Origin of the sequence: Paenibacillus agilis (assembly GCF_007786455.1) — a bacterium.
GTDB classification, from domain to species: Bacteria; Bacillota; Bacilli; order Paenibacillales; family Paenibacillaceae; genus Paenibacillus_B; species Paenibacillus_B agilis.
The window spans coordinates 2,930,015-2,987,685 of the sequence record NZ_VNJK01000001.1 but is presented as its reverse complement, the minus strand read 5'-3'; the positions used below and the strand labels follow the sequence as shown (position 1 = coordinate 2,987,685).

56 protein-coding genes, 1 pseudogene and 2 riboswitches (2 of these 59 running past the window's edge) are annotated in these 57,671 nt (G+C 43.3%); of the genes and pseudogenes, 38 read left to right on the top strand and 19 right to left on the bottom strand.

Going from position 1 to position 57,671, the window contains the following annotated elements:
- The 11 genes from FPZ44_RS13110 to FPZ44_RS13060 all read left to right on the top strand — a co-directional run.
- Positions 1–256: the 3' end of a dipeptidase gene (locus FPZ44_RS13110; protein ID WP_144990856.1), read on the top strand. It extends 701 nt beyond the left edge of the window; only the last 256 of its 957 coding nucleotides appear in the window; its start codon lies beyond the left edge, outside the window; its stop codon occupies positions 254–256.
- Between the two features lie 221 nt (positions 257–477).
- Complete coding sequence (locus tag FPZ44_RS13105; RefSeq protein WP_144990854.1) at positions 478–2,211, top strand: 2-oxoacid:acceptor oxidoreductase subunit alpha; 1,734 nt, start codon at positions 478–480, stop codon at positions 2,209–2,211.
- Position 2,212: 1 nt separating this feature from the next.
- A complete protein-coding gene (locus FPZ44_RS13100) occupies positions 2,213–3,079 on the top strand; it encodes a 2-oxoacid:ferredoxin oxidoreductase subunit beta (RefSeq protein WP_144990852.1) in 867 nt (288 codons plus the stop codon).
- A gap of 122 nt (positions 3,080–3,201) precedes the next feature.
- A complete protein-coding gene (locus tag FPZ44_RS13095; protein ID WP_144990850.1) occupies positions 3,202–3,771 on the top strand; it encodes a phosphate propanoyltransferase in 570 nt (189 codons plus the stop codon).
- Positions 3,772–3,949: 178 nt separating this feature from the next.
- Entirely contained in the window at positions 3,950–5,500 is a 1,551-nt protein-coding gene (gene miaB, locus FPZ44_RS13090; protein ID WP_144990848.1) for a tRNA (N6-isopentenyl adenosine(37)-C2)-methylthiotransferase MiaB, read from the top strand.
- Positions 5,501–5,564: 64 nt separating this feature from the next.
- Positions 5,565–6,038 (top strand): YlbF/YmcA family competence regulator, encoded by a 474-nt coding sequence (locus tag FPZ44_RS13085; protein WP_261378314.1) that lies wholly within the window; start codon positions 5,565–5,567, stop codon positions 6,036–6,038.
- 333 nt (positions 6,039–6,371) lie between these two features.
- Entirely contained in the window at positions 6,372–8,084 is a 1,713-nt protein-coding gene (locus tag FPZ44_RS13080; protein WP_144990845.1) for an AMP-binding protein, read from the top strand.
- A 265-nt stretch (positions 8,085–8,349) separates the two neighbouring features.
- Positions 8,350–8,835: a PaaI family thioesterase gene (locus tag FPZ44_RS13075; RefSeq protein WP_261378313.1), complete on the top strand. Its 486-nt coding sequence runs from the start codon at positions 8,350–8,352 to the stop codon at positions 8,833–8,835.
- 68 nt (positions 8,836–8,903) lie between these two features.
- Positions 8,904–9,443, top strand: a complete 540-nt coding sequence (locus tag FPZ44_RS13070; protein ID WP_144990843.1) for a cysteine hydrolase family protein — start codon at positions 8,904–8,906, stop codon at positions 9,441–9,443.
- Between the two features lie 41 nt (positions 9,444–9,484).
- On the top strand, positions 9,485–10,960 hold the full coding sequence (locus tag FPZ44_RS13065; protein ID WP_144990841.1) for a nicotinate phosphoribosyltransferase: 1,476 nt from the start codon (positions 9,485–9,487) through the stop codon (positions 10,958–10,960).
- Between the two features lie 25 nt (positions 10,961–10,985).
- Positions 10,986–11,843, top strand: coding sequence for an SMP-30/gluconolactonase/LRE family protein (locus tag FPZ44_RS13060; protein WP_144990839.1), 858 nt, complete (start codon positions 10,986–10,988; stop codon positions 11,841–11,843).
- 206 nt (positions 11,844–12,049) lie between these two features.
- Here the strand turns inward: FPZ44_RS13060 and FPZ44_RS13055 are convergent, their stop codons facing one another.
- Positions 12,050–13,003 carry an L-lactate dehydrogenase gene (locus tag FPZ44_RS13055; RefSeq protein ID WP_144990837.1) on the bottom strand — a complete coding sequence of 318 codons (954 nt, stop codon included), beginning with the start codon at positions 13,001–13,003 and terminating at the stop codon, positions 12,050–12,052.
- A 184-nt stretch (positions 13,004–13,187) separates the two neighbouring features.
- Here FPZ44_RS13055 and FPZ44_RS13050 point away from each other — a divergent pair, with 184 nt between their 5' ends.
- From FPZ44_RS13050 to glsA, 6 genes are all read left to right on the top strand, one after another.
- The gene (locus FPZ44_RS13050) at positions 13,188–13,556 is read left to right on the top strand and encodes a metal-sensitive transcriptional regulator (RefSeq protein ID WP_144990835.1); all 369 of its coding nucleotides are present in this window, start codon (positions 13,188–13,190) and stop codon (positions 13,554–13,556) included.
- Between the two features lie 32 nt (positions 13,557–13,588).
- The gene (locus FPZ44_RS13045; RefSeq protein ID WP_144990833.1) at positions 13,589–13,789 is read left to right on the top strand and encodes a cation transporter; all 201 of its coding nucleotides are present in this window, start codon (positions 13,589–13,591) and stop codon (positions 13,787–13,789) included.
- Positions 13,790–13,836: 47 nt separating this feature from the next.
- A complete protein-coding gene (locus FPZ44_RS13040; RefSeq protein WP_144990831.1) occupies positions 13,837–14,067 on the top strand; it encodes a hypothetical protein in 231 nt (76 codons plus the stop codon).
- A gap of 130 nt (positions 14,068–14,197) precedes the next feature.
- A riboswitch (cobalamin riboswitch) is annotated at positions 14,198–14,390 on the top strand.
- A gap of 282 nt (positions 14,391–14,672) precedes the next feature.
- Positions 14,673–17,072, top strand: coding sequence for a 5-methyltetrahydropteroyltriglutamate--homocysteine S-methyltransferase (metE, locus tag FPZ44_RS13035; protein ID WP_144990829.1), 2,400 nt, complete (start codon positions 14,673–14,675; stop codon positions 17,070–17,072).
- Positions 17,073–17,427: 355 nt separating this feature from the next.
- Complete coding sequence (locus tag FPZ44_RS13030; protein WP_144990827.1) at positions 17,428–18,498, top strand: FUSC family protein; 1,071 nt, start codon at positions 17,428–17,430, stop codon at positions 18,496–18,498.
- 208 nt (positions 18,499–18,706) lie between these two features.
- Positions 18,707–19,642, top strand: a complete 936-nt coding sequence (gene glsA / locus FPZ44_RS13025; RefSeq protein ID WP_144990825.1) for a glutaminase A — start codon at positions 18,707–18,709, stop codon at positions 19,640–19,642.
- A gap of 96 nt (positions 19,643–19,738) precedes the next feature.
- Here the strand turns inward: glsA and FPZ44_RS13020 are convergent, their stop codons facing one another.
- Positions 19,739–20,119, bottom strand: coding sequence for a c-type cytochrome (locus FPZ44_RS13020; RefSeq protein ID WP_144990823.1), 381 nt, complete (start codon positions 20,117–20,119; stop codon positions 19,739–19,741).
- 486 nt (positions 20,120–20,605) lie between these two features.
- Here FPZ44_RS13020 and FPZ44_RS13015 point away from each other — a divergent pair, with 486 nt between their 5' ends.
- A complete protein-coding gene (locus FPZ44_RS13015; RefSeq protein ID WP_144990821.1) occupies positions 20,606–21,457 on the top strand; it encodes a DUF72 domain-containing protein in 852 nt (283 codons plus the stop codon).
- A 72-nt stretch (positions 21,458–21,529) separates the two neighbouring features.
- Here FPZ44_RS13015 and FPZ44_RS13010 read toward each other — a convergent pair whose 3' ends face one another.
- The 3 genes from FPZ44_RS13010 to FPZ44_RS13000 form a co-directional block, all read right to left on the bottom strand.
- Positions 21,530–22,543: an ABC transporter substrate-binding protein gene (locus FPZ44_RS13010; protein WP_144990819.1), complete on the bottom strand. Its 1,014-nt coding sequence runs from the start codon at positions 22,541–22,543 to the stop codon at positions 21,530–21,532.
- Between the two features lie 118 nt (positions 22,544–22,661).
- Positions 22,662–23,705 (bottom strand): FecCD family ABC transporter permease, encoded by a 1,044-nt coding sequence (locus FPZ44_RS13005; protein WP_144990817.1) that lies wholly within the window; start codon positions 23,703–23,705, stop codon positions 22,662–22,664.
- Positions 23,702–24,709 (bottom strand): FecCD family ABC transporter permease, encoded by a 1,008-nt coding sequence (locus tag FPZ44_RS13000; RefSeq protein WP_144990815.1) that lies wholly within the window; start codon positions 24,707–24,709, stop codon positions 23,702–23,704. The genes FPZ44_RS13005 and FPZ44_RS13000 overlap by 4 nt, the downstream gene beginning before the upstream one ends.
- Before the next feature lie 121 nt (positions 24,710–24,830).
- On the opposite strand from FPZ44_RS13000, the pseudogene FPZ44_RS12995 reads away from it, so the two are divergent.
- From FPZ44_RS12995 to FPZ44_RS12985, 3 genes and pseudogenes are all read left to right on the top strand, one after another.
- Positions 24,831–25,156, top strand: a pseudogene (locus FPZ44_RS12995) (histidine phosphatase family protein).
- A 37-nt stretch (positions 25,157–25,193) separates the two neighbouring features.
- Positions 25,194–25,295: riboswitch (purine riboswitch) on the top strand.
- 198 nt (positions 25,296–25,493) lie between these two features.
- Positions 25,494–26,789 (top strand): NCS2 family permease, encoded by a 1,296-nt coding sequence (locus tag FPZ44_RS12990; RefSeq protein WP_144990813.1) that lies wholly within the window; start codon positions 25,494–25,496, stop codon positions 26,787–26,789.
- 236 nt (positions 26,790–27,025) lie between these two features.
- The gene (locus tag FPZ44_RS12985) at positions 27,026–29,026 is read left to right on the top strand and encodes a peptidoglycan D,D-transpeptidase FtsI family protein (protein WP_144990811.1); all 2,001 of its coding nucleotides are present in this window, start codon (positions 27,026–27,028) and stop codon (positions 29,024–29,026) included.
- Positions 29,027–29,140: 114 nt separating this feature from the next.
- Here FPZ44_RS12985 and FPZ44_RS12980 read toward each other — a convergent pair whose 3' ends face one another.
- Complete coding sequence (locus FPZ44_RS12980; protein WP_144990809.1) at positions 29,141–29,455, bottom strand: hypothetical protein; 315 nt, start codon at positions 29,453–29,455, stop codon at positions 29,141–29,143.
- Positions 29,456–29,656: 201 nt separating this feature from the next.
- On the opposite strand from FPZ44_RS12980, the gene FPZ44_RS12975 reads away from it, so the two are divergent.
- The 6 genes from FPZ44_RS12975 (at position 29,657) to FPZ44_RS12950 (ending at position 34,473) form a co-directional block, all read left to right on the top strand.
- Entirely contained in the window at positions 29,657–30,259 is a 603-nt protein-coding gene (locus FPZ44_RS12975; protein ID WP_186786042.1) for a dienelactone hydrolase family protein, read from the top strand.
- Positions 30,260–30,353: 94 nt separating this feature from the next.
- Positions 30,354–31,112: a class I SAM-dependent methyltransferase gene (locus FPZ44_RS12970; RefSeq protein ID WP_144990805.1), complete on the top strand. Its 759-nt coding sequence runs from the start codon at positions 30,354–30,356 to the stop codon at positions 31,110–31,112.
- A 153-nt stretch (positions 31,113–31,265) separates the two neighbouring features.
- The gene (locus FPZ44_RS27135; protein WP_186786041.1) at positions 31,266–31,415 is read left to right on the top strand and encodes a TetR family transcriptional regulator; all 150 of its coding nucleotides are present in this window, start codon (positions 31,266–31,268) and stop codon (positions 31,413–31,415) included.
- 82 nt (positions 31,416–31,497) lie between these two features.
- Positions 31,498–31,938, top strand: coding sequence for a hypothetical protein (locus tag FPZ44_RS12960; protein ID WP_144990801.1), 441 nt, complete (start codon positions 31,498–31,500; stop codon positions 31,936–31,938).
- Between the two features lie 282 nt (positions 31,939–32,220).
- Positions 32,221–33,906, top strand: coding sequence for a PASTA domain-containing protein (locus FPZ44_RS12955; protein WP_144990799.1), 1,686 nt, complete (start codon positions 32,221–32,223; stop codon positions 33,904–33,906).
- 6 nt (positions 33,907–33,912) lie between these two features.
- A complete protein-coding gene (locus tag FPZ44_RS12950; RefSeq protein ID WP_144990797.1) occupies positions 33,913–34,473 on the top strand; it encodes a TVP38/TMEM64 family protein in 561 nt (186 codons plus the stop codon).
- A gap of 54 nt (positions 34,474–34,527) precedes the next feature.
- Here the strand turns inward: FPZ44_RS12950 and FPZ44_RS12945 are convergent, their stop codons facing one another.
- From FPZ44_RS12945 to FPZ44_RS12935, 3 genes are all read right to left on the bottom strand, one after another.
- Positions 34,528–34,908, bottom strand: coding sequence for a hypothetical protein (locus FPZ44_RS12945; RefSeq protein WP_261378312.1), 381 nt, complete (start codon positions 34,906–34,908; stop codon positions 34,528–34,530).
- Positions 34,909–34,974: 66 nt separating this feature from the next.
- Entirely contained in the window at positions 34,975–36,378 is a 1,404-nt protein-coding gene (locus tag FPZ44_RS12940) for a sensor histidine kinase (protein WP_144990795.1), read from the bottom strand.
- Positions 36,350–37,078 carry a response regulator transcription factor gene (locus FPZ44_RS12935; RefSeq protein WP_144990793.1) on the bottom strand — a complete coding sequence of 243 codons (729 nt, stop codon included), beginning with the start codon at positions 37,076–37,078 and terminating at the stop codon, positions 36,350–36,352. Before FPZ44_RS12935 ends, FPZ44_RS12940 begins: the two co-directional genes overlap by 29 nt.
- 156 nt (positions 37,079–37,234) lie before the next feature.
- Here FPZ44_RS12935 and FPZ44_RS12930 point away from each other — a divergent pair, with 156 nt between their 5' ends.
- On the top strand, positions 37,235–37,573 hold the full coding sequence (locus tag FPZ44_RS12930; protein ID WP_144990791.1) for a hypothetical protein: 339 nt from the start codon (positions 37,235–37,237) through the stop codon (positions 37,571–37,573).
- 184 nt (positions 37,574–37,757) lie between these two features.
- Here FPZ44_RS12930 and qoxD read toward each other — a convergent pair whose 3' ends face one another.
- From qoxD to qoxA, 4 genes are read right to left on the bottom strand one after another with little or no spacing between them, the layout of a single operon-like run.
- Positions 37,758–38,042: a cytochrome aa3 quinol oxidase subunit IV gene (gene qoxD / locus FPZ44_RS12925; protein WP_144991829.1), complete on the bottom strand. Its 285-nt coding sequence runs from the start codon at positions 38,040–38,042 to the stop codon at positions 37,758–37,760.
- Between the two features lie 5 nt (positions 38,043–38,047).
- The gene (gene qoxC / locus FPZ44_RS12920; RefSeq protein ID WP_144990789.1) at positions 38,048–38,644 is read right to left on the bottom strand and encodes a cytochrome aa3 quinol oxidase subunit III; all 597 of its coding nucleotides are present in this window, start codon (positions 38,642–38,644) and stop codon (positions 38,048–38,050) included.
- Positions 38,641–40,602: a cytochrome aa3 quinol oxidase subunit I gene (gene qoxB / locus FPZ44_RS12915; RefSeq protein WP_144990787.1), complete on the bottom strand. Its 1,962-nt coding sequence runs from the start codon at positions 40,600–40,602 to the stop codon at positions 38,641–38,643. Before qoxB ends, qoxC begins: the two co-directional genes overlap by 4 nt.
- Before the next feature lie 32 nt (positions 40,603–40,634).
- On the bottom strand, positions 40,635–41,585 hold the full coding sequence (gene qoxA / locus FPZ44_RS12910) for a cytochrome aa3 quinol oxidase subunit II (RefSeq protein WP_144990785.1): 951 nt from the start codon (positions 41,583–41,585) through the stop codon (positions 40,635–40,637).
- A gap of 475 nt (positions 41,586–42,060) precedes the next feature.
- On the opposite strand from qoxA, the gene FPZ44_RS12905 reads away from it, so the two are divergent.
- From FPZ44_RS12905 to FPZ44_RS12880, 6 genes are all read left to right on the top strand, one after another.
- The gene (locus FPZ44_RS12905; protein ID WP_144990783.1) at positions 42,061–43,335 is read left to right on the top strand and encodes a cell wall-binding repeat-containing protein; all 1,275 of its coding nucleotides are present in this window, start codon (positions 42,061–42,063) and stop codon (positions 43,333–43,335) included.
- Positions 43,336–43,550: 215 nt separating this feature from the next.
- A complete protein-coding gene (locus FPZ44_RS12900) occupies positions 43,551–44,861 on the top strand; it encodes an ArnT family glycosyltransferase (RefSeq protein WP_144990781.1) in 1,311 nt (436 codons plus the stop codon).
- A gap of 2 nt (positions 44,862–44,863) precedes the next feature.
- On the top strand, positions 44,864–45,553 hold the full coding sequence (locus FPZ44_RS12895) for a glycosyltransferase family 2 protein (protein WP_144990779.1): 690 nt from the start codon (positions 44,864–44,866) through the stop codon (positions 45,551–45,553).
- Positions 45,554–45,560: 7 nt separating this feature from the next.
- Positions 45,561–45,908 (top strand): DUF2304 domain-containing protein, encoded by a 348-nt coding sequence (locus tag FPZ44_RS12890; RefSeq protein WP_144990777.1) that lies wholly within the window; start codon positions 45,561–45,563, stop codon positions 45,906–45,908.
- Complete coding sequence (locus FPZ44_RS12885; protein WP_144990775.1) at positions 45,901–46,236, top strand: EamA family transporter; 336 nt, start codon at positions 45,901–45,903, stop codon at positions 46,234–46,236. Before FPZ44_RS12890 ends, FPZ44_RS12885 begins: the two co-directional genes overlap by 8 nt.
- Positions 46,237–46,330: 94 nt before the next feature.
- Positions 46,331–47,584 carry an ArnT family glycosyltransferase gene (locus FPZ44_RS12880; RefSeq protein ID WP_144990773.1) on the top strand — a complete coding sequence of 418 codons (1,254 nt, stop codon included), beginning with the start codon at positions 46,331–46,333 and terminating at the stop codon, positions 47,582–47,584.
- A gap of 180 nt (positions 47,585–47,764) precedes the next feature.
- Here the strand turns inward: FPZ44_RS12880 and FPZ44_RS12875 are convergent, their stop codons facing one another.
- The 6 genes from FPZ44_RS12875 to FPZ44_RS12850 form a co-directional block, all read right to left on the bottom strand.
- Positions 47,765–48,742, bottom strand: a complete 978-nt coding sequence (locus FPZ44_RS12875) for an ABC transporter ATP-binding protein (RefSeq protein ID WP_144990771.1) — start codon at positions 48,740–48,742, stop codon at positions 47,765–47,767.
- On the bottom strand, positions 48,705–49,751 hold the full coding sequence (locus tag FPZ44_RS12870) for an ABC transporter ATP-binding protein (RefSeq protein WP_144990769.1): 1,047 nt from the start codon (positions 49,749–49,751) through the stop codon (positions 48,705–48,707). Before FPZ44_RS12870 ends, FPZ44_RS12875 begins: the two co-directional genes overlap by 38 nt.
- Before the next feature lie 5 nt (positions 49,752–49,756).
- Entirely contained in the window at positions 49,757–50,701 is a 945-nt protein-coding gene (gene opp4C / locus FPZ44_RS12865; RefSeq protein ID WP_144990767.1) for an oligopeptide ABC transporter permease, read from the bottom strand.
- Positions 50,702–50,716: 15 nt separating this feature from the next.
- Positions 50,717–51,670 carry an ABC transporter permease gene (locus FPZ44_RS12860; protein WP_144990765.1) on the bottom strand — a complete coding sequence of 318 codons (954 nt, stop codon included), beginning with the start codon at positions 51,668–51,670 and terminating at the stop codon, positions 50,717–50,719.
- A 61-nt stretch (positions 51,671–51,731) separates the two neighbouring features.
- Complete coding sequence (locus tag FPZ44_RS12855; protein ID WP_144990763.1) at positions 51,732–53,498, bottom strand: ABC transporter substrate-binding protein; 1,767 nt, start codon at positions 53,496–53,498, stop codon at positions 51,732–51,734.
- Positions 53,499–53,854: 356 nt separating this feature from the next.
- Positions 53,855–54,676: an undecaprenyl-diphosphate phosphatase gene (locus FPZ44_RS12850; protein ID WP_144991828.1), complete on the bottom strand. Its 822-nt coding sequence runs from the start codon at positions 54,674–54,676 to the stop codon at positions 53,855–53,857.
- Positions 54,677–54,936: 260 nt separating this feature from the next.
- On the opposite strand from FPZ44_RS12850, the gene FPZ44_RS12845 reads away from it, so the two are divergent.
- The 4 genes in view from FPZ44_RS12845 to FPZ44_RS12830 are tightly spaced (at most 60 nt apart) and all read left to right on the top strand, a layout consistent with a single transcriptional unit that may run on beyond the window.
- Positions 54,937–55,917: an ABC transporter ATP-binding protein gene (locus FPZ44_RS12845; protein WP_144990761.1), complete on the top strand. Its 981-nt coding sequence runs from the start codon at positions 54,937–54,939 to the stop codon at positions 55,915–55,917.
- Positions 55,914–56,723, top strand: coding sequence for an ABC transporter permease (locus FPZ44_RS12840; protein ID WP_144990759.1), 810 nt, complete (start codon positions 55,914–55,916; stop codon positions 56,721–56,723). Before FPZ44_RS12845 ends, FPZ44_RS12840 begins: the two co-directional genes overlap by 4 nt.
- 3 nt (positions 56,724–56,726) lie before the next feature.
- Positions 56,727–57,536, top strand: a complete 810-nt coding sequence (locus FPZ44_RS12835; RefSeq protein WP_144990757.1) for an ABC transporter permease — start codon at positions 56,727–56,729, stop codon at positions 57,534–57,536.
- Between the two features lie 60 nt (positions 57,537–57,596).
- On the top strand, positions 57,597–57,671 hold the 5' portion of the coding sequence (locus FPZ44_RS12830) for an ATP-grasp domain-containing protein (protein ID WP_186786040.1). The gene runs 1,224 nt beyond the window's last position; 75 of the gene's 1,299 nt are visible here — the first part of the coding sequence; it begins with the start codon at positions 57,597–57,599; its stop codon lies beyond the right edge, outside the window.

Below are 57,671 nucleotides of genomic sequence, written 5' to 3'. Positions count from 1 at the left end.
AGAAAAAGAACTTGTCACGATAGAGGACTTGCTGGGGCATATCGATCATATTATTCAATTAGGTGGAGAGAATCATCTGATGCTTGGCTCAGATTTTGACGGCATTGATGACAAAATTCAAAACTTAGAGCATGCTGGGCATCATCCAAACTTACTTGCGATGATTGAGCAGCGCTATGGAAATGCAATAATGAACAAAATTGCATATGAGAACGCAAATAGGTTCCTAAAGACGTATTTACCACAGCGGGCATAGCAAAATAATATTTATTACCTATCACATCTTTGCATCGTATTTATCTCAAGGTGCTATGAGCGAAGATGGGAAAACGCTTGCCTTTTACTAAGACTGGACATAGAATGATTATGACTCAGGCCAATAAGCCATTGCCAACTATTTAATAGTTACAAGATGCGTAAATGATGTGTAACATGGATAGGCAGTATTTTCGAGTCACCTTAAAGGAGTGGGCGAGCTTGATTAGTCAATTGTCATGGAAAATCGGGGGGCAGCAAGGGGAAGGCGTGGAAAGTACAGACCGTATCTTCTCTACTGCGTTGAATCGTCTAGGTTATTACTTATACGGTTACCGACACTTTTCATCACGTATTAAAGGCGGACATACAAACAATAAGATTCGTATTAGCACGAAGCCAATTCGTGCCATTTCAGATGATTTAGATATTCTCGTTGCATTTGACCAAGAATCGATTGATTTAAATGCACATGAGCTGCACACTAACGGAGTTATCGTAGCGGATGCAAAGTTTAATCCAGTCGTTCCTGAAGGAGCAACTGCACGATTGTTTGCCGTACCTATTACAGCGATAGCTGAGGAACTCGGAACATCACTAATGAAGAACATGGTGGCGTCTGGCGCTTCATGGGCTCTATTAGGTCTGCCTTTAGAAGTATTCAATAAGGCAGTTGAAGAAGAGTTCGGCCGTAAAGGCGCAGCAGTCGTAGAGAAAAATATTGAAGCAGTACGCCGTGGCGCTGAATTCGTACTTGAGCAGGCAGGCGGACCGTTGGAACAATTCCGATTGGAGCCTGCTGATGGCAAGCAGAAGCTATTTATGATTGGTAACGATGCGATGGCACTTGGATCATTGGCAGCGGGATGCAGAATTATGTCTGCCTATCCAATAACGCCAGCTTCTGAAATTATGGAATATTTAATTAAAAAATTGCCGAAATTCGGTGGAACAGTTGTTCAAACAGAGGACGAAATTGCAGCAGCAACGATGGCTATCGGAGCTAACTATGCGGGTGTTCGTACGATGACAGCTTCCGCTGGACCAGGTCTTTCTCTTATGATGGAGGCTATCGGTCTAGCAGGGATGACAGAGACACCGCTCGTTATTGTTGATACACAGCGTGGAGGTCCAAGTACGGGATTGCCGACGAAGCAAGAACAAAGTGACGTAAACGCTATGATCTATGGAACACATGGGGAGATTCCAAAAATCATTATTTCTCCAAGTTCTATTGAAGAGTGTTTCTATGACATGATCGAGGCATTCAATTTATCGGAGCAGTATCAATGTCCGGTTATTGTGTTAACTGACTTGCAGCTTTCCCTAGGCAAGCAATCTTGTGAAATGCTTGACTACAATCGCATTGTCATCGATCGTGGCAAGCTTGCATCAGATGTGCCACCGTTGGAGACGCATGCGCAATTCAAACGTTACGAGCTCACGGAAGATGGCGTTTCACCTCGTGTTATTCCAGGTGAAAAAGGCGGCCTTCATCATGTGACAGGTGTAGAGCATGATGAAATTGGACGCCCATCTGAGAGTTCCATTAACCGTAAGAAGATGATGGATAAACGTCTTTCAAAATTGAACAGCCTGAGCATTACGAATGCCATCCATGTAGATGCACCTCATGAAGAGCCAGAGCTGCTTATCGTAGGAATGGGGTCTACGGGTGGTACGATCGATGAGGCTCGTGTAAGACTTGAGGAAGCGGGCATTAAAACGAACCATATTACGGTTCGTCAAATCTATCCGTTCCCAACAGAGCTGTTCGAGCCGTATGCGGATCGTGCAAGCCAGATTGTCGTTGTGGAAAATAACGCAACGGGTCAATTGGCGGATCAAATTAAGCTTAACGTAGGATGTGCAGCTAAAGTTCGTAATATGCTCAAATACGATGGAACGCCATTCCTACCAAGCGAAATCTATTCCCGAAGCAAGGAGTTGGTGTAAGATGGCAACGTTCAAAGAGTTTCGCAACAATGTGAAGCCGAACTGGTGCCCAGGCTGCGGTGACTTCTCGATTCAAGCAGCGATTCAACGCGCAGCGGCCAACGTAGGCTTGGAGCCTGAACAACTAGCCGTAATTTCAGGTATCGGTTGTTCCGGTCGTATTTCAGGGTATGTGAATGCATATGGCTTCCATGGTATTCACGGACGCGCATTGCCAATTGCACAAGGGGTAAAGCTTGCGAATCGTGATTTGACGGTTATTGCCTCTGGCGGTGACGGTGATGGATTTGCAATCGGTATGGGACATACCGTGCATGCGATTCGTCGTAATGTGAATATGACCTACATCGTTATGGATAATCAGATTTACGGACTGACAAAGGGTCAAACTTCCCCGCGTAGTGCTGTTGGTTTTAAGACGAAGAGTACGCCGGAAGGTTCGGTAGAGACAACGTTAGCTCCGTTGGAGATCGCACTAGCTGCTGGAGCGACTTTCGTAGCTCAATCGTTCTCTAGCGACTTGAAGCAGTTGACATCCTTGATCGAGCAGGGCATCAATCATGAAGGATTCTCTTTAATTAACGTATTCAGTCCTTGTGTCACATTTAACAAAATTAACACGTATGACTGGTTTAAAGAGAATATCGTTAACTTGGCAACAGTGGAGGGCTACGATCCGACGAACCGCGTGATGGCCATGACGAAGCTAATGGAGACGAACGGAATGATTACAGGACTTATTTATCAAGATACTTCCCGTCGTTCTTATGAGAATTTGGTACCAGGCTTCTCCCAGGAGTCCTTGGCACACCATGATTTGACCCTCTCGGAAGATGATTTCAACGGCTTGCTTAAAGAATTTAAGTAATTATATATAAATTCAATTAATTGTTAAAAAGGCATATGTCGAAAGATGTATGCTTTTTTTATTTTCATAGTATAATAAAAGTTGGTATATGAACTAGAGAGATATCGAGAGGTGGAAGAAACATGAAAACTGTACCAGTAGGCGTTTCCGGTCGTCATATTCATCTAACACAAGAGCACATTGAGGCACTATTTGGACCCGGCGCTCAACTAACAGAATTCAAAGCATTGTCTCAACCAGGACAATTCGCAGCAGTAGAAACAGTAGAAGTTATCGGACCTAAAGGATCCTTTAATACAGTACGTATTTTGGGCCCAGCTCGTCCAGCATCTCAATTGGAAGTTTCTCGTACGGATTCCTTCGCTTTGGGTATTAAAGCTCCTGTGCGTGAATCTGGCGCTATTGCTGATACACCTGGTGTTACTCTTAAAGGGCCGCATGGCGAAGTTGTATTGGATAAAGGTGTTATCGTTGCTGCACGTCACATTCACTTCCATACATCCGATGCTGAGAAGTGGGGTATTCAAGATAAGCAGACATTGCGTGTACGCGTAGGCGGCGAGCGTGGTGTCGTATTCGAAAATGTTCTTGCTCGTGTACATCCTACATTTGCATTGGACATGCATATCGATACAGATGAAGCAAATGCTGCAGGTGTTAAGAACGGCGACACAGCTGAAATTATTGACTAATAATGCATCGTTAACGGTCCCTGACGGGGCCGTTTTTTAATTTCCTGCAGCGTCCTATCTTGGAATCGAATTGAAAACAATGGTATAATATTCTGGATTGTGTTTCGAACTCACTTTGAGATCAAATGTATGATGATTGTAGACAAAATTATAAATACAAAAGGGAGTGACCAAGAGGATGAGCAAGGGGAAGGATTACGCTAAGTATTTTGACTTTTCTCAGGCCAAAGTCATTTCAGAGGATGAGAACGGCAAGAAGATTCGTCTTAGTGGCCGTGAAATTTATATTATGTCAGAACCGAATCAGCGTAAAGAAAAGCAGCGTGGCAAACAAGATATTCAGGTGCACTATGAAGAGGCTGTTCCTGAGACGTTACGTGAGCTGGGTAAGGGCAAGCGCTACATCATTTATACGTTTGGCTGTCAGATGAATGAGCACGATTCAGAGACGATGAGCGGCTTGTTGGAACAGATGGGTTATGAAAAGACAGAGGATCGTAAAGAAGCGGATATCATTTTACTTAATACATGTGCGATCCGTGAAAATGCTGAAGACAAAGTATTTGGAGAATTAGGTCATCTCAAAACACTAAAGCTTGAGCGTCCCGGACTCATTCTCGGAGTATGCGGCTGCATGTCTCAAGAGGAGAATGTCGTCAATCGCATTATGAGCAAGCATCAATTTGTGGATATCATCTTTGGGACTCATAATATTCATCGTCTGCCGTTCCTAGTTCGTGATGCTTTATTCAACAAAGAAATGGTTGTTGATGTATGGTCTAAAGAAGGCGATATTATCGAAAACCTGCCTAAGAAGCGTGCGGGTATGCGTGGATGGGTAAACATTATGTACGGTTGTGACAAGTTCTGTACATACTGTATCGTGCCATATACGCGAGGCAAGGAACGGAGTCGCCTGCCAGAGGATGTCATTGCAGAGGTTCGAGAGCTGGCACGTCAAGGCTATAAGGAAATTACACTGCTTGGTCAAAATGTAAATGCGTACGGCAAGGACTTCGCTGATAGAACGTATACGTTTGGGCATCTTATGGATGAGATTCGTACCATTAATCTACCTCGTATTCGCTTTACAACTTCACATCCTCGTGACTTTGACGATCATTTAATCGAAGTGCTGGCCAAGCAAGGGAATCTTGTGGAACATATTCATCTTCCTGTTCAATCGGGCAGCAGTGAAGTGTTGAAGAAGATGAGCCGTAAGTATACACGCGAGCACTATATACAGCTTGTACATAAAATTAAGGCGGCGATTCCGAATGTATCGTTGACAACGGATATTATTGTAGGTTTCCCAGGCGAAACAGACGAGCATTTTGAAGAGACGATGTCTTTGATGAGAGAAGTGGAGTTTGAACAGGCGTTTACCTTTATTTATTCGCCGCGGGAAGGAACACCAGCAGCTCAGATGGAAGACAACGTACCTATGGAAGTGAAGAAGGAACGCCTGCATCGTCTCAATGCGTTGATGAAGGACTTTAGCCGCAAAGGCAATGAGAAATTGCTTGGCGAAACTGTTGAGGTATTAGTTGAAAGTGAAAGCAAAAACAACGAACTAGTCTTGTCAGGCCGTACTCGTACAAATAGGCTTGTTCATTTTACAGGTTCAAAAGAGTTGATTGGTCAGTTTGTACATGTGCAGGTAACAGATATTAAATCTTTTTATATAAAAGGCGAGCTTGTCACAGAAAAGATGCAGATGAGTTCTTAAAAATGATAACAGCATCAGGTACAATGGAAAAGGAAGATTGTACCTGTAGATGGGGGAGATTGAGGTGTCACAGCAATCCAAAGAGACACAGAGTCAGCCAGCAGCAAAATCAGCATGTGGTGTGCCTAAGTTTGAAGCGGCTGAAGTACTTGTGCGTGAAGATATTATGCAGAAGGCGAAGCATTTGGCAGAGTTAATCTGCACAACAGAGGAAGTAAAACAGTATCAGGAAGCAGAAAAGTTGATTCAGAAGCATGAGCACGTACAAAAAACAATCGCAATGCTCAAGAAGAAGCAGAAAGAGATTGTTGCGTTTGAATCCTTCAACAATACGGCTATGGTCGAAAAGATTGAAGCTGAACTAGACGCGTTACAAGATGAGATTGATAACGTCCCACTTGTGGTGCAGTTCCAGCAAAGTCAAACGGATGTGAACTATTTGTTGCAGTTAATTATGAGTGTTATTCGTGACTCCGTTTCGGAAAAAATTAATGTTGAAGCGGGTCGTGCTGAAGATCCTGATAGCTGTAGTGACTAAGTAAGGGGCTTGCTGCATACTGTGCATTTGCATGTACATAATGAGGCAGACCTTATAAAATAAGACGAACAAAGAAGCATACCATCTCACTTTTAGGAGTGAGCGGGATGCTTTTTTTGTATATGCACAGAAATAAATGTTTATTAGGCGACAAATTTAAAAATATCCGCATAACATAAAAAGATAAAGGTCATCATCTGAGCTAAAATATCGTATACTGCAAGCTGCTCCAGCACGTCTTCTACAGGCGAATCCATTCAATCTGTCCCTCTATCCAATTGTAAAGATGATGACATGCTTGTCTCTATTCAGATGTGAGAGGGAGGGACAAAGATGGTAGTTTCAAGGCCTTGGCTGCAGCATTACCCAAGTGAAGTAGCATCCTCGTATGAGTATCCTCTTATAAACGCAGGGCATATGCTTGTCCACGCGACAGAAACGAATCCTGACCAGTATGCATGTTCATTTATGGGCTACAATCTAACTTACAAGAAATTACTTAGCTCGGCTTATCAATTTGCGAATGGCCTGTCACAGCTAGGTGTAAGTAAGGGAGAGCGTGTAGCTATTATGCTCCCGAATTGTCCGCAGATGATGATTGCTTATTTTGGCACGCTTCTATATGGAGCGATTGCGGTAATGACGAATCCGCTCTATAAGGAGGGAGAGCTCACCCATCAACTAAATGATGCAGAAGCTTCGGTACTTGTTACGTTGGATTTATTTATGGAGCGGGTATCAAAAATAAGAGACAAAACTTCCTTAAGAACGATAATCGTTGCTTCAATTGCAGAGTACTTGCCATTCCCCAAAAATATATTGTATCCATTAAAAATGAAGAAAGATGGTCAGTCTACAGTCGTACCGGCTGGTGATGACATCTATCGCTTTAAGCGTTGGCTGCGTACATGCAGTTCAGCCCCTGTCCTTGCAGAAGTGGATGCACTGGAGGATGTTGCAATACTCCAGTATACAGGCGGCACGACAGGCGTTGCTAAGGGTGTTATGCTGACGCATTATAACTTGGTAGCCAATACGGTTCAAAATTCGCGGTGGTTCTATCGTGCTAAACGAGGAGAAGAAGTGTTTTTGGCAGCGCTTCCTTGTTTCCATGTGTTTGGCTTAACGGTACTGCTGCATCAATCGGTTTACAATGCAGGCAGACTTATTTTATTGCCTAGATTCGAAGTGACACAAGTACTTCAGCAAATTGAGAAATATAAGGTAACGATATTTCCGGGTGCGCCGGCGATGTATAATGCTATCGTTCACGATGCTAATCATTCATCGTATCAATTACATTCCATTCGTGCTTGTGTTAGTGGTGCAGCCCCACTGCCTAATGAGGTACAGGAAAAGTTCGAACGGATCACAGGCGGGCGGCTTATCGAAGGGTATGGATCAACCGAGACATCACCTGTTAGCCATGCCAATAATATATGGGGGTATCGCAAAATAGGCTCGATCGGCATACCTTATCCCAATACAGATGCGATAATCGTAAATTCGGAGACAGGCGAACAGCTTGATGTTGGAGAAATCGGAGAGGTTGTGGTCCGAGGCCCACAAGTTATGAAAGGGTATTGGAAACGTCCAGAAGACACAGCAGCCGTCTTAAAAGAGGGATGGTTCTACACCGGGGACTTAGGTAAAATGGATGAAGAGGGTTTTTTCTACATCGTTGATCGTAAGAAGGATATGATTAATGCGAGCGGATTTAAAGTATATCCTCGCGAAGTTGAGGAAGTGCTATATGAACATCCTTCGATCAAGGAAGCAGTTGTTATCGGTGTGCCGGATGCATATCGGGGAGAAACGGTGAAAGCATTTGTCATCTTGGATGAGAAGGCAACGGATGTAGATGAGGACGCCATCAAACAATGGTGCCGTGATCGGATTGCTGTCTTTAAGGTCCCGCGGATTGTTGAGTTTCGATCCCAGCTTCCCAAGACGATGGTGGGGAAAGTACTGCGGCGTCAGTTAGTGGCAGAAGAGGCCGCAAGAAAGCAGCCTGAGGGCGATTCTGATCCATCCAAGGACGAATAGACATAACGGGAACATAAATGCTTTCAGCAGCCATTGAGGGCCTCTGAGCGTGGTTAGAAGACGTGTGCATTGGGAGTGGACATTCGGGTTGATTGGATGGGACTCCATAGGGTAATGTTAACTTGAAAGCAATCATTAATTTGTAAAAGTGATTACAGTCAATTGTACATTCAATTGTATTTGCGGTTTGATTTGTCTAATTGACTGTAATCAGAACTATCATCATAGATTGATAGCTCGTCAACATGGCAAGGGGGATAACAGAATGGAACATCTAGACTATACGAATGAGAACGATAACAGTAGCATTTTGGAGGAAAAGAAAGGACCTGAGATGTTCATATCTCTTGAAGAGTGGGCTGCGCTCGAAGAGAAGGCAGAGTCAACCTTTTGGGGTTTCCTCGGTTGTAAAGTTGTTTCGATAACCGCTGAAGAGACGGTTATTAGCTTGGAAGTAGGTCCACACCATATGAACATGCTGGGCATTGTAAACGGAGGGGTGTCTTCTTCACTGTTGGATAACTCGATGGGTATGATGGCTGGTGCTTTGCGACCGAATTATAATATGGTAACGAGTAATTTGAATATTCATTTTGTAGCTCCGTTGAAAGGTTCTGTCATAACGACACATGCTAAAGTATTACATGGCAGCAAGCGGACGTTAACTTGTTATGCTGAAGTTCGCGAAGCAGACGGTACGGTGGGTGCAATAGGAACGGCTACGTTCCGCGGAGTGAAGAAACAAGATTGACTTTTTAATCATATTTGTCATAATGGCTGTACAAGTTGGAAGCCTATGTAGAAATGGGGAGAAGAGACATGACAAAAGCGTTGATTGTCATTGATTATACAGTTGATTTCGTAGATGGTAAGCTGCCTTGCGGAGATCCGGCTATCGCCATCGAAAAGCCGATTACAGAACTGGTAGAGCAATTTGTAGCACAAGGGGACGAAGTGGTCATGGCAGTTGATCTCCATGATGAGCAGGATTCATATCACCCTGAGACAAAGTTATTCCCTCCTCACAACATTAGAGGGACAAGCGGTCGTAACTTGTATGGCAGCCTTATGGATGTGTATGAGCAGCACAAAGATCGTATTTATTGGATGGACAAGACTCGCTACAGTGCCTTTTGTGGGACAGACTTGGATATGAGGTTAAGAGCGAGAGGAATTCAAGAAGTTCATTTAGCAGGGGTATGTACGGATATTTGTGTTCTTCATACGGCGATTGAGGCCTATAATTTGGGTTATAAAATCGTTGTTCATGAACGTGCAGTTGCTACCTTTAATGGACAAGCCCATGTATGGGCATTAGAGCATTTCCGCAATTCGCTTGGTGCGACTACCATCAGTTAGCTTCGACGACAGACACAAATGGATAGGAGGAGTGATGCGCAATGAATCACTCGATGGCTTTACATACAGATAAATATCAAATCAATATGATGTATGCGCATTGGAAAAATGATACGCATAACCAGCACACGGTATTCGAGGCATTCTTTCGCAAAATGCCATTTGGCAATGGATATGCTGTATTTGCTGGCTTAGAGCGCATTATTGAATATATGGAACAGCTTCGTTTTACAGACGACGATATTGCTTATTTGGGTGAACAGGAAGAGCAGTATGATGCGGCATTTTTGGAGGAGTTAAGAAATTTCCGCTTTAATGGTCACATCGATGCTGTCAAAGAAGGTACACTTGTATTTGCTAACGAGCCGCTTGTACGAGTAGAAGGCCGTGTGTTTGAGACGCAGTTGATTGAGACGGCATTGCTTAACTTTATGAATTTTCAGACGCTTATAGCAACTAAAGCGTCACGGATTAAACGAGTGGCTAAACATGATATTTTGATGGAATTTGGAACTCGTCGTGCGCAAGAAGCAGATGCATCGTTATGGGGAGCTAGGGCTGCTTATATAGCTGGTTTCCACGCGACATCTAACATGCTGGCAGGCAAGCGTTTCTCGATTCCTACGAAAGGTACGCATGCACATGCGTGGGTACAAAGCTTCACAAGCGAGCATCAAGCTTTCGAATCTTTCGCAAAGGCGCTGCCCGATCATGTTACGCTGCTTGTAGATACGTATGACACGCTTCATAGTGGTATCCCAAATGCGATTCAAATCGCGAAACAATTAAGTGAAAAAGGCAAAAAGCTGCAAGGAATTCGATTAGATAGTGGAGATTTGGCATATTTGTCGATCGAAGCACGTAAAATGTTAGACGAGGCAGGCTTGTACGATGTACGCATTGTAGCCTCGAATGATTTGGATGAGTACACGATTGCAGACTTGAAGGAGCAAGGGGCTCGGGTGGATAGTTGGGGAGTTGGCACACAGCTGATTACAGCAGCCGATCAGCCTTCCTTAGGCGGTGTGTACAAGCTTGTGGCACGTGAGATTAATGGACGTCTAGAGCCAACGATCAAAATTTCTGCTAATCCCGAAAAGGTCACTGCTCCGGGGAAAAAGGATGTATACCGTATCATTCATCCGAAGAAGCAAAAAGCGATTGCAGATTATGTGTGCTTGGCATCAGAGTCAGACGTAGAGCGTAAGCAGAAGCTGAAGTTGTTTGATCCGCTCCATCCGTATATCCATAAATATGTGGATCAGTATGAGGCGGAAAAGCTGCTGAAGCCGATTTATCGCTCGGGACAACTTGTGTATGATCGTCCACTGCTAGAGGAGATTCGTGCCTATCATGAGCAGCAGATCAATCTGTTCTGGCCGGAGCATTTGCGCAAAAAGAATCCTGAGCCATTTCATGTTGACTACAGCACGAAGGCTTGGCAGCTGAAACGAGATATGATAGAAATGTATGTACAGGAAAAGGAAAAGCTTCGACTGATGCGACAAGAAGAATAGCAAATTGGGAGAGGGGATGGGAAGTATGAACGGAAACGAAGCGTCTGTAAAAACACGTAAGAGTGAAGTGTGGACTCCAGCACATGGGTTCACAGGTGGTATTGAAGGACCTGCTTGTGACAGACAAGGTAATCTTTACGCGGTTAATTATGCTCGTGAAGGGACGATCGGGCGTGTAACGCCTGACGGCTCAAGTTCTATCTTCCTTGAATTGCCGAATGGCAGTATCGCGAACGGCATCCGTTTCACTCGAGACGGACGAATGCTGATGGCGGACTACACGAAGCACAACATACTTCTATATGACTTTGCTTTTCAGAAACTATCCGTGTTTGCGCATGAACCACGGATGAATCAACCAAACGACATTTGTATTACGGCTCATGATGTCCTTTTCGCAAGTGACCCAAAATGGGCAGATAACACGGGGCAGCTGTGGCGTATTATGCCGCATGGCGAGGTTACGTTGATGGAAGCGGGTATGGGCACAACGAATGGAATTGAGGTTGGTCCTCAAGAAAACGTGTTGTACGTAAACGAATCGGTTCAGCGCTGTATTTGGGCATATGATTTGGCGGCGAATGGATCGATATCGAACAAACGCTTATTTGCTCAGTTCAGCGATTTCGGCCTAGATGGTATGCGCTGCGACGTTGATGGGAACTTGTATGTGGCACGTTATGGAAAAGGTACAATTGCCATCCTAAATCCAGCAGGTGTGCTGATTGAAGAAATTCAACTGCACGGCAAAAATCCAACGAACGTAACGTTCGGAGGAGAAGATGGCCGTACCGTTTATGTCACTGTGCAGGATCAAGGCAATGTGGAACGATTCCGTGCAGATCGTCCAGGTCGCTGTCGTCGTTTGTTTGGACTCGTATAAGGATTACACAGCATATAATAAGCAAATAGCAGGGAGCCTCATTACAGAGGCTCCCTGCTATTATTATTTCTCGGGAAAGCGCAGAACTAGTCATAAAGCATCTTTATTCGCAAATATAGACAGCGTGCAGGCAAATTCATGTTTCATGAAGATGAACGTTGATGAAAGTTGTCGAAGGGATAGGCTCATTATCCGGTCCACTCCGTTTAATTAGGAAATACAGTATGAATCGCTTTTTTCAAAACATCAGCAGAGTGATGGAGCTTGTCCAATTCCTCTTGTTCCAATTTAAGCTCCACCACTTCTTTAATACCTTCGCGTGAAATGACAGCAGGAACACCAATATACACATCATTCAATCCATATTGTCCTTCCAGTAGCGCTGATATGGACAAGACGCTGTTTTCATTGCGAAGCACAGCTGTAGTTAGACGTGCAAGTCCCATTGCGATACCATAATAGGTAGCACCTTTGCGTTCAATGATATGATACGCAGCATCTCGTACATTTGTAAAAATTGTATTCAATGTCTCTTGACTTGGCTTGCCATGAGCATGTATATAATCTTTTAGGGGCTGACCGCCAATATTAACATGGCTCCACACCGGAAGCTCTGTATCACCATGCTCACCCATAATATAGGCATGTACGTTGCGCGGGTCAACATTGAGTTCAGAACCAAGCTCAAATCGAAGGCGGGCACTGTCCAAAATGGTACCAGAGCCGATTATACGATGTGCGGGGAGCCCAGAATATTTCCATGTCGCATACGTTAACACATCAACGGGATTGGTAGCTACGATGAAGATACCATCAAATCCACTTTGCATGACGGCTGTTACGATAGACTTGAATATGGCTGCATTTTTCTCAATTAAATCAAGACGGGTTTCGCCTGGTCCTTGATTGGCTCCTGCAGTAATGACAACGATATCTGCATCTTTGCAATCGGAATAATCACCAGCCCAAATGCGCATATTGCTCGAAAAGGACAAACCATGATTCAAGTCCATGGCATCGCCTTCGGCCTTTTTATGATTAACATCAATAATGACCAGTTCAGAAGCAGCTCCTTGGTTGAGCATGGCAAATGCATAACTAGCGCCAACAAAACCTGAACCTATAAGAGCGACTTTAGCAACTTTATTTGTTGGATTCATCGGGTACACTCCTCTTTATGTAATAGATTCGAACCATAATGTACTCACAAAAATAAGTATAACAGGGTTTTATTCGCGACCCAATTATACATTAACCACTCTACACGAAATTGATTCATTTTTGTTGTTGAATAGGGGTAGGGGGTATGATATAATCCAATGAAAGGTGGTGAATACGAAGGCTATGACAGAAAAAGACCTAGAGCAAACAGCAGAAGACCAATCATCGTGTTGTTCATCTGATACAGTGTGTGCTGGCCACCAAGAAGATGGAGTGCGTAAAAGCCATCATTCTGCAGAAACGAAACAAAAGCTTGTCCATCGCCTGAATCGAATTGAAGGTCAAGTACGAGGCGTTAAGTCTATGATTGAGCGGGATGTGTATTGTGATCAGGTGCTGCATCAGATTGCTTCGATTCAATCAGCGCTTAACTCGGTAGGTAAATTATTATTAGATGGTCACATCCGATCTTGTGTCGTAGAACGCCTTCAAGCTGGTGAGGAAGAGGTTATTACGGAGCTTCTTACGACCATGAATAAATTGATGAAGTAGACAACAGTCATTATTTTGAGGAGGACGACAGGATGAGTCAAGTAACATGGAATGTAGAAGGAATGTCTTGCGGTCATTGCAAAGCTGCAATTGAGAAAGCGGTAGCGAATGAAAAGGCGACAGCTGAAGTTTCTTTGGCAGATAAGCAAGTAACGATTACGTATGATGAATCCGTTGTTTCATTGGATAAAGTACGTGAAGCGATTGAAGATCAAGGTTATGACGTCGTTTAATTTTTATGTATAGAAAAATGGAAATGTTCAGAGAAGTATCCTATTTGATGTCGAGATGGGGCTTCGTAACGGCTTGCTCTTGCTACAGCATATTTGTTGTGGAGAGCAAGCCGTTTTTCGTACAGGTGGGCAGCAGGCAGAAATCAGTAACAGAACAAGTGATGAAGCGATCTCAATCCGAATGGTGCTTTGTAAACGGGGACAATATTCGTATTTTTGTTAGATGTAGCGGATTCAGTAGTGAGAAACAGGAAGAAATCGCTTTCATACGGGTGTGAAACTCTTTTTTTGCATAGAAAAATTAAATAATTCCTATCTGTCCTATTGGATTTATTTAATTTATTTAATATAAGTCTTGTCAACGGGATAGGAAGGGGCTATAATCAGTCCCATCGGGTAAGACCATTAACTAAATATGGGAGAATAGGTGCTTAGCGTAACGTCTAAGCTTAAAAGGGAAGTTCGGTATAACATTCCGACGCGGTCCCGCCACTGTAATAGCTGAGATACAGCATATAAACCACTGGTTTTTTCAAACTGGGAAGGCAGCTGATATCAATGACGCTTGAGCCAGGAGACCTGCCTGTTCTGACGACACTGTTTTCAACCTACGGGAGATAGGGAGGTGTTACGTAAACACAGCGCTGTGCCATGACGCATGTTTATTTTTGTGTTTTAAGCGGATTTGGCCATGGACTCAATAGCGATGTACGATTCGAACATTGTATCGACAGGGCAGCTCATGTCCAATGGTGGGGCATGTTCAACGTACATACTGTATGTTTCATTGATCGTTTACGGGCATTCTTATCTCTCAAGAGATAGGAATGCCTTTTTTTGTTGATGGGGACAATTAGCGATAGCACATTGGGAGGCGTATGAGATGACAGGACAGAAGAGCGCAGCACAAGTTACAGCAAGTGTGATTGGTTACCCACGTATTGGGAAACAACGTGAGTGGAAAAAGGCTTTGGAAGCCTATTGGGCAGGCAAGAGCGACTATAGTCAAACCGTAACGGAATTGGATCGAATTGAAGCAGAGCGATTGCAGCATTTGGCTGATGCTGGATTGAACTATATTCCAGTGAACGATTATTCATGGTACGATCATGTGCTTGATCAAAGTGTTACGTTTGGTATTATTCCTGAGCGGTTCCGTCAATCGCTAGCTGCGCAGATCGAGTCTTGCAGTCAGCTAGATGCAGGTCAAGCATCTATTCCACAAGAGGTGGCTGACTTGGCTTTCGCAATCGCAAGAGGAACAGCACAGCATCCAGCAAGTGAGATGACGAAATGGTTCAATACGAACTATCATTACATCGTCCCGGAATGGAGCGGACAAGAACCGCAATTACTAGTGAACTTGCCATTGTTAGCAGTTAAGCGTGCGAAGCAAGTTCTAGCTGATCGTGAGGCTGTGCTGAAGCCTGTTCTAATAGGGCCTTACACGTTCGTTCGCTTGATGAAGGGTATTCCTGCGGCAGAACGTTCTTCAGTTATCGCGAAGCTTACTCCTGTCTATGTTCAACTATTGCAATCATTGGCAGCAGAAGGCGTACAAGTTGTACAACTCGATGAACCAGCATGGATCTGGGCATTGAATAAAGAAGAACAGCAACAAGTACAAGCTACATATGATGCGCTGCGTCAAGCTGTTCCTTCCCTTGATCTATGGGTACAAACGTACTTTGAGGCAGTAGCAGACTACAACTTCGTTACCTCTTTGCCAGTTAATGTGATCGGTTTAGATTTTGTACATGGTAAAGTACGTAACGAAGCAAATATAAAGCAGCATGGATTCCCTGCTGACAAACGCATTGCGATTGGCGTGCTGGATGGTCGCAATGTATGGCGTACGGATTTACAAGCGGTTGTTACTGATTTGGAGCAGACAATTGAACCTGTTGTGGCAAAAGAAAGATGGATCGTGCAGCCATCCTGCAGCTTGCTTCATGTACCTCTTGCTTTGCGCGAAGAGAGCAAGCTTCCACAGTTGATGGTTGATGCTCTTGCAGGCGCAGAAGAGAAGCTTGTCGAGATCGTAACGATTGCGAATGCTTTGAATGATCCAAGCGCAGCGAATAAAGAGTTGCTTGCTGCAAGCAATGCGGCTGTTCAAGCTTGGCGTACAGCTCCAGAAAGACAGCGTCCACAAGTTCGTGAAGCGCTGAAGGACATCCACCAGGATGAGAAGCTATTGACCCGTGAAGCATTCCAAGAGCGTTTGAAGCTGCAAGAGCAAAGATGGCCTCAACTGCCGGTGCTTCCAACGACATCGATTGGAAGTCTTCCACAGACGTTGGATGTGCGTAAGGCACGTCAGCGTTTCCGTAAAGGGGAATGGGACTTAGCTGCTTATACGGAGTATTTACAAGCAGAAATGAAACGCTGGGTTGAGATTCAAGAAGAGATTGGCATCGATGTCCTAGTGCATGGTGAATTTGAGCGTACCGATATGGTTGAGTACTTCGGCGAGAAGCTTGATGGATTTGTCTTTACGCAAAATGGATGGGTTCAATCTTACGGCTCACGCTGCGTAAAACCACCGTTGCTCTATGGAGATATCGCTTTCCGCTCTGCTATGACAGTGGAAGAGACTGAATTCACTCAATCGCTCACAAAGCAGCCCGTTAAAGGGATGTTGACAGGCCCCGTTACGATCTTGAACTGGTCGTTCGTGCGTGATGACTTATCACGCGAGGAAGTATCCTATCAATTGGCATGGGCATTGCGTCAAGAGATTATTGCGCTTGAAGAAGCGGGCATCGGCATGATCCAGGTCGATGAGCCAGCAGTTAAGGAAGGTATGCCGCTGCATGCAGACGATGCGGTACATTATCGCAAATGGACAGTTGATGCATTCCGTTTGGCAACAGCTGGTGTAAGATCCGATACGCAAATTCATACACATATGTGCTACTGTGACTTCTCAGATATGGTAGACCTGATCCGTGATATGGATGCCGATGTTATTTCACTAGAAACGGCTCGCAGCGGTGGAGATATCGTAGAGGCGTTCTCACGCAATCATTATGAACTTGGTATTGGATTAGGTGTATACGATATTCATAGCCCACGTGTCCCTTCTGTAGAGGAGATGGAGCAATGTATTACTCGTGCGCTTGAAGTATTGCCAGCACGTACGTTCTGGATTAACCCAGACTGCGGACTTAAAACTCGCGGGGAGAAAGAAACCATCGAAGCGCTGAAAAATATGACAGAGGCAGCAGCGCGTGCGCGGAAGAAGCTAGCTGAAGCAGCTGCAGCGCCTTCTCATTCGTAACATTTGCAATTGTTTAATAATTTGTCTTTCATAAAATAAATGGTATGATAATAAACCCGCCTGATAGATGCAGGCGGGTTTATTGCTGTGCATAGGGGCTTGAACAATAGTTACGATAGTTTTGTTGCATGATCCGTGATTCGCACTGCGTGGCAGACTGAGCTAAGAAATGCTCATCTATTATGATTTATTCCAATCTGATACACATAATATAGGACATACAGATTGACTACTTGCTTGCAGAGCGGAGGGCGTATACAATAAGGTACGGTTCCATCACTTTCAAGCGAGACAACAAATCCGGCTATGCGTAATTATCTATTCATCAAATGAATCGTTTAAAAAGGAGGTAGCTGTGAATTTGGGAGCACGCGTACTTAAGACAGGAATAGCAGTTACCTTAGCACTGTATATTAGTCAATTATTGCATTTCCAAAGTCCGGTCATAGCTGCTGTGGCGGCTATTTTTGCCATTCAGCCATCCATTTATCGCTCTTGGCGACATTTCCGTGAGCAGCTGCAAGCGAATACGCTTGGGGCCATACTGGCGTTGTCAGCAGGGATGATCGTTTCTAATGAGCCATTTGCCATAGGTGTCGTTTGTATCGTTGTTATTGTCATTTGTCTGAAGATGAAGATGGAAGAATCGATAGGTTTGACACTGGTTACGGTTATTGCCGTGATGGAAGCATCGAGTGAGTGGCAGTTCGCCCTAGATCGATTCTCACAAGTGTTAATTGGTATTGCTTGCGCTTGCCTGATTAACGTCATTGTGATGCCTCCACGTCCAAAAGAGCAGTTTAACAATCAGATTCAATCCGTATTTAATCGTCTATCGTTGTTGCTTCGTACCGTCATTTCCGACGAGATGAAGGAACAAGCGTTTAAGGCGGAAAAGGATGAACTGGAGAAAGCTGTATCGTCATTGACAGATAAATATAAGCTCTTTGAGGAAGAAACGAAGAAGCTGCACAAGCCTAAATATCGATATACGCGTCAACTCGTTGTATATAAACAGCTCGTGCACACGCTTCGAATTGGCTTGGATGTGTTGGAATCGATTGATGAGCATTATTTTCAATCACCGCGTACAGAGGCAATCGATAAGTTGTTTGATGATCACGTGGAAGCATTAATGAAGGGACATGAATTTGTTCATCTTAAGCTGCAGGACAAAGTAAAGCCTGAAAGTACCGAAATTGAAGAAATGCAGCTGAAGATGGATGCGTTCTTAAATGACATGATCAAGCATAGTTCGGATGAAGAGGCTGGTATGCAGCGTTTAGCTTTAGTAGCTTCATCGATGTACCGTTATGGATTCCAAATTAGTCGTTTGGATCGTCTCGTAGGGCATGTGGAGCCTGCTCAGACGAATAAGCCTATTCCGCATTGGTGGAAAACTTGGTTTAAGAGCAAGGATAGTTAGGTTGGTATGCACTTCAACGTCAGGATATCATGATAATCCTTTCATGCTTCATTCAGAATGGCATGTAAGAGCTAACCGAATCGTATTACTGGCAAGGGTCTCTGCTGTCCGTTGAACAGTTCAGAGATCCTTTTTATTTTGCGTCGTGGATGATTGTATCTAAAATTAGGCAACATAGCGATGACATCATCTTGGAAGGAAGAAGGCTATGGAGACGAAGCGCTTTTACCAGCAGCGTCTAGATGAATGGGTGGAGGAAAGCCGGAAACAAGCATACAAAGGAAGAGTAGCTGAATATATACCTGGCTTGGCAGCGGCACCTCAGCATGCGTTAGGCATTGCGCTATGGGGCACGGACGGGCAGTTTTTTCAATCCGGTGATACGGATTTGCACTTTACGATGCAAAGTATATCGAAAGTATTTTCACTGCTGCTTGCATTGATGGATAGTGGAGAGAAGTCGGTGTTTCAAAAGGTAGGCATGGAGCCTACAGGAGATGATTTTAACTCTATTTTAAAATTGGAGCTTGTGGATCCTGGCAAGCCATTTAATCCGTTCATTAATGCAGGTGCGATCGTGATCGCTTCTCTCATTCAGGGAGATGGGCCAGATGAGAAGAGTGAAAGACTGCTGCAATTTATTCGACATTTGGCTCACGATAATCGGTTGGATTATAATGAAGCTGTATATGAGTCAGAACGGGAAACGGCTCATCGAAATCGTTCCATCGCGTATTATTTAAAAGATAACGGTGTGCTCGAAGATGACGTGGAAGAGACGTTGGAAGTGTACTTCCGCCAATGCTCGATCGTTGTAAATTGCAAGCAGCTAGCACATATGGCGCTTGTGCTTGCTTCTGATGGCGTAGATCCTGTAACGAAGCAGCAAGTTATTCCGCGTCGCTACGTACAAATAGCCAAGTCATTTATGGTGACTTGCGGTATGTATAATGCATCCGGTGAATTTGCGATCGAGGTAGGACTCCCAGCGAAAAGCGGTGTGTCAGGGGGCATATTGTCAGTAGTTCCTGGAAAATGGGGGATCGGTATCATAGGGCCTGCATTGAACAGTAAAGGGAACAGTGTGGCAGGTGTACAATTGCTGCGTCATTTATCGCAAGATTGGGACTGGAGTATTTTCTAGAAATATACGAAAACGAATAACGAAATTTCATCAATATGCTACATACAAATAATAGCGGTAGAGCCAACAAAGTTGGACTACCGCTATTATGTATCCTTATTTCTTCTCACTTAGCCATGTAGCTAATTGAGCAATCTCTTCATCTTTCAATTGTCCGCCAAATGCAGGCATGCTGCCTTTACCGGCATGTATGAGCTTGTAAAGAGCCTCAGTATCCATCTTGCCGCCTACTTTATTAAGAGGTAGTCCGATTCCACCTTCCAAATTGCCACCGTGACAAGACAAGCAGCTTTGCTTGTACAATGCTTCTGCTTGCGCAGCATCTAATGTGACTGCCGGCATCTCTGGTCCTTTTGGACCGCCTTTAGCCAATGGCTCGTCTGGATTAACAACCTTCTCCATCATAATGAAGACAGCGGTTGCAACTGCCGCTAAGCAAAGATAAGCCATAATCCATTTCTTAAGATGATTAACCATGAACATTCTCCTCCTGATATGCTTGTATAGGCTTACTTCAAAAGTCTCGCAATGAATTGCTTTGTCATCTAAGGTGTATGGATTCATGCTGGATAAGTATGTAATCGAATCGCCTAATTCATGAATTAGGTATTCGTGGTACAAGATGATAAGTAGATTTATTGCTAGGGAATAGGTGTCACTTCCAATTAGAATGCTGTTGTATGGCTTGTGTACCTCATATAATAACGCGAGTAGAAGTCAATCTAGTTGTGTGGGAGAGAGGCATCTGCCGGCTTTGGTGGCTGGGTAACATTGATGTACTAGACCACTGTATCGTATACTTGCAGCATAATAGAGTCTACCGATTGTAACATGCATAGAAATGAAATTAGATTACTTCATCAATAATATGGAAAAAGTAAGTCGCCGAATCTATAGTATCACAGCTTCATGAATGGTGACAAAGATTATATTATATATTTAAAAAATTAAGGGGGAAAGGCAATGATCCGTGTTGGGCTGGCAGGCTGGGGCGATCATGATGAGTTATACCCAATAGGGATGAAAAGTACTAGTAAGTTGGGTCGGTATCATGAACATTTTGCAACGGTAGAATGCGATAGCACCTTCTATGCTGTACCTTCGCAACAAGTTGTTCACAAATGGGTAGAACAGACTCCGCCTAATTTCCACTTTATAGTGAAAGCTTACCAAGGGATGACGGGTCATCGCAAGATGGATTCTGCATTTACATCGAATATTCACATGTTTGACACATTTAAGCAAGCGATTGCCCCTATGGTAGAGACGAATAAGCTGGCTTGCGTACTATTTCAATATCCTCCATGGTTTAAATGCGAGCGTAAACATGTAGATATTTTACGGCGAACTCGTGCTTGGATGGGGGAAATACCAATAGCGTTGGAATTCCGCCATCAAAGCTGGTTTCGAGGTGATATGCGTGAGAAGACGCTTGAGTTTATGCGTGAGGAGAATTGGATTCACAGCGTATGTGACGAGCCCCAAGCAGGAGAAGGGTCCATTCCTGCAATTATAGAAGGGACTCATGCTAACATGACGATGGTTCGTATGCATGGACGTCATACGGCGGGCTGGGTAAATGAGGCTAGCAGCGATAATTGGCGAGAAGTGAGGTACTTATACAATTATAATGCGGATGAGCTGAAAGAGTGGGTAGGGCATGTTCGACAGCTAGAACAGCATTCTAAGCACGTCATTGTCATTTTTAATAACAATTCAGGTGGACATGCTGCGGGTAATGCTAAACAGTTTATGCAGCTGCTAGGGCAACAGGCAACGCCGATGGCTCCACGGCAAATATCGTTATTTGACTAGTGCTGGCAATAAAAAAGACAACCCTCTGCACGGAAGGAGTGGGGGCATCCCATGCAGAGGGTTGTTGATTAACTACATTTGCTCCGAATATTTGACGAGTTCGTCAACGAGCAAATTAGCGGATATAATGTTACCGGAAAGATTCCAGATGACTTCATCAACTTGGAATGTCTTCTTGTTCTTCGCAACTTCTAGCTGTTGGAAGAGTGGGTCTTGCATCCATTCCTGTTGTTGCTTCGTTCCAAGCTTCTCTTCTGTGTAGTCAGCGTTGAAGTAGAACATGATATCTCCGTCCATGTCAGCCATACGCTCTTTCGTTACAACTTCCATGAACTCATCTTTATCTTGTGCTGCAGGACGAGCGAAGCCTAAGTCTTTCAAAATAACACCAGAGAATGTATCGTTCATGTAGATACGAACTTTTTCAGGTACGAAGCGTACAACGGATACTTTTTTGGACAACTTGTCGCCGATTTTTGTTTTTGCTTCAGCAACTTTGTCATCGTATTTCTTCATTTCCTCTGCACCTTTATCTTTCAAGTTCAAAGCATCAGCATACAGATTGAAGTTTTGCTTCCAGTCACCTGCAAGATCCTCGGATACTACTGTTGCAGCCATACCTTGAAGTTGAGAATAAATTTTCTCATGGCGAACTTTGTTCGCAATAATTAGGTCTGGTTTCAAGCTTGCGATTAGTTCTAAGTTAGGCTCGGATTCTTCACCAAGCTCAGTAACACCTTCCAGTTGATCCTTCAGATGTGGGAACCATGTATCACCTAAACCTGATTTAACTGCACCAACAGGCTTTACGCCAAGTGCCAATACAGCTTCAGTAGCTTCATTTGTAAGAACAACAACGTTTTTCGGTGTGCCTTTGATTTCAGCTTCACCCATTGCGTGCGTAACTTTGCGAACTTCATCTGTTGTAGCTGCAGGAGCTTCTGTGCTCGTTTTAGGTGCAGCTGGAGTAGCCGTGCCACTGTCTTTTGCGCCGCAACCTGCTGCGATTAATGCAATCATGCAAGCTAGCATGATAGGCAGAAGACGAAGTTGGAACTTAGATCTTTTTGACTGATTTGAAGACATGTTAATAACCCCTCCGATTGATGTATGTAGTCCCTCTTGAATGATAATGATTATCATTATCTTCTTACTCATTATTAAGTAAGTTGGGGAAGTTTGTCAATCATTTTTTTGGAATTTTTTATAATTGCTTGCGATTTTGAAGCAGCAAATAGATAAAGAATGGAGCTCCGAGCACCGCTGTAAATACGCCTGCTGGGATTTCTGTAGGCTGAAATAACAACCGACCGATATAATCTGCACCGACTAATAACATGCCGCCAATGCTTGCTGAGAGCGGAATTAGCCAACCATGCATCGGTCCAATTAAGCTCCTTGCAATATGAGGTGCGATTAAGCCTACAAAGGCAATTGGTCCAGACATGCCGACTGCGGAACCAGCTAGTGCAACACTAATAAAGAGAATAAGCAGACGATAGCGCTCAACGGATTGACCAACGCTGCTTGCTGTTGCATCACCTAGTACTTGTGCATTCAGATGACGGGTCATAAAGAATGACAAGCTCATAAATACGACGAACCAAGGCAGCAATGTCCATACATAGTCCATCGAAAGACCATATACACTGCCTGTCATCCAAGTAATAATCTGCGTAGCTAAGAAGGATGGGCCAGCTACAAGCATATACATCGTGATCGAACCAGCAGCTGTGGAAATACCTAACCCGATTAAGATGAGTCGATAAGGTGATATTCCATCTTTCCATGCGAACAAATAAATAAGGATCGCTGTAATAAGCGCCCCTGATATAGCCACGAGCGGCAGCCAATGAATGCTCAACGATCCGCTTGTTAGGGTTATAAATGTAACAGCAGCAGCAGATCCACCGCCATTAACGCCCAACAATTCTGGAGAAGCAAGCGGGTTACGGATGACCGCTTGAAGCATAAGGCCAGCTACGCCCAAAGATGCACCTATCATGAGGGCCATTAGCAGCCGAGGAAGACGCAGGTTCATAACGACCATTTCATAGGTGGGATTATCTACCCCTAATATAAGCACTGAAAATACATCTTTCATAGGAATGTACATGCTGCCATAAGAAATGCTAGCCAATGAAAGCACAAACAAGGAGAGCATTGCGATTATCGTAATGATTAGCCCGCGAGCATGAATTTGAAATGAGAAGCGGGAAGACTTTCCACGCAATGTAATATACTTCATCGTAGTATTTTCCTCCTCGCGATTACAATCAGGAATGGTACACCAAGGAATGCAGTAATTACCCCTACAGGCACATATTCACCGCCAAGAATGAAGCGGGATACCGTATCCGCCCCTATTAATAGAATAGCGCCGGCGATTGCGCAATAGGGGAACAGCCAAACATGATCTTGTCCTACTAAAGAACGGCACATATGTGGAATCATTAATCCGATGAAAGCGATAGGGCCAGCCAAAGCGACCGAGCCGCCGGCAAGTAGAATGACCGTAAATAAGCAGCAGAACTTGACAAATAACGTGCGTTGCCCGAGTCCTTTGGCAACATCATTACCCATTGCCATAACATTAATGGCGCGAGCCATTGCAAGTGCTATAATGAGACCGATTGCAACATAAGGGGCAACCGACATCCAATGTGCCATCGTTCGTCCTGATACGGAACCTGTCAGCCAAAATAAAGCTTGATCCATCGTAAAGTTGTCATAGACCATGACTCCGGAAGTAACCGACGAAGCGAGTGCGGTTACAGCAGAGCCTGCCAGTGTAATGCGGATAGGCATATTGCCCTCCGAACCTATTGAACCGATTGCCATTATAAAGATAGCAATGACGGAAGCTCCTATGAATGATACCCATATCACTTCTTGTGTGCCCATATCGATTTGCAATACACTAATGGCTAGAACGATAAACATTGACGAACCAGAGTTGATCCCCAATAGTGAGGAGTCCGCTAATGGATTCCGTGTCATCGCTTGCAAAATAGCGCCAGCAATAGCGAATGAGGCGCCGACCGTGATCGCGATGAGCGTTGCAGGAACACGCACGGTCTGAATGAGTAAATGCTCCCTTGAGTTATCAAATGCTGTGAAGGAATTCCACAATGTTGCTAGTGTAAACCGCTCCAGCCCAAATAATAGGCTGCATAGAGATGCTGCTCCAAGCAAGGCAATACCTAGCAGGAGGACGATCCATTTGGAGCGTGTGCTTGCCAAAATACTCATATGAAATTCTCCTTTATTAAGTTAAAAAATTAGCAAAATTTATGGATAACATTCTAATTGTAAAAAGTCGGATCATTGCTGTCAATGAAATTGATTCTCAATCTTAATGAGGAGGTTGTTTATGAAAACGTATATTTACTTCGTAAGACACGGGGATTCTCCAAAGACTGAAGGCAATGAGAGAACGAGAGGGCTAACGGATAAAGGAAAGTTAGATGCTGCACGGGTAACAGAACTACTAGAAGCAGAAGGGATCGACGTGTTTGTTTCCAGTCCCTAAAGAAAATAGCTTTAGGCACGCATGGAGCTGTCATGACGCTGATGATGGGCTACTACGATGAGCAATATGATCTAAATTTTTTACTTCGACTATCCAAACCAGATGTATATCGAATGGAATTCCAGGATCAGGAGCTAGTTGCAGTCACTAGATTATGGGCTAAATAAACAGTTGACGTCAGATAAGCATCCTGATAATCTATAGAAATATATTTTAATAGTCCCTTGTATAAGTTCGCGAATAAGGCGTGGACGTTTCTACAATGCTACCGTAAAAAGCTTGGCTACAAGGAGATATCGATAAACCGTATTTATCTCGATCGTTATACGACCGTTTGGCTGTATGGCAGCGTGTATATTGTTGTATTGAATCTCTTGGTGATCAAGCTTTGACCTCATTTCCGTCGCAGGATGGGAAGGTCAGAGCTTTTTTTATGCCGTTTTTTAGAATAGCAATGGTAGTGAGGGGCATGATCGTAGAATAGCAATCATCAGGAGGCGCAGCATGAAATCATTTTTTGAGTTCGAACAACGAGGGACGACGTACCGGAAAGAGATCATGGCAGGTGTGACAACCTTTTTGGCCATGGCTTACATTTTGGTTGTCAATCCACTCATTTTAAGTGATGCGGGGATGGATAGGGATGCTGTATTTACAGCGACTGCGTTAACTGCCATTTTCGGTTCACTACTAATGGGTGTGTTGTCAAACTATCCGATCGGCGTTGCTTCCAGCATGGGGTTGAACTCGTTCTTTACGTATTCTGTCGTCATCGGCATGGGCATTCCATGGCAAACGGCATTAACAGGTGTACTCGTATCGAGTGTGCTGTTTATTATTTTAAGTGTAATCAAAATCCGCGAAAAAATTATTAACGTCATTCCTGAAGATTTGAAATATGCAATTGCGAGCGGGATAGGATTCTTTGTTGCCTTTATGGGATTGAAAAATGCGGGCATCATCGTAAGCAGTGAAGCTACTTATGTAACGCTTGGCAACTTAGGTTCTCCATCCACTTTGTTAGCCTTGTTCGGCTTTATCGTCATGGTAGTTCTGCTTGTACGCAACGTACACGGAGGCATTTTCTACGGAATGGTTATTGCTACTGTTGTTGGCATGATATTCGGTATTATTGAAATGCCAGAGCAAATCGTAGGTTCTATCCCGAGCCTGGCACCGACGTTCGGTGTGGCATTTAATCAATTGGCAGCTACATTTACACCTGAGCTGTTAGTTGTCATCTTTACGTTCTTATTTGTAGGATTCTTCGACACTGCGGGTACGTTGATTGCGATTTCGACGCAAGCTGGGTTTATGAAAAACAACCAAATCCCGAAAGCAGGTCATGCGCTTGTTGCGGATTCAACAGCTTCGTTATTCGGTGCGGTAGTAGGAACAACGACGACAGCTTCGTGCATTGAATCGTCAGCAGGAATTGCAGCTGGAGGACGTACCGGATTTACTTCGGTCGTTGTTGCAGGATTGTTCACCTTGGCGCTGTTCTTCTCGCCACTTTTGTCAGTCGTTACAACAGAAGTTACGGCACCAGCCCTTATTCTCGTAGGTGCGATGATGGCATCGCAAGCTCGCTTCATTAAATGGGAGAAGCTAGATGTTGTCATTCCTGCATTCATTACGATTGTGGCAATGCCTCTTACATTTGGAGTGGCGACGGGTATCGCACTTGGTTTCATTTTATATACGGTTATTAAAGTAGCGAAAGGCGAGTTCCGTGAGGTGCATCCGATTATGTATGTGCTGACGGTTATGTTTGTCGCCTATATTGGCTATGTGGCTTAGAAATTAAATAGAGCCTCAAAAATTTTTTGGACATGCTTAATTCGTAGTAAGCTGCTCCATTCATCGAAAATGATGAGTGGGGTGGCTTTTTTGTTGTTGTTCATGATCATCCGAGCGATTCGTGAGGATTGAAAGAGGAAGTTTCCAAGTTTATACTTAAAAAAGAATCTGGTAGAATATTCATTTATGAGGTTGTAATCGTTTGACGGAGTTTTGGTATGGAAAGGGAGAGCGTTATGAACTTATCAAGCAGTCCAGATCCTCAAGAGCGGGCTAAAGCTCTACGCATTAAAAACAATGTTAGATTGAGCATTTTTTTCTTCATTATGTTTTTTATCTTTTCCATTCTCATTATTCGACTTGCTGTCGTACAGTTTATAGAAGGTCCTGAATTAAGCAAAGCTGCTGTTCAGATCGGTACAAAGTCGCTCGACCTCGTCTCGATTCGTGGGACAATTTATGATGCTGCTGGAAAAGAGATTGCTTATTCGCTGCCAACGCAGTCTTTGTATTTTCGAATGGAGAAAGCTTATAAATCAGAGAAAGATAAAGAAGTCATGGAGCTAGCCAAAAAAATCAAGACAGCGTTCGATAAGAGCGGCATTCAGCAAAGCAAGCCGATGACGGTGGAGCAAATCATTTATGCCATGGATGTTGAGGGTAAGCGAACATTAGGTATTTACCCCAGACAATTAAAGACTAACTTGTCAAAACAAGAAACGGCTTATTTTATGGAACATAGAAATGAATTCCCGATGCTGGAAGTAGTAGAAGAAAACATAAGACAGTATGATGCTAGTCCAATCGCTCCGCAGCTTGTCGGGCATATGAAGAAATATAAAGGTATTTCTAATAATCTTGCACGCTATCCTTATTATGAAAAGCTGGCTATAGAAGAGGAAACAAAAAATAATTATTTGGCAAGTGAAGAAGTAGGGGTTGCGGGACTAGAGTATATGTATGAGTGGGCATTAAAAGGAAAGAATGGGGCACGAGAATACCCAGTCGATGCTCAAAATCGGATTATTGGTGCGGGAAAAATGACGAAGCCTGCGCGCGGACATAACATCCATATGACCATCCATCCTGAAATTCAAAAGCATACCCAGCAAGTGATGATTGATCATTTGAAAAAAATACGGAATTCGTCCAATAAATACGAGTATGCGCCTAATGCGATTACCGCTTATGCGGTAGCGATGGAAGTAGAAACGGGCAATATAGTCGCTATGGCGAACCACCCTCAATATGATCCGAATATTTATCAGGATGGGCTGAGTGAAGAAGAGTTTAAACAGCTGGGATCTAATAATTTAAATGGCACAGTACGTGAGGTTGCCCAAGACTATGGGGACAAAAAGGAGAATTGGCGTCATCCTTCCTCCCTCTTGTATTTGGGGTCGACGATGAAGCCCTTAACGATTCTTATAGGGCTTAAGGAAGGGCTTATTTACCCCAATACTACTTATCCTGATACAGGAGTAACTTATATTGGACGTCAAGGTAGGCAAACCCCGATTCATAATGCAAGCAGAAAAGCTAATGGTGTCGTAGATACGCGAGAAGCTTTAACGAAATCCTCCAATACATTCATGATTGAGAAGGTTGGAGATCCGCTGTATAAGAGATATGGCAAAGAAAAAGGTCTTAAAATATGGGATGACTATATGAAAGCATTTGGATTAGGGCAGACAACAGGGAGCGGTTTCCCTGGAGAATCGCCTGGTATCAGCGATTATATGCAGGAAGGGCAGTCAGGTCAATCATCATTGGCCTTTGCTTCCTTTGGCCAGCAGGGTAAATATACGGCATTGCAGCTCGCTCAGTATACGGCAACGTTAGCGAATCGCGGCAAGCGGGTGAAGCCGCAGTTCGTATCTCATATTACTGATGCTAATAACAAAGTAGTCAAGCGCTATGGTAGAGAAGTGCTTAGCACGATTGAATTTGACGAAGCGCATTGGGACGTTATTGAAGATGCCATGTTGGCTGTAAGCGCACAGGGCTTCCAAGATGCACCTTATACAGTAGCAAGAAAGACGGGTACGTCTGAGCAGGACGTATACGGTGGCAAGCGTGTCGAGAATGCGGTGTTTATTGCTTACGCACCTGCAGACAAGCCGAAGTTGGCCGTTGCTGTCGTCGTTCCAGAGGGTGGATATGGTAGTTACGGCGCAGCTCCGATCGCAAGAGAAATTTTTGATGCATATCATAGGGTATATGGATTGAATAAATAAATAGGATGATAGATGAATAGAAGCCACAGGAGCAGGGGAAACCTGCTCTGCTGTGGCTTGCAAAGGGTACGAGTTGTGTTGGTAAATCACTTAACGCTTATCCATTTGAGGCTATTATCTGCGCTTGCGTCTGAAGCCGCAACATGGATTAGGATTGCAACCAGTTCCAATACCGCCAACACCTGGACCAGGGCCAGGGAAGCCGCCATTTCCAGGGAAACCAGGGCCTGGAGGTAATGTTGCACCGCCTACTGTCGTTTCGTTGTACGTCCAGATGTGTTTCGGGATCGGTACAGTGTGAACCTTATTAATAATTTCTACTGGATGAATAACAGGAACGACTTGTGGCTGGTAACAGTTATTAATGTGTTTGATAGGTGGACACACGATAGGCTTTACTTGCGGGTAACAATCATGGCGAGAAGACATACCAACAACTCCTTTTCAGTGATGATACAATATATGGATGATGCTTGTGGAAGGGTTGTTCGTTTGCCCCGATAGCAGCTAAGGTTTTGAAAAATAGGGAATACACCCTTAGATAGTGAAAAAAATCACTATGTACTTGATTATCGATTACAGATTCAGTATGATGGTGAGTAATATTTTCTGGCAAAAGGTGGGATTGTTTTGTTCTCCATAAGACAAGGGTCAAACACGTTAGTCATTGTTCTTCATGAAATATACGGCCTCAATCGGCATATGGAGCATGTATGCAAACAATGGCATGATTCTGGTACAGATGTGATGTGTCTTAATCTTTTGAATCGTGAATCATTCGAAGCAGAGCAGGAACAAGAAGCTTACCAATACTTTATGCAAAACATCGGCTTTGAACGTCCAGTAGAAGAAGTGCTTAAGGTTGCTTCGAGTATGCGACATGAATACAAGCGAATCTGTTTAGTCGGATATAGTGTAGGTGCGACGATCGCATGGCGATGCAGCGCCAGAGGAAATATTGATCGTGTCATTGCGTACTATGGATCACGTATTCGAGATTACGTGGATAGTGTTCCATTATGCCCTTCTCTTCTTATATATGGGCAGCAAGAATCTTCATTTGATGTGCCTACGTTGCTAGATAAAGTGCAGCAGCATCCTACTGTGCAAGTGTATGTAGCTGAAGGCAGTCATGGATTTGCGAATCCGCATGCAGCAATGTACAATCGAAGATCGGCAGAATTAGCTTGGGAACAATCGGAACGCTTTATGAATCAAGGACAGATTGGATAGACGGGCTAGCCAAAACGATGTAAATCAGTGTATATTGTGCATGTACGCCTGTCGTAGAGGCTAGAGATTGTGGGTTCAACTGGAGGGATTCGACATGCAGCGATGGAAAAGCGATTGGACAAACGATGATTCTATATATCATTTTACAGGCTGGGATTTCAGCACATTAGCAAAATACGGGGGAATGCAGGAATTTCCGCTTCCATGGAATTATGCCCATATTGTGATGCCCCGGGTGCGGCAAGCAGACAGTTTGCTGGATATGGGGACAGGCGGTGGAGAGTTCCTTAGCAAATGCACACCGCTGCCAGCATGTACATATGCAACAGAAGGATATGCACCAAACGTTGAGGTGGCAAGAGAGTTGTTGGGGCCACTTGGGGTAAAAGTCGTTCCGTTTAGCGACGACGAGCATATTCCGCTTCCTTCTGAGCACTTTCAGATGATTATAAACCGTCATGATTCATTCAACGCTTCTGAAGTTGCACGAATGCTGAAGAAGGGCGGGACATTTGTCACACAGCAGGCTGGTGGGCATAATGATTTGGAGTTTAATGATTGGCTGGGAGCTCCGTACCCAGACTTTATCGATTGGAATTTGGACACAGCAGTGAACAACTTGAAGCGAGAAGGATTAACGATTGAAGAAGCGGTTGAAGTTGAGGTCAAAACGAGATTTTATGATATTCGAACGATTATTGCTTATCTTCAAATTGTATCAGGTTGGCAAATACCTGACTTCTCCGTCATTACGTATGAAAAAGAATTGCGTAAACTTGATGAGCGTCTAGTCATGGAACGCTATGTAGATACAACATGTCATCGATTCCTTGTTATTGCTCGCAAGCCTTAATTAGTTGTGAGTAGGCATATAAGACAAGCGCTAACGGTGAAAGTAAAAAGATCGAGTGAGGGGGCATAAAAGCCTCTTCACTCGATCTTTTTGCATTATTTGAAAGAATTAAAAGCTACTCGATAAAACCGTCTATAGTTTGAATGGAGTTTGATGCGGAAGAGAGTTATTGAATGCTGTATGGAGCTGTTAGCTCTAAGAGGGCTGAAGTTTACAACAGCTGAATTAGCAAACTCATTAGGCATAAGTAAACGAACATTGTATGAGCAGTTTGAATATTGGTCTACCCGTTGTTTTTTGTGAGGAAAGTAGCAATGTCATTGAATGGAAATAAAGCCCTGTTTCCTATATAATAGTTGTATATGGGCTTAGGGAGGAAGATTCGGTGAAGAAATGGCTGGTCATAGCTGTTATGGCTGTTGCGTTAGTAGGATGCACAAGGGACACAGAACAAGTGGAGTCGCTACCATTAACATTCAGCATTTCTGACACGACTTTAGAGACGGGAAACAATAAAGTTGGTTGGTTTTTTAATCAGCCGGTGGAGTATTTCTATAACAAAGCGATGAAGGTAGTAGCTACTCATGAACGAACGGATCATTCCGTTGTCCTACTGGACGATCATGAAATGGTGTATCACAGTCCAGATAACACGGCTAATAGAACCCTTGTACCTTCAATGATAAATTTACCAGATGTAGGGCGATGGAAGCTTGATCTTTACGTAGATGATGTATCTTATGGTCATATCATGGTTGATGTGGAGCAATATGAGGGAAGAACTCTTCCAGTTGCTCAACTTATTTGGGCAGAACAATATAAATGATGAACTTATTTGTAAAAGGGGAGTGCTGTTCTTGTTTGCGTATGCAGCAGGAGCGGCCTTTTTCCATGTCATGCTAAGAAACTTTTGTGCAAGATGTGCGTAGTGATTGACAGTGTATAGGGCATTCTTATAAGCTCTTATTCGTTGGGTATGACAATAGCTTTTGAAATTCGACAGCATCTGTATAATAATAGAGGGTAAGAAGCTAGTAACCTAGATAAACATGCACGAATAGAGACAACCTTCCCGATACGATAATGATATAGAAAGTAGAGGAGAACGATGCAGAATCAATGGATAGCCGATCGTTATGAACTAAATGGAGAAATCATGCAATCTGATGATGGGGTCTGGTATCGCGCGTTAGATACTTCACTTAACCGTGAAGTGTTTATTTTGCTTATTCGCCCAGAAGCTAGAGCTTATTCAGAGGCATTTCCGCAATTATTTAGCGAAGTAGGACATGTAAGCAATGAATCATTCCTTCAAATATTAAATGCAGGTACGAATGAAGAGCAGCGTTATGTCGTATTCCATGCTCGTAAAGGAATGCCGATGTACCAATACGCAGAGCGCCATGCAGTTAAGCTGCAAACGACGCTGCGCTGGGTGCAAACAGCTGGTGAGCTGTTGCTTCAAGGTGAGCGTTCCGGGCTGCCTTCTTTCTCTGTAAGCTTCGATAATCTTTGGATTACGGAAAACGATGAGATACTTGTTATGAATTATTGGAAAGAGGCTGTAGGCAGCCGCACTGGTACAATTGGTCTGTCTCAGCTGTTGTATCAACTTTCTACTCTTCATGCATTAGCACCACGTCAGTATGATATTTACGCGAGTCGCGTTCAATCTATATTGAAACATGATTTACCAGCTCAACGTGACGCAGTATTGGCACTTACGAAGCGTGTATATGAAAGTGATGTTCCAGTAAGAGAGTATGTACATACGCTCGAAGAGATTCGTGAGCGTCCACATTCATTTGTGAAACCAGCAGCTCCTAGTGTGGAAGTAATGGAAGAGGTTCGGGAGGAGCGTCCGGTGTATACGGAACCGACTGTAACACCTCCACCTGTACCCGTTGCGCCGCCTGCGCAGCTAAGTCGCACGAAGCCGAATGCTGAACCGAAAGTGGAGCAACAAAGCAATCATTCGGCAACTGGGCCGCGCAATAAGGTGAAAGCAGAAGATCATACTTTGTCACCTGAAGAACGATCAGAATTTGATCGTAAAGAATCTCGCAATGACCGCTTCAAGGTAGGTATTATGATAGCAGGAATTGCGTTGTTCTTTACTTTGCTTGTAGGAGCGGTCATTTGGGCGAAGTCTTTAACGAGTGACGATACGGCGGCAACTACGCCGACAACTGAACAGCAGCAAGAAGTAACAGAGACGGGTACCGAAGAATCCGCACAGCCGGACAATTCTACAAATAGCAATGAAACTAGTGATCCAACAGATACACAACAACAAGATACGAATACATCGGAGGAAAATAATACTGGAACGACTGTGCCGTCAGAGGAAACAGAAACGGTTCCCACACCTCCTACTACTCCTGAATCCAATAATCAGGAACAGCCTGTGACACCGGATGTGAATCAGAACGAGCAGCCTAGCACAGGAACGGAAACGGATAACGGTACGAATCAACCTGATCCTACAGTACCTGTAGATCCGAATAATCCTGAAGGCACCATCGTACCTCCCGCGGGTGAGAATGTTACTCCTTTGGATCCAAATCGTCCAAAGCCAGAAATACCAGCTGAAGGCACTGCACCGAATCTAATCGGATTAACACTAGAAGAGGCCGAACAGCTTACTAAAGATGCAGGTCTGAAATATTCCTTCTTAAAAGAGAATCATGAAGGCGGTGAACCAAACACCATCTTCAAGCAGGAGCCAGAAGCGGGCGCTGCAGTGAAAAAAGGGGACCGCATAACGTTCTATGTTGTCCGCAAGGCTAATTAGTCATTTATGCTGGATGGACTTAACCTTGATGCGTTTACTGTATGGCTGCAGTCACTAGGTACATGGGCGATTGCAGCCAGCTTAGTATTAAATATTGTTATCAGTGTAGCAGGGGTAATCCCGAGCATATGGTTAACAGGAGCGAATGTAATTGCTTTTGGTCCTGAACTTGGGTTTGCCGTCTCTTTGCTGGGGGAGACATTGGGCGCAGTTTCAGCACTCCTATTGTATCGTCGGGGATTATCCAATATTCCTGCGGTAAAACAGCAGCGCTGGGCGTGGCTGCAGCGGCTCCATCAATATGGGAGAGTAAAGAGGGCTTGTCTTGTACTTGTTGCTCGATTCATTCCTTTGGTACCTTCAGGTGTGGTTAATGCAATTGCAGCACTGTCAACGATGAGTATGTTAGACTTTACGTTAATGACGATAATAGGCAAAGCACCTTCGATATGGATAGAAGGCGTATTGGGCAAAGCCATGTACTCAAACAGCACGATATTTCATATCGCTTTGATTATTGTTGTTATTGTGTTGATCGTTGGATGGGTGCGACGTAAACCATCTTAGTTCGGATAGAAGAGATAGCACCGTTACGATCCAATTATTTGGATCGTAACGGTGCTATTTTAGTTTAGTAATAAAAAAGCCGACAATAACGATTGCTAGACCTGCCCATGTTTTCCATGTAGGTACTTCATGCATAAACCAGTATCCTAGAGCAACGCAGACGACAATTTCAATACCTTTTGATGCCGTTAAGACAAAGGTCAGCTGGCCGATAGCTTTATACCCAAATTTAATCCCATAACCAATCGCTAAGCTTGCCAACCAGAATAAAGGGAGGACAATAAGTTGATATTTAACAGTCGGCCATAAAGCAGGATCAATATGTTTTGTTTGATAAGCAAAAATCGCATTTACGATAAATAGTCCTGCCAGTAGGCTGCTAAGGCTGTAAATATAAAGCATGCAGACAACACTTCCTTTAATTTGCGAATTCATGGTCTGCATAGTTTCCCTAAGGAAACAAAGTGTTATGCAAGCAACTTAGCAGTGCGGCCCTAAAGGTTAGGGGATAAGGCGTGGGAATGTGAGCGTAAATGTTGTCCCTATGCTTTCTTGACTCTGAACATCAATAGTAGCTTGATGCATATCAACGAGTTTAGCTGCTATGGCTAGTCCTAAGCCGCTACCACCATATTGTCTTGAACGTGACTTCTCAACTCGATAGAAGCGCTCAAAGACGTAAGAGAGCTCGTCTGATGGAATGCCTTGTCCTGTATCGGTGATGGTTAGATGGATGTGGTCCGTTCTCGTTGTAACTCGAATGGATACATTCCCAGCCTTCGTATATCGAATCGCATTGTCTAATAAATTCAACATGATTTGTTCCAAGCGAACGGGGTCTCCCCAAATATATGGATGAGGTTCAGCAGGGAACAATTGCAATTGAAGGCCTTTTTGCTCTGCTTTATGCTGAACTTTGAAGAGGCAGCTTTGGCAGATGACATTCATGTCGACTTGTTCAGATAATATGCTGAGCTGACCTTCTTCCATTTTCGTAAGATCAAATAAATCTTGGATGATACGATTAAGTCGCTTGGCTTCATCTGCAATGATGCCGATATACTGCTGCTTTTCTTCCTCCGTCTCATACCATCCTTGTCGAATGACTTGAGCATAGCCCTCCAAATACGTTACAGGTGTCTTCAGCTCGTGAGATATGTTGGCTATGAATTCGTTGCGTGAATCACGATACCGTTTAAGCTCTTCTGCCATATGGTTGATTGCATGTGCCAAGCTGCCTACCTCATCATCAGAATGAACCTCTACACGCGTCTCTAGCTGTCCCTCAGCGATTGCGCGAGTAGCATCAGCCATTTGGCGCATCGGTTTGGAGATACGTCTAGAAAGCCAATAGATGATGCCTGCCGCCGCAGTCATAATCGCAATAACTGCGAGATATAAAATTTGCCGATGACTTTGAAGCAGTTCTTCTGTATCTGAAAGGGAGTTCAATATAACGATACTACCTCGAAGGTTGCCGTTCGTGATCATAGGCACACCAGTAAGCGTGTAGCTTGTTCCATCAAGTGTAATATTTTTTTCAAGTTGGTTTCCTGCTTGTAGTGTTCGTATGTATTCGTCCGTTAAAAAGACGGGGTTGATTTCATGATGGTGCTTTGAATTAGCTGTAACCGTTCCTCGGCTATCAAGCACGAACAAGGTGACACGAGTGAAATCTGCCATTGTTTCGAGGGCATCCATTTTTAGTGTTGTATCGTTGTTAATCATACTAACAAAGTGGAGTGCCAGCTCGTTCATTTCTTTATGTTTCTGTTGATACGTATGCGATATGACTAATCGATCCATCAGCCAAGCTGTGGGCAGGAAGAGCAGTAGAAATACAGACATAATCGATATTCCAATTTTCAAATCAATTCTATTTCTCATAAGTAGTACCTTTGGCATTGAAGCGATATCCAATCCCCCAGACCGTTTGAATCGGATTGTAGCCTAACTGGGCTTGCTCCATCTTCATTCTTACATTTTTCACATGTGTATCTACAGAACGACTATCTCCGTCATAGTCCAATCCCCATAAATGCTCGATCATCGTCTCTCGCTCATAGACTCTTTGCGGGTGAGTTGCCAGCAGATGCAGGACATCGTATTCCTTCGGTGTGAGATCCAAGTGCAGGCCATTAACAACAACTTCACGACTCTCCTCATAAATGGTAAGTTGGGGAAAATGCAAAGCTTTATGATGAACCTCCTGAGCTGATAATTGGAATTGTGAGCGTCGCAGCAGGGCAGTTATTCTTGCTATTAATTCGTCAGGCTCGAACGGCTTAGCTAAATAATCGTCAGCACCAATAGATAGCCCGTTAACAATGTCTTTCTTTTCTGAACGAGCAGTAAGCATGATGATAGGTATGCTCATTGTCTGGCGTATACGTTGAACGACTTCCCAGCCATCTATACCTGGCATCATAATATCCACGATGACGAGGTCGAATTGCTGCTCTTTGAGCATGTTCAATGCATGTTCCCCATCAGGACTTTCTTCAACGAAATAGCCATGCCGCTTAAGGTGAATGCGCAGTAAATTACGCATGTTAGCTTCATCATCTATGATGAGGACTCGATAAGTTATCGAAGAGGGGATCATATATACTTCCTCCTAATTAAGCAAATACGTGATTCTCATTCATTATATAATTGTGCAAGTTGAAAACCAATCAATGTAAAGCATTACTATTTATTATGAACATGCTATCCTGTATGATGATATAGGAAAATTTGTGAAAGTAAAGGAGGGGAGTAGATGGTTGTTTTTGAGTGGATCATACTAATTTTTGAGTTTCTTATGATGATGCTAAGTTGGCAGTTTTGGGTTGTCTTAGGTATTCTAGGTTTGATTGTAGGTAGCATCTTCCTTACACCTATTGGTGGTATCGCTATCCTAGTGGTTTGTTTAGTGATTGCATTTATTGTTTATCTGTTAGAAGGATTTATAAACGAGCAAATGGCTAAGCTGGAGGCTAAGCGAAGCGAACGACGGAGGCAAAAAAGAATTGCGAAGCAACAAAGAAAAGAACGACGTGCACGCTGGCGTAAACAGCTTTGGATAAAAATCAAACAAAAGATTAGTACAAGATCATAATTATGAATTGAGATTCAGAAAATACATAGAAGAATACAAAGAAAGCACATCTCTACGCGGGACTTACGTGTAAGTAATGAAAATCCTGCGTTCGAAAGCGTGTGCTTTTTTGTATGTAAATATAAAAAAAGAAACCCATCAAGGGAGCTTGAACGCATCAGCTTGATGGGTTGTTTCGTTGTGACTACCAGTCCCAGATCAACGTCCACAGGGAACCGAAGATCGTGATAAGACTAACCACTACTGCATAAATGATATTGATGTAAAGGGTATTTCTATCTTCTTTCGATTCGTTAACGTGCATGAACATGAACAACTGCACGGTAGCTTGAATGACAGCTGTAGAAACTAGAATGACCATACCCATTGTATAGGACATATCCGTATAAACAACTAGCATTGCGACTAACGTCAAGACGAGGGAGAAGATGAATCCCATCACGTGACCGATAGGGAACAGTCGTTTCATCATGATCACATCAGTCCTTTCAGATAGACGAAGCTGAAGATGAAGATCCAGACAACGTCCAAGAAGTGCCAGTAAAGCGAGAAGATGAATGATTTATTTGCAGTTGTCTCATTCAAACCTTCACGTTTTAACTGGATCATGATTGCTATTCCCCATAGGAGACCAAACGTCACGTGAGCACCGTGTGTACCAAGTAATACGAACAAGCTGGAAGCAAATGCACTTGTTTGAAGCGTCAAGCCTTCATGAACATAAGTGTAGAATTCATAAATCTCGATACCCAAGAACGCTGCACCAAGCAAGAGGGTAATACCCATGAACACCATCATTGGTTTTTTCAAACCTTGACGCATCGCGTGAATTGCTAGACCACAAGTGAAACTACTTGTTAATAGAATGAACGTCTCTGCCAAAACTGGCTCAAGTACGAAGACATCTGCAGCTGTAAGGCCAGATCCTGTACGCGTCCAAAGTGTGAAATAGGTTAAGAACAAGGTAGCGAAAAGCACGATTTCCGCGCCCAAGAAAATCCAAAAGCCTGTTATACGGAAGCGGTTTTCTTCGTTCCGGTATTCAAGAGGCAATGAGTTGTCTATTTTCATACCGAATCACCTCCATAGGATTGTTCCGTTTTCTTCACTTCATCAACTGGAATATAGAAGCCATGATCACGTTCGAACGTACGCATTGCAAGCAAGATGAGAACCCCAATACCTGCTACAATGGCAGACTTCCACATGCTGAATACCATGAAGAATCCCCAGAAGAAGAAGATTGCGCCAAGAATAAACGGTTGACCGTTGTTGCTCGGCATATGAATTTTTTCAATCTTGTTTTTGAAGAGAGAGCGTTTCTCTTTCTTCGCGAAGTAGAATGCATCAAGACGATCTACTTCAGGAACGACAGCAAAGTTGTAAACTGGTACTGGAATATGTGTTGCCCATTCCAATGTACGTCCAGCTCCATCCCATACATCGCCTTTTGTCTCACGCGGTGCGTGACGGAAACTCCAAATGATGTTGTAGACCACTAGAGCAAATCCGATCATAAGACCAACTGAACCAATTGTTGCGATCAAGTTCAACGGACCGAAGCCTGTTTCAGCTGAATACGTGTATTGACGACGTGTCATACCGTCCAGACCCAAGAAGAAGAGTGGAAGGAACGTCACGTTGAATGAAATAGCAATTGTCCAGAATGCAGCTTTACCTTGACGCTCATTGAGCTTGAATCCAGCGATAAGCGGGAACCAGTAGTACATACCAGCGATAACCGCGAATACGGTACCTGGAATCAAGACGTAATGGAAGTGAGCTACCAAGAACATCGTATTGTGGTACTGATAGTCGGCACTTGCCATTGCAAGCATGACACCTGTTACGCCACCCAAAGTAAAGATAGGGATGAACGCTAGTGAATACAACATTGGCGTTGTAAACACAATCTTACCTTTGCGTAATGTGAACAACCAGTTAAATATTTTAACACCTGTCGGAACAGCGATAAGCATCGTCGTAATCGAGAAGAAGCTGTTTACTGCTGCGCCTTGGCCCATCGTGTAGAAGTGGTGGACCCATACCAAGAATGACAAGAGAGAGATGATAGCCATACTTGCTACCATCGATTTGTAGCCGTATAGATTCTTTCTAGAGAACGTAGAAATAATCTCACTGTAAATACCGAAAGCAGGAAGTATAACGATATATACTTCAGGGTGTCCCCATACCCAGAACAAGTTGGCCCAAAGCATGTCCATACCACCATTGGCCATCGTAAAGAACTGACTACCAAATAGGCGATCGAACATCATCAAAGCAAGAGCTACTGTTAATACAGGGAATGCGAATACGATGATAATACAAGTAATAAGTGTAGACCAAGTAAACATTGGCATACGCATAAGCGTCATACCAGGTGCACGCATCTTCATAATTGTTACGATGAAGTTGACACCTGTCATCAAAGTACCGAGACCGGCAATTTGAAGTGCAATTGCGTAATAGTTATTACCTACACCTGGACTAAACTCTGTACTTGCTAGCGGGAAGTAAGATGTCCAACCAGCATCAGGTGCTCCACCAACAACGAACGCGATATTATAAAGCATTGCGCCGAAGAAGAACAACCAGAAGCTGACTGCGTTCAGACGCGGGAAGGCTACGTCGCGTGCACCAATTTGTAGTGGAATAACGACGTTCATAATACCGATAATAAATGGCATCGCCATGAATAGAATCATGATAATACCATGGGCCGAGAATATTTCATTATAATGCTGAGCGGTCAAGAACTTCGCTTCAGGTGCCGTCAGCTGTATACGAAGCATTAGGCCGTCAGCGCCACCGCGGAATAGCATGACGAGAGCGGAAATAATATACATGACGCCGATTTTTTTATGATCGACAGTAGTTAACCATTCTCTCCATAGATAGCCCCACTTTTTGAAGTAGGTCAAGCCAGCAACGATGGCGATGGAGACTAAGACGATACTTATAACGGCACCGATAATTAAAGGGTCGCCGTGCTTGAGTCCGTCAACGATAAACTTATCCCAATTCATTCCTGTTAACTCCTTTCGTGAAGTGATGGCTCTTAGTGGTTCGAATGATCCTCAACTTCGGTTTCTTGATTATTCTCTTCACCATGACCTTCATGGTTGTCGTTATTGCTAGGTTGCTCCTCGTCTTTTTGACCAGGTTTCTTAAAGTGGCTAGAATGATCTTCTGGCGCTGGTCTAAATTCAAGATGCGTGGATGTGTAGGATTCACGTCCAGGGAATTCGATTTTGAGCAACTCATCGAATCTTTCCTCTGTAAGAGGTGGAGCCGTCTTCTTCACATCATTAACCCATTCATCAAATTCTCCTGGGGACATAGCTAGAACTTCAAATTCCATTTTAGCGAACCCTCTACCGCTAAAGTTACTGTTTTTACCCATCATGGAGCCTGGTGTATCAGCAACTAGGTTAAGCTTAGTTACCATGTCTGACATGGCATATTTCTGTCCACCCAACTGAGGGATCCAGAAGCTTGTAATTGGACCGTAAGAATATAGTCTGAACTCGATATTTTGTCCCGTAGGAATGTTCAGATAGTTAACAGTCTCAATCCCTTGCTCCGGATAGCTGAAGTGCCATTTGTAATTAGAAGAAGATGCGTAAATAATCATCGGCTTTTGATTCTCGTAACCCGCTGGAGGTTTTTCTACAGCAACGGTAGTTTTGACAGTTACAACCGACAAAATGGTTACGATAATTATCGGAATAAGTGTCCAAGTAATTTCTAGCTTTAAGCTACCTTCATCATGCGGCGGCTCATAGTCTGGGCTGCTGTTACTGGCACGATATTTAACCAGTATGATGGTGAACAGTGTAAAGACTACGACTAGAACTCCAGCCATCATAAGAACGGAGAAAATAATCGTTTCCGACAACATTTCCGCAGCTGGTCCTTTCGGGTTCAGCACGATTAGTTCATCCGTACAGCCGCTTAGAAGGAGTGTTAACAGCGTCAAGATTACTAATAACGATCCTTTCTTTTTCATTAAGGTACCCCTTTCTGTTTGATGCATTTTGTTGATGCATGTTTGTCAATTTGATGTGTAGCCACATCTTCAATGAGAGAACGTTAACATTATCCAACTTGATAATGCTCACGATTGCCATGTGTGATATTTCAGATAGACATCAATAACGTGGCGATTGTTCTTGGTTTGTACGACTCTCATCAATATCTTCATCACTGATAATACATTCTAAAAGGAATATTGACGATGTTTTTACAGGAAAGACACCTAATTGTCACAATTTTTATTCAAAAAAACTCCATATTTCCGTTAAATTCCTTATTTTAGATGTAAAATCTGTTAATTAGTATAAATAATGCACTTTCATTGAATCGTCATACAAATTTAGAAATCAGTTTTGTCTAGAAAGGAACATTTGTGATTTATTTTCCTACACGAAATCTACACAAATTAAGGATATCGTAAGCTTCAAAGTCTTGTAGGAGGTAATGTTATGAAAATATATCGTTCAACGAAGGCTGTGGCGCTGCTTTTGTTCACCATTTTATTTCTAAGTGCTTGTAGCTTACAGCAGGATGCGCAGACCGAAAGTGAAGCAGGGAAGAGCGTGACGAATGTCGCAGCGCCTTGGAATGCAACCAAAAATACAACTCGGATCAATTCTTCGCATCCAGTTGAGTCAGCTGTGATCGTATCTAAAACGCTGTGGCCTGCAACAGCAGATGATAATCGTCCTGGTGCAGTCATACTGGCATCAACAGAACGTTGGGGATCCGCATTGGCTAGTTTGGATTTGGTACATCATCCGAATAATGGGCCGCTCTTATATATGGACAAGGATGGTATACCTCAAGCGACTATTAATGAAATAAAGCGATTGAGGCCGATTGGTATTGGACAAGCTAAAGAGCAAGTCATTGTGATAGGAGATAGCCCGAATAAAGTAAAAGATCAATTGAGTAAAGAAGGAATGAAAGCAACATTCGTAGCAGGAAATGATGATGCTGAAATTGCCGAACAAATTGATGCACTTTATACGAAAGCATCTGGATCACAACCAGATGGAGTCATCATAGGCTCTCTCGATAGTCCTGAGTACACGATTCCAGCAGGGAACTGGATTGCACATATGCCTGAGCCGCTGCTGTATGTGACGAAGAAAGAAATACCCAAAGCAACGATTAAAGCGCTAGAAAAACGTAAGGGCAAGGCAAATATTTATATTATCGGACCTGAGGCTGTTGTATCTGCTGACCTAGAGAAGAAGTTGCAGCAGTATGGAACCGTAAAGCGGATTTCAGGTAAGAACCCGATTGAGAACTCAATCGCCTTTGCCAAATATAAAGATGAAACAACGGGCTTTGGCTGGGGAATTACGACACCAGGTCACAACTTATCATTTGTTCCTGCTGGCAATCCCTTATTAGCCATCTCGGCAGCACCATTTTCCCACCTAGGGAAACATGCGCCACTTATATGGACAGACAAAGATAAGATGCCTGAATCGGTCATGAATTATGTAATGACGTTACAGCCTAAATATAAGGTGACACCAACAGAAGGACCATTTAATCATGCGTGGATGGTAGGAAATGAGAAGGATCTCACACCTCAAGCGCAAGGGGAAATAGACAGCATGCTAGAGATTGTATCTGCTAGTGGAAAAGGGCATGCTGACCACGGAAGCGGTGGGGAGGATGACACGTCTTCAAATAAAAATGAAAAGGAGACTTCATCTGAAAATGACCATGGTGGTGGTCATCATTAGCAAATAGGATGATATCCAATAAGACAGGCTTAAGAAGCTCACCTGAGATTCAGGTGAGTTTTTCATTGTGCTATATTCCAAATTGAGGGAAAAGGTGTTAACTTTCATTGTGATGTTCCATAAATTGACTTGGGTTAGCAACCAGATTATGATATATTTTATAAGTTCTATTTCTGGATATTGATGGGAGAATGATGTGTGGATAAGGTGAATATATGGTAAATGAATCGAGGTCTTGGTCAACGGTTCCAAGATATGCAATGCGGTTCATGTGGATTGTTACAATTGTTGTCGGACTTTTATCTACGCTCATCGTACTTGGATACGGTGATTATTTTTATTTAGGGAATCCTGATCGTCCTGATAATGATGATGTGAAATATTTGCATACTGCTCGAGTGCTTATTAATGATGGCGTACTATCCTACAACACAAGTGATCAACCTAGTACCTATATTATGCCTGGCATGCCTTTTGTCATTGCTGCTTTTATGCTTGTTTTCGGGCAAGGGGATGAAGCTGTCATTGCGATCCGACTATTTCAATGCCTCTTGCAAGCACTGTGTATACCGTTAATATTCTGGCTGGCTTATCGTGTGTTTACTGTACGAACGGCGTTAATTGCAATCGGAATAAGCGCTATTTACTTGCCTGACTATTTCTCATCAGGTGTGATTCTATCAGAGAGCATCTTCCGAACCTTGTTCCTTCTGCTTATTATCATCATGATCGTAGCGTTGGAGAAACGTCGTACAAGCTGGTATTTGCTCGTTGGCTTACTTGTAGCGATTGCTGCCTACTTTAAGCCGCATTCGACTTTGCTGCCCGTTATATTTCTGTTGTTCTGGTGGAAGCAGCGTTATACGTGGAAGGAAATGATGAAGTATACAGCGGCAATTGGCCTTGTGTTTGTCATTTTATTGTCTCCGTGGTGGATTCGCAACGTCGTGACATTTGATAAATTCGTGGTTTTTACGGAATCATCAGGGAATCCTTTTTTATTAGGAACGTTTATCAATTTTCAAGAGCCTGATGCTGGCTTTTACGCAGAGTACCCAGAACATAAAGATGTGCTTATGCTTGGATCTGATAATCAGTTGAAAGAAAGAGGCTATGATATGCTTGCATATCATTTGAAACATAATCCGCTTCTTCTGCTCTACTGGTTCACAATAGGGAAAGTAGGATCTCTATACGTACTCGCCTATTATTGGAAGCCGCTTTTGGGTATAGATATGATAGCGGTACATATTTATCAGGTTATTTTGTTATTAATGGGAATATCAGGCGTGATTCTGACGTTAAGGAAGCTGAGGCAATGGCCTAATGCGGGTATACTACTCGCATCACTAGGGTATTTCACGTTTATATATATTCCGTTCGTAGCATTCTCACGGTATGGATACCCAAATATGTTCCTTCTTATTATTTTTGCTGCGTTCTTCTTGGATAGGATTTGTACAGCTCGATATGAGAAGAAGATGAAGCAGCAGTCACGACATTATTCTGTAAGTGGAGGTTCGTAGTCATGAAAGTTCTTGTCATCATCCCAGCTTATAATGAAGAAGCAACGATTCAAAATGTAATCGATGAGCTTCAAAACTATATGCCAGAAGTAGATGTAGTTGTTATTAATGATGGTTCTACTGATCGTACTGCAGAAATTGCTGAGCGAGCAGGGGCTAAAGTTTTTACCGTTCCTTATAATGTAGGAATCGGGGGCGGCATGCAAATTGGCTATATGTATGCGCATCGAATGAATTATGATTATGCCGTTCAGATGGACGCGGATGGTCAGCACTGTGCTTCGGATCTTCCTAAATTAGTCGAGCACGCTAAGCATCATGATCTTGTGATTGGATCTCGATATGTGGAGACGACTTCGTACCAATCATCAAAAATGCGCAGAATCGGAATGATCTTTTTCTCAAACATCATCACATGGATTACAAAGCAGCGCATTACAGATACAACTAGTGGCTATCGCGTAGCAAACCGACGTGTCATTGCTTTGTATTCCTCTTACTATCCGACGGATTACCCTGAAGTCGAATCCATCGTTTATTTGAAACGAAAAGGCTGTCGAATTTCGGAAGTATCAACAGAGATGCGCGCTCGTTTAGGCGGTAATTCTTCAATTACTCCAATACGTTCGGTCTACTACATGACAAAAGTAACGTTGGCCGTTTTGATGACTGCGTTACGATACGAGAGGTGATAGGCCAATGAGTATTTATGTAATATCTATTTTGGTTTCCGTGCTGTTTCTGATTGGAATATTGGAGTTGGTGCGGCGTCAGAAGTTAAAAGAACAATATTCATTACTGTGGATTGGTTTTAGCGTGTTTCTCATTGTCGTATCCATAGATGTCCGTCTTATTGAGAACATATCGCTCTGGCTTGATGTAAAGTATGCACCTGCTTTATTGTTTCTCTTTGGCTTGTTGTTCTGCTTTGCGCTTATTATTCATCTCACCGTTGTGATTACGAAGATGTCGAAGCAGTTACTTCGCTTAACTCAAGAGATTACGATATTGCGAGAACGAGGTGTGACGGAGCACGATCATGATTAATTATATTATTTTATTTGCTAACATTATATTGCTAGTTACAGGTCAAATCCTGTTCAAGCTGGGGATTGAGAAGGCTGGCGGATTAGTATGGAACAAAATCATTACTTCTTGGTATGTTATTGGTGGGCTTTCCTTATATGGTATCGCTACAATTCTATGGTTCGTCGTTCTAAGTCGTTTGCCGCTAAGCGTCGCTTATCCTCTACAAAGTATTTCTTATATTCTCGGAATTGCAGCAGCCTTCTTTATTTTTAGCGAACCTGTATCACCAACAAAATGGGTTGGGGCGCTAGTCATTCTCATTGGCGTTTATTTGATAGCGAAGTAGCTGATTGATTATGTATAGGTACAGCTTCATCTCGAACACAATATAATTCAGAATGTAGGAGCGGCCGCAGCTTATTTAAACTAGGAGTGAACGTATGACGTCTTTTTTTAGCATGGATTTTAAAACCAAACGAACATTATTGATTATGGCCTTATTTGTATTTATACTATCATCCTTTTTTGTTTTGGCGCACCATAATTACTTTTTGCTAGGTGATTTGCACAAGCCTAACAACGATGACGTAAAATATTTACATAGTGCAAGAGTATTATTAAATGAAGGAACACTTGTGTACAACTCTGGAAATGATCCATCTGCGTTTATCATGCCTGGAATTTCGATTATACTGGCGGGCTTTATGATTGTATTCGGAGAAGGTGATGGGGCAATTATTGCCTTTCGTCTTTTTCAATGTATGCTGCAAGCGATATCGATATTTCTTATCTTCTTTATTGCACGGTATACGTTTAATACACGTACAGCATTTATCGTTTGCGGTATTAGCATGTTTTATATGCCGGATTATTTCTCTTCAGGAGTTATTCTTTCTGAGACGATGTTCCGTACAGCGGTGTTGCTGCTGGTTTGCATCATTATCGTGGCGGTAGAGTCAGGCAAGACATTCTGGTATATATGGATTGGAATTATGGTGGCGTTTTTGGCTTACTTTAAGCCACATGCTACGCTTTATCCGGCCATTTTACTTATTCTATGGTGGAAGCACAAAGTGCCATGGCGGGATATGGTGCGATATACGTTCTTAATAGCAGGTGCCTATATCGTATTATTGGCGCCATGGTGGATACGCAATATGATTACATTTGATCGATTTATTTTGTTTACCAACTCAGCAGGAAGTCCATTTTTACTAGGGACTAGAATTAATTATCAGCTGCCACCTGCAGGCTTTTTCGATGCTTATCCGCAATATGATCCGAAGACGATATTTGCAGGTTCGGACGGTTCAGCGATAAGTAAAGGGTTGGACATTTTGAAGTATGGATTTGTCTATGATACTTGGAATTATGTCCATTGGTATACGATCGGCAAGCTGCACAACTTGTACAATATCCCGTACTATTGGCGCCCAATATGGCCGATTAGTCGTTCATTTATGAATGTGGCACAAGTAATATTAATGAGTGTTAGCGTGTTAGGGATGATATGGGCATTCATCCGTGTACCTTTTGCAAGAATGCTGCCTGTACTTCTGACGCTCGCTTACTTTACCGTTATTTATATGCCGTTTGTTGCTTTCTCACGCTATGGGTATCCTAATGTTGTATTTTTATTGATGTTTGCTGCTTTCTTTGTAGATCGGCTTATTGCAGTTGTGCGCAATAAGTGACGACAATTCGTGGAGCATGATAATAAAAGAGGAAGAACCTTCTCATTCACAATGGATGTTGTGATGGAAGGTTCTTTTTTGATGGAAGCTATGAATGGAAGCAGGGGACTTTATAGGTGGAGTATAGTAGGTCGCCGTTAGCAAAATGGGGAGAAGCTAGCAGCTAGAACTGAAGGAGAGTTAAATCAGATGACAGGCAGCATAGTGGCCGCTTCCGTGATGTCGAAGCAGTGGAGTTTCTTCCCGGCATTTGGATTGTGCCAATGGACAGCGAGTATGGAATTTGCATCCTGTCGGTGGATTTACTGGGCTAGGTGGATCGCCATGCAGTACGATGCGCTCACGCTTCACACGTGGATTTGGAATAGGTACGGCAGACAGCAGAGCTTGTGTATAAGGGTGAAGGGGCTTGCTGAAACATTCATCCCGTGGACCTAACTCAACCAACGAACCTAAGTACATTACTCCGATACGGTTGCACAGATGCTGAACGACACTTAAGTCATGCGAGATAAATAAATATGTCAAGCTGCGCTGTTCTTGCAGCTTGCGAAATAAATTAATAATTTGAGCTTGTATAGAAACATCAAGCGCAGAGAGCGGTTCATCTGCGACAACAAAGTCAGGATTTAAAATAATCGCCCGTGCAATTCCAATACGTTGGCGTTGACCACCGGAAAATTCATGTGGATAGCGATCCATATGGTAACTGGACATACCGCATAGTGCCAGCACCTCTGCTACACGTTCATCAACCTCTTCCTGTGAACATAATCCATGTTGGATTAATGCTTCACCTATCGCATCGCCAATACGAATTCGAGGATTCAAAGAACTATAAGGATCTTGAAAAATAAATTGCAGCTTCGGTCTTAACTTACGCATTTCGGACTTTGATAGATCATGCAAATCTTGACCTTGATATTGTACAGTACCGTCAGTCTTATCATTGAGACGGAGCAGTGTTCTGCCAAGTGTACTCTTGCCGCTGCCCGATTCGCCAACCAATCCGAATGTGTCGCCTCTATTGATAACCAAGCTCACATCGTCTACCGCTTTGACATGGCCGCTTGTACGCTGCAGCAGCCCTGTTTTTACAGGGAAATATTTTTTGAGCCGATCAACGATGATGAGCTGTTGCTGTGTGCTTGGTGTCATTATGAGCTGCCTCCTTTTCATGCAACCAGCACGCTGATTTGTGTTCGTCACCAATCGTTTGCAAGTGAGGTCTGCTTGAACGGCATTTGCTAGTCGCATAATCGCAACGTTCATAAAAGGAGCAGTAATCCCCGATTTCCAACGGATGAGGAACTTGGCCGGGAATTGAATATAAGGTCTCTTCATGTTTATGCAATACAGGTTTGGAACGAAGCAGGCCTTGGGTGTAGGGATGCTTCGGATTATCAAATAGTTCAATAACGGGTGCTTGCTCTACAATCTTGCCCGCATACATAACGATGACATAGTCAGCCATTTCTGCGACAACGCCCAGATCATGTGTTATAAATATGATGGACGTACCGTGCTCCTCTTTAATACGCCGCAGCAAATCTAGAATTTGTGCTTGAATCGTTACATCTAGTGCAGTAGTAGGTTCATCCGCAATAAGCAGCTGAGGACGGCAGGCAATCGCCATCGCGATCATCATGCGCTGAAGCATACCGCCGCTTAATTCATGTGGATAGGCGTTGAGCATCGATTCTGGACGTGCAATCCCTACCGAACGAATAAGCTCAACAGCTTTTGTACGCGCCTCCTTCTTCTTCAATCGCAAATGCTCCTGCAAGGGCTCTATTAATTGCCTGCCAATCGTTAAGACCGGATTAAAAGAACTCATTGGCTCTTGAAAGATCATACTCATTTGATTGCCGCGAAGCCGTCGCAGCTGTTGTTTAGCCAACTTATTCAAAGGCTGATCGGCCAGCACAATATCGCCTGTAACCTGACAGCCCTCCGACTCAGCCAACAATCCCATAAGGGCTAGCGCAGTTACGCTTTTGCCGCATCCTGATTCTCCGACTATACATACTGTTTCGCCCGGTTTTACTTGGAAGCTGATATCATCGACCGCTTTCACTGTTCCACCGGCTGTAGGGAAGTGAACTTGCAGATGGTCGACTTGCAGCAGCGCTTCATTTGCAGAAGCATGTTGTAAAGGGAAATTCATATCCACTACCGCCTTTCCTGCTTAGGATCAAGCGCATCCCTTAATCCGTCACCGAATAAATTAATGGCGATGACCGTGGCGAAGATCGCTAAGCCTGGCGGAATCCAGAGCCATGGACGTTTCTCAAAGTCAATGAGTGTGTTGGCTGCATCAATCATATTTCCCCAAGTTGGTGTTGGAGGCATAACTCCAAGTCCGAAATAGCTAAGTGTAGACTCGCTTATTATAGCTCCTCCAATACTTAATGTAGCTACAACAATAAGTAGCGGGAAAATATTCGGCAGTAAATGTGTGAAGAGCTTGCGCCGATCGTTCAGACCAAGTGCTTCTGCAGCTTGCATAAAGTCTCGTTCCCGAAGGCTTAGCAATTCTCCACGGACGAGGCGGGCTAAGCCTGGCCATCCAACGACGCTCAGCATCAGCATGACGATATAAAGCCGGTATTCGGTTGGTACTTTCCATTCCGATAAGATGGCTCCAATAATAAATAGCAAGGGTAGGTTTGGTATCGTCATCAACAGATCAGCAATCCGCATAATGATTTGATCAACAATTCCTCGATAGTAACTGGCAATTGCACCAAGTACCGTTCCAATGACTACGGATAGAATCATAGATACAAGACCGACGGTCAGCGATATTCTTCCTGCTTGCAGCAGTCTTGTCAATACGTCACGGCCTAGATGATCGGTACCTAGCCAATGTGCTGCGCTAGGCGCTTGATTCATAACAGCCAAGTTCACTTTGCCCGATGCATACGGAGAAAATAGGGGAGCAATAAAGCATGCGGCAAACATGACGATTATAAATATGAATCCGAGCATAGCCGTTCGATTGCGGCGTAGTTTCTTGATCGATTGCTGCCATAACGAAGATCGTTCAATAACGGCAGCAGGTCGAGAAGTGGATATAGTTTGCTCAGGAGCAAGCTGTTCAATTGCTGTAGACATGTCTCATACTCCTTTCTATAGACGTACTCGCGGATCAGCTAATCTGTACAGCAGGTCAGAAATAAAGGTGCCAATAACGGTAAGTATCGCAAGCAGCATCGTGAAGCCCATCAGCAGCGGGTAATCTCGCATCGTAAAAGACTGCATGTACAATTGCCCGATGCCAGGCCAGTTGAATATTTTCTCAATGACAATGGAACCACCGAACAGCGTTGGCAGTTCAAATCCGATTAAGGTGATAGCTGGCAGCATAGCATTGCGCAGTGCATGGCGATACAATACGACTCGTTCCTTCAAGCCTTTAGCACGAGCTGTGCGTACATAGTCTTGCTTCATCGCTTCAAGCATATGGGATCGGAAATAGCGGGTCAGTGATCCTGTTCCGAGTAAGGTGACGATCAAGACGGGCAGTACCATATGCTCCGCAACTTCGAGGACATAATCCCAACCTTCCGCGTTGCTTCCAGTCGTAATCATTCCTCCTGGAGGCAGTATGCCTGCATCAACGGCAAACAGCTTAATGAAAAAGAGCCCAATGAAGAACGAAGGAATCGACATGGCTGCAAATATAAAAATCGTGACGCTCTTGTCAAAAATAGATTGAGACTTATAAGCACAGAGCACGCCGGCTACGACTGCGATAAACCACGTAAGAAAGGTGGAGACGGCCGCGAGCAGGAATGAATTCCAAATGTAATGGTTAAATAAAGTCATAATTGGCTTCTGATGCTGCAAAGAATAACCAAAGTCGCCTTCCAGCACGTTGCCAAGCCATGCTGTATATCGTTCGACGAGCGGCTTGTTGAGCCCGTAAATTTCACGAAGCTCCGCCTTGCGCTGCTCGGTCATATTCATATTGTTGTCGACGTAGTCACCAGGTGTTAGCGCATATAGAAAAAAAATAAGCATGGACGCACCTAACAGCGTCAGCAGCATATAGATGATTCGGCGTATGACGTAAGTGCTCATGAAGATGCCTCCTGTTAGTAAGGCTGGGACGGTCCGCTATGGCGTCCGTCCCATTCCTTTCTTATTCAATGCTTGTCAGTGGCAGGCTCGTTGCGATTCCGCGATACGGATTCGGATCCAACCCTTTAATGCGAGAGTTATAGGAATATAGAAGCTTGGAGTAACTGTAGAAAATATAAGGTGGATCTTCATTCAGCTCTTGATACAGCTTTTTGTAAACTTCTTTGCGCTTTTCAATATCGAGCGTGCTGATGCCTTCTTTAATCAACTGATCAACTTTTGGATTGGAGTAACCCTTCGCTTCTTCTGTCGTAAATCCAGATACGCCGCTATGCGGATCTAGAAGCATTGGTGTGGAGAAGGAAGCTAAATCATAGTCGCCGCCATCGACTTTGGCGAGCAGTGCGTTAAAGTCAGCGAATTGTTCCGGTTCAAATTGAATGCCGATGGCTGTGTAGTTTTCTTTGGCGATCGCGATCAATGCGTCAGATCCTTTTGATTTGGAAGAAAGATAGCGAATGACAAGTTTTTGACCATCTTTTTCGCGTACACCATCACTACCTTCTTTCCAGCCAGCCTCATCGAGTAGTGTTTTTGCTTTTTCAGGATCGTAATGGTATGGATTAATTCCTTCTTCCGTATAAGACCAAGAAGTAGGGGATGTAGGAATGTTTGCAACTTGTGCAGACCCTTGGGATACCCCTTCAACAATTGTTTTGCGGTCTAGTCCATAAATGAGTGCCTGACGCAATTTTTTATCTTTGAAATAAGGCTTCTTGTGGTTGATAGAAATGTAGCCATATGCACTTGATGTGTTTAGCTTAAGATTGAGGAAGCCGAGCTTTTGCAGTTTATCTAAATTGTCTTGAGTAGCGGAAAACGCTGCGTAATCCTGCTCTCCTGTTTCAATAAATTGGAATGCATCACCTTCGGTTGTTTTGTAAATAAAGCGTTCGATTTTAGGTTTTCCTTTGAAGAAGTGCTCATTAGCCGTGAACCGCAGTTCTTGACCTGGTAGATGCTTATCCAGCTTGTATGGGCCAGCGCCTACTGGCTTCGCATGAAGCTCTCGAATGTATTCGAGACTGCCGAACTTGTAGTCTTTTCCGTAATAGGCTTTGGAAAGAACTTGGCCGCCCAATGTAAGCAGCGCAGTTGCATTGACTTGATCAGTTTCAATTTGAATCGTTTGTGGATCGATTACTTTGATGCCAGCAACGGACGAGGCTTTTCCTTCTTTGTAAGCTAAGCCGCCCTTAATATGGCTTGAAAAAATATCTGTTCCGCCATCATAGTTTTTGTCGTGCAGGATGGTGAGCGTAAAGGCAACATCCTCTGCAGTTAACGGGGAGCCGTCACTGAACTTCAAATCTTTATTTAAGTGAAACGTATACGTAAGCTGATCTTTGGAAATTTCCCATTTCTCTGCAAGATAAGGTACGATCTTGCCTTTCTCGTCAACAGTCACGAGTGGAGCGAACAGTACGGAAGCAACATTTCCGTCATATCCGCTTTGATGGAAATGCGGTGTGAAGGCACCGCTTGGCTCTGTCAGACCAGCGATAAAGGTGTCATTACGTTGTTTTGCAGAATCCGGCAGCTTGGATGGATCGGAGGCTTGAATAACCCCTGTCCCTAGATCGGTCACTTTTGTACTCACTGCTGCTGATGTATTTGTTTGAGCAGTTGAGTTAGCAGTACCGGCATTTGAATTGGTTGCTGTAGATGGAGCTGAAGATGTGCTCGGCTTCGATTCATTGGATGTGCAAGCTGTAAATAGAGATGAAGCGAGCAGCACGATGAATAGGGATAGTACTTGTTTTTTCATAGGACATCCTCCTTTTGATGAACAACTCGTTTGTTGATGTTAGCAATGTTATTTTATTCCGATTGGAAAAGTCAACAATAAACCGACATGTTGTTGTTTTGCGAAAAAGTAGTAACGCCATATACGATGAAAGCGAATTCATTAACAAATGTGAACGATTTCCATCTAGTTGAAGCAGATGGCTTAGTTTCATTTCGGAAAGAACAATTGCAGCTAATATTCGGGGATATACAAAAGAGGCTATCTCCGAAGTCAATATTCATGACTTTGGGACAGCCTCTTTTTAATGGAAGATACACAGGTGCACATTCACAGTGTATAAAGTTGTGTGCTAATTAGCAGAGTTGCTATATAACTTACAGGAATACGAAGTAAATAACAGCTGCCAATACAATTCGATAAATCGCAAACGGCACGAGTTTAACACGATTGATAAGCTTCAAGAAGAAGCGAATCGAGATCAAAGCGAAAATAAATGCGCTAATAAAGCCAACGATGAAAAATGGAAGTGCGTCAATCGTGAAGTACTTCCAGTTCTTCAATAAGGACAATCCGCTTGCGCCAAGCATAATCGGAATAGCCATAATAAAGGTGAAGTCAGATGCTGCACGGTGACTCATTCCTAACAGAACGCCTCCGGAAATCGTTGATCCTGAACGAGAGAAGCCAGGCCATAGACCAAGACATTGGAATAATCCAGTTCCAAGCGCTTGCTTGTATGTGATCTGGTCAACCGTTTCAGCAGAAGGACGCTTTGGTCGAGCATAGTCGGCAATAATCATCAAGACTGCACCGATAACGAGTCCAATGAGCACCGTCTCAATTGAGAATAAATACTCATCAATGTAATCCTCAAACAATACGCCCAACACACCAGCTGGAATTAAACCAACAAGTATTTGTGCAAGCGTTAGTTTTGGTCCACTTTCCGTACCCGGTATATTTTTCTTTAAGCCGAACAAATTCAAGATACGATCTTTGAAAACGACTACAACAGCTAGAATAGAACCAAGCTGGATGACGACTTTGAATGTATTCGCCACAGGCGGCGAGAATAATTCTTTAGAATGAAGTAAAAAGTCATCTACTAGTATCATGTGGCCCGTAGATGAGACCGGAGCGAATTCCGTCAAGCCCTCCACAATGCCCAATATGAATGCCACAAACAATTCCCACAAATTCAACAATGTCACTCTCCTACATCACGAGATAAAAGTTCACATAGGCACTATTATACTGTTTTTTTAACAGAAACGGTAGTGATAGAAAGGATAGCAAAGAATTGTATCTAATTGGTAATGGAAGAGGGGGATAATACGGACAGTAGAGATTTTTTTCGGAATATGTACAGAATGCGTGGACATTTGTCATTTTAACCCATACAATGTTGCTAAAGAATGATTATGTCGCAGTATGTTCTCTACAAAGGGGATGTTCCATGGAACACATAATTGAAGTAAAGCAACTTACGAAAGCGTTTACTTACTATAAGAAAGATACTGGAATTATCCACTCGTTTAAAAATCTTATTCACCGAAATTCGCTAACCAAAATGGCTGTTGAAGATGTGAGTTTCTCCATCCGTCAAGGAGAAATGGTAGGCTTTCTTGGTCCGAATGGGGCAGGGAAATCAACAACTTTGAAAATGTTGTCCGGTATTCTTCATCCAACTAGCGGGTCCGCAACGGTAATGGGTTATACTCCTTGGAAACGACACAAGGACTTCAAACAGCAATTCTCCATCGTCATGGGACAAAAAAGTCAACTATGGCCAGACCTTCCTGCAGCAGATTCCATCTATTTAAATAAATGCATTTACCAAGTTGAACAAGATAGTTATCAGAGAACATTAGACGAATTAACCGATATGTTGGGCGTCAGGGACCTTCTGCATGTTCAAGTTAGACGATTATCGTTAGGAGAGCGGATGAAAATGGAGTTGATTGCATCCTTAATCCATCGTCCGAAGCTTCTTTTTTTGGACGAGCCAACGATTGGTCTTGACTTGTTGGCACAGAAAGCAATCCGGCAGTTTTTACGGCATTACAATGAACAGACGAACGCAACTATTATATTAACAAGCCACTATATGAAAGATATCGAAGATCTTTGTCCTAGAGTGATTCTGATCCAAGGAGGTCGTATCACATATGATGGCGAACTTCAGGATGTTAACGCTGAATATGGTGATAAGCGCATTATGAAGCTTCAATTTCATGAACACGTTGAGCGAGAGATACTACTGCCATTTGGAAATGTACTGCATCATGACGGTATAACCGCGGTCATCGAATTGGAATCTTCCAATATAGCGGATTCTTCGCGGCAGTTGTTGGAGCTGCTGCCTGTCTCGGATGTTCTTATTGCTGAGATCGGTGCTGAAGAAGGCATCGAGGCATTATTTCAGAGGCAATCATGAAGAACGCCAACAAATATGCTGTCACATTTCGCTTCGGTCTCCAACATGCCCTGGAATATCGCTCCAACTTTTTTTTGTCTCTCATTAGTGCATTTGTTCCAGCGGTCGTTCAATATTATATTTGGTCTACTGTTTATAAAAGTTATAACGATACTACTTTGTTCGGTTATTCTTACGAGCAGATGATTGCCTATACGATTCTAGCAGCAGTAGTATCCAAGCTCGTTATGACAAATATGGAGCATGCCGTATCTAATGACATTAAGACAGGTGGTTTGAACCGCTATTTGATCCAGCCAATAAGCTATTTTGGATTTCGTTTATGTCATTACTTCGGCCAGAAGCTGCTCTATATAATCGGCTTTATCGTCATTATTACTCTTATCCTCTTCGTATCACCTGCATCCCGTCAACTTGAGCATGAACCTGAACGTATCGTTATTTTTATCTTATCGATCGTTATGGCAATGATAATAAGCTTTCTTCTTTCTTTCGCTGTTTCTGCCATTGCATTTTGGTTGGCCGACATCTCCTATTTTTTCGTAGTAACTTCTTTAGTTATTAATGTTGTCAGTGGAGGGATGTTTCCTCTTGAGTTATTTGGTGAAGGATTCCGCTCTGCTATATCTGTACTGCCGTTCTATTACATGATTTACTGGCCAGTAAATGTGTGGACAGGCATTATACCATCTTCAGAGCTATGGCTTGGTCTGCTATGGCAGCTAGGCTGGAGTGTGGTATTGGGCGGTGTGGCTTATATGAGCTGGAAGCTGGGATTCAAGCGATATTTGGGTTTAGGAGGTTAAGCAATGATGCGTTGGACAGAAGTGAAAAGACACTTGCACATCCTCCGTCTTTTTGTCAAATACTCGCTTATGAGTCAAATGGAATATCGCTTTAATTTTATTACAGGCATTGTGGCCGAGATTGCATTTCTTATCGCAAAGCTACTGTATGTATTGCTCGTTTTCAAAACAAATCTACATATTGATGGTTTATCACCAGATGTTATTTTGATGTTTTTGGGCGTTCATTTTATATTTACAGGTATCTATATGGGATTTTTCTTTCAAAATTTTTTGATACTAGGCCAAACGATCCGCGGCGGTGCACTAGATATGATGATGACGAAACCTATGTCGCTTCAGTTTCTAGTATCCTTACGGCATATCGACTTAGGAATGGCATTCCCTAACGTGATAACAGGCATCGTATTAATTACGAAAGGATGGAATGCATCTTCGGTAATGTGGTCGTGGGAAACGGTAGTCGGATTTGTCGTCTTTTTACTCATCGGTGTCATATTGACCTATTGTCTTATGATCATTCCTTCGCTCTTGTCATTCTGGTTGTTAGACACAAGTGCTGCAGCAGAAATTTCTTATGCGTTATGGGATGCCAACAATATGCCTGCAAGCCTCTATCATCGTGCCATTCAGCATATCGGAACATTCATCTTGCCGTTTTTCTTAATCACGAACTATGGACCATTGTTTGTATTGGGGAAACTTTCAACGGCTCAGTTGATTTGGGCCTTGCTAGCGCCCGTGCTCTTCTTCTTCCTCATTCGAACCGTATGGAAATATGCACTTCGTCAATATAACAGTTCCAGCTTATAACTCATCTAGTTGAACGACTAACGAATATGCAACAGCATTTCGATGGAGGTGTTTATAAGGATGACAAGCTATATTACGGAAAGCCCCATTCAATTGCTTAAGCCAGCTTCATCTGTCGCATTTTGGTATGCCAAT

Bases quoted from the DNA above. Each gene is read 5' to 3' on its own strand.
- FPZ44_RS13060 (WP_144990839.1), top strand. From the start codon at position 10,986: ATGAACGGAAACGAAGCGTCTGTAAAAACACGTAAGAGTGAAGTGTGG.
- FPZ44_RS13095 (WP_144990850.1), top strand. From the start codon at position 3,202: ATGAAAACTGTACCAGTAGGCGTTTCCGGTCGTCATATTCATCTAACA.
- qoxB (WP_144990787.1), bottom strand. From the start codon at position 40,602: ATGAATTGGGATAAGTTTATCGTTGACGGACTCAAGCACGGCGACCCT.
- qoxA (WP_144990785.1), bottom strand. From the start codon at position 41,585: ATGAAAAAGAAAGGATCGTTATTAGTAATCTTGACGCTGTTAACACTC.
- FPZ44_RS27135 (WP_186786041.1), top strand. From the start codon at position 31,266: ATGCGGAAGAGAGTTATTGAATGCTGTATGGAGCTGTTAGCTCTAAGA.
- FPZ44_RS12905 (WP_144990783.1), top strand. From the start codon at position 42,061: ATGAAAATATATCGTTCAACGAAGGCTGTGGCGCTGCTTTTGTTCACC.
- FPZ44_RS13015 (WP_144990821.1), top strand. From the start codon at position 20,606: ATGATCCGTGTTGGGCTGGCAGGCTGGGGCGATCATGATGAGTTATAC.
- FPZ44_RS12985 (WP_144990811.1), top strand. From the start codon at position 27,026: ATGAACTTATCAAGCAGTCCAGATCCTCAAGAGCGGGCTAAAGCTCTA.
- FPZ44_RS12835 (WP_144990757.1), top strand. From the start codon at position 56,727: ATGATGCGTTGGACAGAAGTGAAAAGACACTTGCACATCCTCCGTCTT.
- FPZ44_RS13045 (WP_144990833.1), top strand. From the start codon at position 13,589: ATGAGTCAAGTAACATGGAATGTAGAAGGAATGTCTTGCGGTCATTGC.
- FPZ44_RS12870 (WP_144990769.1), bottom strand. From the start codon at position 49,751: ATGAATTTCCCTTTACAACATGCTTCTGCAAATGAAGCGCTGCTGCAA.
- FPZ44_RS12875 (WP_144990771.1), bottom strand. From the start codon at position 48,742: ATGACACCAAGCACACAGCAACAGCTCATCATCGTTGATCGGCTCAAA.
- FPZ44_RS13010 (WP_144990819.1), bottom strand. From the start codon at position 22,543: ATGTCTTCAAATCAGTCAAAAAGATCTAAGTTCCAACTTCGTCTTCTG.
- FPZ44_RS13055 (WP_144990837.1), bottom strand. From the start codon at position 13,003: ATGAATCCAACAAATAAAGTTGCTAAAGTCGCTCTTATAGGTTCAGGT.
- FPZ44_RS12950 (WP_144990797.1), top strand. From the start codon at position 33,913: ATGCTGGATGGACTTAACCTTGATGCGTTTACTGTATGGCTGCAGTCA.
- FPZ44_RS12885 (WP_144990775.1), top strand. From the start codon at position 45,901: ATGATTAATTATATTATTTTATTTGCTAACATTATATTGCTAGTTACA.
- FPZ44_RS12935 (WP_144990793.1), bottom strand. From the start codon at position 37,078: ATGATCCCCTCTTCGATAACTTATCGAGTCCTCATCATAGATGATGAA.
- FPZ44_RS12945 (WP_261378312.1), bottom strand. From the start codon at position 34,908: ATGAATTCGCAAATTAAAGGAAGTGTTGTCTGCATGCTTTATATTTAC.
- FPZ44_RS12845 (WP_144990761.1), top strand. From the start codon at position 54,937: ATGGAACACATAATTGAAGTAAAGCAACTTACGAAAGCGTTTACTTAC.
- FPZ44_RS12900 (WP_144990781.1), top strand. From the start codon at position 43,551: ATGGTAAATGAATCGAGGTCTTGGTCAACGGTTCCAAGATATGCAATG.
- FPZ44_RS12840 (WP_144990759.1), top strand. From the start codon at position 55,914: ATGAAGAACGCCAACAAATATGCTGTCACATTTCGCTTCGGTCTCCAA.
- FPZ44_RS13040 (WP_144990831.1), top strand. From the start codon at position 13,837: ATGTCGAGATGGGGCTTCGTAACGGCTTGCTCTTGCTACAGCATATTT.
- FPZ44_RS13050 (WP_144990835.1), top strand. From the start codon at position 13,188: ATGACAGAAAAAGACCTAGAGCAAACAGCAGAAGACCAATCATCGTGT.
- FPZ44_RS12895 (WP_144990779.1), top strand. From the start codon at position 44,864: ATGAAAGTTCTTGTCATCATCCCAGCTTATAATGAAGAAGCAACGATT.
- qoxC (WP_144990789.1), bottom strand. From the start codon at position 38,644: ATGAAAATAGACAACTCATTGCCTCTTGAATACCGGAACGAAGAAAAC.
- FPZ44_RS12980 (WP_144990809.1), bottom strand. From the start codon at position 29,455: ATGTCTTCTCGCCATGATTGTTACCCGCAAGTAAAGCCTATCGTGTGT.
- FPZ44_RS12955 (WP_144990799.1), top strand. From the start codon at position 32,221: ATGCAGAATCAATGGATAGCCGATCGTTATGAACTAAATGGAGAAATC.
- opp4C (WP_144990767.1), bottom strand. From the start codon at position 50,701: ATGTCTACAGCAATTGAACAGCTTGCTCCTGAGCAAACTATATCCACT.
- FPZ44_RS12860 (WP_144990765.1), bottom strand. From the start codon at position 51,670: ATGAGCACTTACGTCATACGCCGAATCATCTATATGCTGCTGACGCTG.
- qoxD (WP_144991829.1), bottom strand. From the start codon at position 38,042: ATGAAACGACTGTTCCCTATCGGTCACGTGATGGGATTCATCTTCTCC.
- FPZ44_RS13100 (WP_144990852.1), top strand. From the start codon at position 2,213: ATGGCAACGTTCAAAGAGTTTCGCAACAATGTGAAGCCGAACTGGTGC.
- FPZ44_RS13020 (WP_144990823.1), bottom strand. From the start codon at position 20,119: ATGGTTAATCATCTTAAGAAATGGATTATGGCTTATCTTTGCTTAGCG.
- FPZ44_RS13080 (WP_144990845.1), top strand. From the start codon at position 6,372: ATGGTAGTTTCAAGGCCTTGGCTGCAGCATTACCCAAGTGAAGTAGCA.
- FPZ44_RS12880 (WP_144990773.1), top strand. From the start codon at position 46,331: ATGACGTCTTTTTTTAGCATGGATTTTAAAACCAAACGAACATTATTG.
- FPZ44_RS13000 (WP_144990815.1), bottom strand. From the start codon at position 24,709: ATGAGTATTTTGGCAAGCACACGCTCCAAATGGATCGTCCTCCTGCTA.
- FPZ44_RS13065 (WP_144990841.1), top strand. From the start codon at position 9,485: ATGAATCACTCGATGGCTTTACATACAGATAAATATCAAATCAATATG.
- FPZ44_RS13075 (WP_261378313.1), top strand. From the start codon at position 8,350: ATGGAACATCTAGACTATACGAATGAGAACGATAACAGTAGCATTTTG.
- FPZ44_RS12970 (WP_144990805.1), top strand. From the start codon at position 30,354: ATGCAGCGATGGAAAAGCGATTGGACAAACGATGATTCTATATATCAT.
- glsA (WP_144990825.1), top strand. From the start codon at position 18,707: ATGGAGACGAAGCGCTTTTACCAGCAGCGTCTAGATGAATGGGTGGAG.
- FPZ44_RS12890 (WP_144990777.1), top strand. From the start codon at position 45,561: ATGAGTATTTATGTAATATCTATTTTGGTTTCCGTGCTGTTTCTGATT.
- FPZ44_RS12940 (WP_144990795.1), bottom strand. From the start codon at position 36,378: ATGCCAAAGGTACTACTTATGAGAAATAGAATTGATTTGAAAATTGGA.
- metE (WP_144990829.1), top strand. From the start codon at position 14,673: ATGACAGGACAGAAGAGCGCAGCACAAGTTACAGCAAGTGTGATTGGT.
- FPZ44_RS13005 (WP_144990817.1), bottom strand. From the start codon at position 23,705: ATGAAGTATATTACATTGCGTGGAAAGTCTTCCCGCTTCTCATTTCAA.
- FPZ44_RS12990 (WP_144990813.1), top strand. From the start codon at position 25,494: ATGAAATCATTTTTTGAGTTCGAACAACGAGGGACGACGTACCGGAAA.
- FPZ44_RS12855 (WP_144990763.1), bottom strand. From the start codon at position 53,498: ATGAAAAAACAAGTACTATCCCTATTCATCGTGCTGCTCGCTTCATCT.
- miaB (WP_144990848.1), top strand. From the start codon at position 3,950: ATGAGCAAGGGGAAGGATTACGCTAAGTATTTTGACTTTTCTCAGGCC.
- FPZ44_RS13070 (WP_144990843.1), top strand. From the start codon at position 8,904: ATGACAAAAGCGTTGATTGTCATTGATTATACAGTTGATTTCGTAGAT.
- FPZ44_RS12930 (WP_144990791.1), top strand. From the start codon at position 37,235: ATGGTTGTTTTTGAGTGGATCATACTAATTTTTGAGTTTCTTATGATG.